Below are 57,671 nucleotides of genomic sequence, written 5' to 3' on the forward strand. Positions count from 1 at the left end.
TCGAGGGCGACGGCCGCGCCGCCGCCGGGGAGCGGTTCGAAGTGTCCTGGCATGGAGGCGATTCGCTACTTCCGGTCCTGCGGGCGGGGGCGGGCCACGTCCGGTGCGGTCATGTCCGGCTTCACTTCCGGTCGTGCTGGAGGGTCGCCCACAGGCCGTAGCCGTGCATGGCCTGGACGTCGCGCTCCATCTCCTCGCGGGTGCCGCTGGAGACGACGGCCCGGCCCTTGTGGTGGACGTCGAGCATGAGCTTGGTGGCCTTGTCCTTGGAGTAGCCGAAGTACGTCTGGAAGACGTACGTCACGTAGCTCATGAGGTTGACCGGGTCGTTGTGGACGATCGTGACCCACGGGACGTCAGGCTCGGGTACGGCGAAGACCTCCTCCGCCGGCTCGGTGCGTTCGATCTCCAGGGGTGCGGGTGACGTCACACTGCCCATGCTGCCACCGGAGGGGGGTGGTCGCACAAACCGGCCCGCCCCACGACCACCCGCGAACCCAAATCGTCAGAGTGACGAAATGGGGGTACCATCCTCGCCATGGACACAGCGGACCTTGGGTTGCCGGTGAATGTTCCGTCCACGGCACTTTTCACCGACCAGTACGAACTGACGATGCTGCAGGCGGCGCTGAAGGCCGGCACGGCCGGGCGGCACAGCGTGTTCGAGGTCTTCACCCGGCGGCTGCCGCACGGCCGCCGTTACGGCGTCGTCGCGGGCACCGGGCGGGTGCTCGACGCGGTGGAGAACTTCCGCTTCGACGAGGGCGTGCTGCGCTTCCTACGGGAGAAGGCCCTCGTCGACGAGGAGACCCTCGACTGGCTGGCCGGCTACCGCTTCTCCGGGGACATCTGGGGCTACCCGGAGGGCGAGGTCTACTTCCCGGGCTCGCCCATCATGCGGGTGGAGGGCAGCTTCGCCGAGTGCGTGCTGCTGGAGACGGTGATCCTGTCGATCCTCAACCACGACTCGGCCATCGCCGCCGCGGCCTCCCGGATGTCGTCCGCCGCGCAGGGGCGGTCGCTGATCGAGATGGGCGCCCGGCGCACCCACGAGCTGGCCGCCGTCGCCGCCTCCCGCGCCGCCTACATCGGCGGCTTCTCCTCCACCTCCGACCTGGCGGCCGGCTTCCGCTACAACATCCCCACGGTCGGCACCTCCGCCCACGCCTTCACCCTGCTGCACGACACCGAGCGGGACGCCTTCCGCGCCCAGGTGGACTCCCTCGGCGCGGGCACCACGCTGCTGGTGGACACCTACGACGTGGCCGAGGCGGTCCGCGCGGCCGTCGAGGTGGCCGGGCCGGAGCTGGGCGCGGTGCGCATCGACTCCGGCGACCTGCTGCTGGTGGCGCACCGGGTGCGGCAGCAGCTGGACGAGCTGGGCGCGCGGGACACGAAGATCGTCGTGACCTCGGACCTGGACGAGTACGCCATCGCCTCGCTGGCCGCGGCGCCGGTGGACGCGTACGGGGTGGGCACGCAGCTGGTGACCGGCTCGGGGCACCCGACCTGCTCGATGGTCTACAAGCTGGTCGCGCGCGCCGAGTCCGCCGACCCGGGGGCGCCGCTGGTGCCCGTGGCGAAGAGGTCCACCGGCGGCAAGACGTCGATCGGCGGCCGCAAGTGGGCCGCACGGCGGCTGGACGCGGACGGGGTCGCCGAGGCCGAGGTGATCGGCACCGGCGAGGTCCCGCCGGAGCTGGCCGGCCAAGAGCTGCTGGTGCCGCTGGTGCGGGGCGGCGAGGTGATCGCGCGCGAGCCGCTGGACGTGGTCCGCGACCGGCACGCGGCCGCACGGGCCGGTCTGCCGCTGTCCGCGACACAGCTCTCCCGCGGGGAACCCGTCCTTCCGACGGAGTACGTGCACGTGCCGTCGGGTAGCTAAGAGCAAGCCGAGGCGCGAGTCCCCCGTCCGCGTCCGCTCCGTCCCGGGGCCCGAGGTGTGCCCGCCCCGGTCCCGCCGAATCCATCCGTCCGCCCAGAGCCGAAGGACACCGACCATGCGCCGCGCACTGATCGTCGTAGACGTGCAGAACGACTTCTGCGAGGGGGGCAGCCTCGCCGTCGCCGGCGGCGCCGACGTGGCCGCCGCCGTGACCGAGCTGATCGGACAGGCCCCGGCCGGGTACCGGCACGTGGTCGCCACCCGGGACCACCACGTGGACCCCGGCGACCACTTCTCCGACCACCCCGACTTCGTCCGCTCCTGGCCCGCCCACTGCGTCGCCGGCACCGAGGGCGTCGGCTTCCACCCGAACTTCGCGCCCGCCGTGACCTCCGGGGCGGTCGACGCCGTCTTCGACAAGGGGAAGTACGCGGCGGCCTACAGCGGCTTCGAGGGCACCGACGAGAACGGCACGCCGCTCGCCGAGTGGCTGCGCGAGCGGGACGTCGACGAGGTGGACGTCGTGGGCATCGCCACCGACCACTGCGTCCGGGCCACCGCGCTGGACGCCGTGCGGGAGGGCTTCCGCACCCAGGTGCTGCTCGACCTCACCGCGGGCGTGTCCCGGGAGACCACCGAGCGGGCGCTGGAGGAGATGCGTGAGGCCGGCGTGGAGCTGACCGGCAAGCCGGTCGTGCAGTGAGCCGGGTCAGGCGGAGGCGGCCGGGCGTCTGATCAGCGCCCGGATCGGGTGCCACAGCTCCACCGACAGCACTCCCCCGGCGGGCGCCGTGCGCCATATCAGGCCGTCGGGATGGTGCAGCACCGCCGTGATCTCGTCCGGTGTGGGCGGCGCGGTGTTCCCGCGCAGGTAGACCGAGCGCAGACCCAGGTTGCGCAGCCTGGTCAGGGCGCGCGCCCGGTTCTGGGCGTGGACCAGCACCCGTACCCCGGCCGGGGCGTCGGCGGCGGGGCTGGGCAGGTTCATCGCCACCACCACCGTGCCGTTCGGCAGCTTGCAGAAGCCTCCTGCGGCCATGCGGTCATACCCCCGTGTCAGCAGGTGTCAATAAGAGAGTCACAGGAGGCACCTAAACACGGATCGGCGGCGACCCGCCAGGGGGTCACCGCCGATCATGCTCTGACCTGCGAGAACGCTACTTACCGGCCCGCGGGGCCCACCTCGAGCTCGATCGTGGAGCCGTCCTTGGCCTCCTTGGTGATCTTGATCTTGGTGTTGGTGTCAGTGACCTGGACGCTGCCGGTCGGGTTCGCCGGGTCCCAGTAGGTGTTGGTGCGGTCGTTGAAGACCGCGACACCCTTGGAGCCCGGGATGTACTTCGCGACGTCCGCCTTGTGCAGCGTGATCGCGTCGGTGCGGAAGGTGCTGAACGGCGAGTCGTAGGCCTGGACGCGGTTGCGCATCAGGGTGCCGTCGGACCACTTCAGCGCGGCCGGGTGGGAGTCGATCGGGAGGATCAGACCCTTGCCCGGGTGCACGCTGGTGTTGTTGTCCAGCTGGGAGGTGTCCCACTTCCAGATCAGCAGGCCGTTCTGGTACGCGTAGTGCTCGACCCAGTCCGGACGGCTGTTCGCGAAGCCGAAGTTGTACGGGCCGACCTTCAGCGTCTTGTCGTACGAGACGTACTGCCGGTTCTCGGCGATGTAGTACTGCTCGTAGTCCTCGGTGAAGGACGCGCCGATGCGGGAGAAGCCCTTCGCCGTCCAGGCCTCGTCGGCCGTCTCGGCGTTGTCCGTGAAGAGCGCGGTGCCGTCCGCCGTCACCGTGATCGAGTCGGCCGCGAAGCCCTTGAGGGCGACGCCGCCGTCGGTCTGGTAGCGGAAGCGCAGGTCGATCTTCTGACCCGCGTAGGCGTCCAGCGGGTACACGAGCTTCTTGTAGCCGTCGACCGTGCCGTGCAGGGCCGGCTTGTCGCTGCCGTCCCGCGGGATCGGCTGACCGTCCACCGTGCCGTCCAGGGCGGTCCAGTTGGCGCCGCCGTCGGTGGACACCTCGGTGTAGAGGAAGTCGTAGTCGGACTCGATCTCGTACCAGCCGTCCAGGGACAGCGCGGCCGACGACTTGCCGGTGAGGTCGACGCTGCGGGTGAGCGTGTTCCGCAGGTCGTCACCGCTGCCGCTCCACCACTGGGTCGAGCCCTCGGCCGGCTGCACGATCTCCGTGGTGACGGCCTTCTTCGGGAGCTGGACGACGAGCCCCTGCTTGTGCTTGGTGTTGTACTCGGCGACGCCCAGCTTGTGCCAGGAGTTGACCCCGGCCTTGGCGACGTCGTAGTTCAGCCAGCCCAGCTGCAGCTTGTCCCAGGCGGTCATGTCGCCGGGGAGGTCGCCGATCTCGTTCTTGCCCGTGCCCAGCCAGGAACCGGACGACATCAGCGTCCAGAAGCCGGTGGAGTTCTCGCCGCCCTGGGTGTCGTAGAGGTCCGGCAGACCGAGGTCGTGGCCGTACTCGTGGGCGAAGACGCCGAGTCCGCCGTTCTCCGGCTGGATGGTGTAGTCGCCGACCCAGATCCCGGTGTTGCCGATCTGCGTGCCGCCGAGCTTGTTGTTCTCGGGGCCGGTGGCGCCGGCGTCGGTGCCGAAGGCGTACCAGCGGTGGGCCCAGATGGCGTCCTCGCCCTGGGCGCCGCCGCCGGCGGACTCGTCCTCACCGGCGTGCACGATCTGGAAATGGTCGATGTAACCGTCGGGCTCGTTGAAGTCGCCGTCGCCGTCGAAGTCGTAGCGGTCCCACAGGTCGTACTGGGAGAGCTGCGCCTTGATCTGGGCGTCGGTCCGGCCGGCGGCCTTCTGCTGCTCGGTCCAGGCGGTGACGCCGTCCTGCACCGCGTACCAGGCGCAGTTGTCGGGCACGCACTTGTTGGAGCCGTAACGGGCCTCGTTGTAGGGCACCTTCACCCAGTCGGAGACCTCGCCGTCGACCGAGTAGCGGCCCGAGGACTGCTTCTCGTAGTAGGTCTTGACCGAGTCGACGCCCTTGCCGGAACCGAAGTACAGGTCCTGGAAGTGGTCCTTGTCGTAGTCCTCCTGCCAGGCCGTGGAGTTGTCGACCTTGCGGTCCGGCTTGGCGATCTGGTTGTGCAGGGGACCCGGGGTGCCGCCGTAGCGGCTGTCTATCTGGTCGCCGAACTCGACCAGGATGGTGAAGATCTTGTCGGTCTTCTCCCGGCCCAGCTCGACGTACTTGGTGTCGCCCTTCTTGCCCTTCAGCCCGACGACCTTCGAACCGGCGCGGTTCTTGACCGACGTCTTGCCGGACAGCACCTGGTTGAGTGCCTCCTCGCGCTGGGCCGCCTGCGTCTTGGAGAGCGGGCCCTCGAGGTCGTGGTCGACGTGGTTGTTCGACGCCGGGTCGTGCCGGTCCACGGCGCTGGGACGGCCGGCCTGGTCGGCCGAGTCCGCCTGCGCCACGGTGAACGCAGAGCAGGTGGCGGTGGCCGCCGCAAGGGCCACGCCTATCGCGGCCGCTCTGAACGTCCAGGGTCTACTGGTCACTTGAGATCCCCTCCCGCGTGCCTGCGCGCGGCCGAAGGAGGTTCCGTCTATGGAAGGTCCCGCGCGCACGTGATCAACGCGTGTAGTCAAGTGACGTCATTTGACTAGAGGTTCGCCAGAAAAAACAGACCTTGACTTGAACAGATCAATCACGTTATGCGGAGTGGCGGTTCGCATTGCGGACAGTTCCGCATGAAACCCCGACGGGCGCGTCCTCCGGCCCCCGTGTGGGGCGCCATGAATCCGTGCGCCCCCTGTGCACCGGCCCTGTAGGTCAGGTCACGCTTACTGTCCGTTCCCCTCGGGCACGCTCGCGGTTAGAGTCGCTTGGCGGAACGCCCTTGAGCCGGTGGAAAGCCAGGCCGACAGCCCCCGACTTCCGAGGACACGATGGCCATGCCCCGTCCGACTGTCGCTCAGTTCGCCTACGGCTCGTGCGCCGTGATCCTGTCGACCCTCGCGTTGCTGCTGCTGTCCGGGACGAGTTCCGGCGCGGGCGTCGCGGTGGTCGCCGTCGTGGCGCTCGCCCTGGGACTCGTGGTGGCCGTGCGCGTACCGGGCCCGGCGTCCCGCCGTCCCGCCGCGGCCCCGCCCGCGACGCCGCTCCCCGTGCGGGCCACGGTGCCGTCCCCGTCCCGCGAGCAGGTCCGCGAGCCGGTGCACGAGCGGGCGGCGTCCTGACACACCGCCCGCCCCGCGTAAGGCGATTTCCGGCCGCGTGGGCCACGCGGTGGTCCGGCGTCACCGGGCCGTGACCACGACGGTTCTGGCCGCCTTGTCGTGCAGTCCCTGCTTGTACGGCCGGTCGAAGTAGCTCCAGCCGCCCGAGATCGCGGTCCACACGCAGGCGCAGCAGAAGGCGAACGGCAGCCACAGCACGGCCGCGCGGATCAGCGCGGTCTGCACGGAGGGGTTGGAGCCGTCGGAGAGGTTGGCCACCCGCAGGCCCAGCCACTTCTTGCCGAGGGTGCGGCCGTAGCGGACGGCCATGAAGGTGTCGTACGCGATGTACAGGGCGGCGGCGATGACCGACTGGGCGAAGCTGTTGCCGACGTTGACCCGGTCGCCGTCGAAGTTGTACTCGCTGACCCCGACGGGCCAGGTGAGCAGCCAGACGACGATGCCGACGAGGATCATGTCGATGATGCGGGCGAGTGTGCGCCGGCCGCTGTCGGCGAGCGGGGGCATCCCGGCCAGCGGGTCGCCCGGCCCGCCGGGCCCGTACGGGCCGCCGCCGGGTCCGCCGCCGTAAGGGCCTCCGGGGCCTCCGCCGTAAGGGCCGCCGGGGCCTCCGCCGTATGGGCCGCCCGCTCCCCCGCCGCCGTAGGGGCCTGAGGCGCCGCCGCCCTCGTAGGGGTGGCCGCCGCCCTGGCCGGGCGGGGGCGTGGAGCCGGGGGTGTCGTACGGGGAGCCGGGGCCCGGGCCGGGGGCGCCCGGCGGGGGCTGTTTCCTGAACGGGTCGTCGTCCGGCGGAGGCTGCTTCCGGAACGGGTCCTCGTCCGGCGGCGGCTGACCGGAGCCGGGGGGCGGTTCGGTGGTCATGCCCCCGATCCGATCCCGAACCCCGCGGTCCCGCATCCGGCGGGCCGCCGTCCGGAGTACCGGCGCCGCCCGCCGGGCCGACATGCCGTCAGGCGGCTCGCGCGGGCGCGCGTGTCAGGCGGCGGCGACGAAGGTGTGCGCGGCCTTGTCGTGCCAGCACTGACGCCAGGGCTTGTCGAACAGGCACCACAGCACGCCGACGATCCCGAACACGAGCAGTCCGGGCACGCTGTAGACCAGCCAGCGCCGCAGGGCCGCGCCGAACTCCGGGGCCTCGTGCGCCTCGATGTCCCGCACCTCGATGCCCATGAGCCTCTTGCCCAGCGTGCGGCCCCACTTGACGGTGGGCAGCACCTCGAGGAGCACCCCGCCGAGCAGCAGGACGGCGAGGACGATGCCGAGGTGGACGGAGGTGGTGCCGTCGAGCAGCCACACCGTGACGGTCCGTCCGGACAGCTTGGCCGCCTCGATCTTCGCGTCGACGTGGTCCCAGGCCTTCATGCCGAGCGGCACGGCGGCCGCGGCGGTGACGGCGCCCAGGACGACCGTGTCGAGCAGCCGGGCGGCCAGCCGCCGGCCCAGGGTGGCGGGGCGGGCGGCGGCCTGGCGGCGGGCGGCGGCCTGGAACACGTCGTCGACCGGCGGCTTCCAGGGCGCGCCTGCGGCTCCGGGGAGGCGCCCGCGAGCCGGTGCACCTGCTGCGGCCAGGAGGGCTGCCCGCCCCCGGTCGGACGTCAGCGGGCGGAGGCGCGGGGCCGCTGCCGGAGTCGCCTGGCGGGGCGGCGGGGCGGAGGCGGGTCCTGTGGTCTGCGGGGCACGCCCGGCGGGTGGCCTGCTGGGCCGGACGGCGGGGCGCGGCGCGGACGCGGCGGCGGCTCGCTCGGCCGCGGCCTTCCCGGCGGCGAAACCGGGCCGTCCGGCGCCGGGCGCGTTGGTCTCCCCGGCACGCGGGGAGACCGCGCGGAAGGTCATGGTGCCCTCGTCGGGGGAGGCGGCGCCGGACGCCACCGGAGGCTCCGCGGAGCCGGCCGTCGGCCTGCGGAACACGAACGTCCCGTCCGCCTGCGGGGCGTTGGAGGAGGCGGCCGCCGGTTCGGACGCGTCCGGGCTGTGCGGCACACGGGGGTCGGCGCCCGCGGCGCCCCAGGAGACCTTGCGGTCCTGGTCGCCGCCGAAGCCGGTCTGGCGGGAGCGGTCGGCGCCCCAGGCGGAGGCGGGCTCGGGCCGGCTGCCGTGCTGGGCGTCGGCCGGGGACGGGGCCTTGGTGGACCCGCCCGCCGGGGCGGGCGCGTCGTCCGGGTCCTCGTCGAAGAAGTGCGGGCCGGTCTCCTCCACGGACGGCACGGCCGGGGCGGCGCCGGAGGACGCGGCCGGGGCCGCGCCGGGCGGCGGGGCGAGCGGCTCTCCGTCGGCGGGTGCCGGACGGCTGGTGCCCGGCACCCAGGAGGCGCCGTTCCAGTACCGGACGTAGCCGGGAATGGAGGGGTCCGGGTAGTACCCCTCGCGGGGCCTGTCGTCTCCGGGTGCCGGGGTTGGGGCGCTCATGTCCGTCGTCCCGTATCTGCTCGAGGGATGGGTCGGGGGCCACCACATCTATCAGACGGGCGGGGGCCGGACGTCCCGTCCGGCCGGACCCCACCCCTTTCGGGCACCTTCTCGGTCAGAAGAGCTTGCCCGGGTTCAGAATGTCCAGCGGATCGAAGGCGTGTTTCACGGCCCGCTGCATCTCCATGGACACCGGGCCCGCCTCCCGCGCCAGCCACTCCTTCTTCAGCACGCCGACGCCGTGTTCGCCGGTGATGGTGCCGCCGAGTTCCAGGCCGAGCGCCATGATCTCGTCGAAGGACTCGCGGGCCCGCCGGGACTCGTCCGGGTCGGAGGCGTCGAAGCAGACCGTCGGGTGGGTGTTGCCGTCGCCGGCGTGGGCGACGACGCCGATGGTCAGCCCGTGCTTCTCGGAGATCCGCTCGACGCCCTCGATCAGCTCCCCCAGCCGGGAGCGGGGCACGCACACGTCGTCGATCATCGTGGTGCCCTTGACGGCCTCCAGCGCGACCAGGGACATCCGGCGGGCCTGGAGCAGCATCTCCGACTCGGCGGCGTCCTCGGCGGGGACGACCTGGGTGGCGCCTGCCTCCTCGCACAGCGCGCCGACGGCGGCGAGGTCGGCGGCGGGGTCGGCGGTGTCGAACGCGGCCAGCAGCAGCGCCTCGGTGGACTCCGGCAGGCCCATGCGGGCCATGTCGTTGACCGCCTTGACGGTGGTGCGGTCCATCAGTTCGAGGAGGGACGGGACGTGACCGCCGGCCATGATGCGGCACACCGCGTCGCTCGCGGCGGCGCCGGAGGCGAACTCGGCGGCCAGCACCAGCTGCTCCGGCGGCTTGGGCCGCAGCGCGAGGACGGCGCGGACGACGATGCCGAGGGACCCCTCGGAGCCGACGAACAGCCGGGTCAGGTCGTAGCCGGCGACGCCCTTGACGGTGCGGCGGCCGGTGGTGAGCAGCCGCCCGTCGGCGAGGACGACGTCCAGGCCGAGGACGTACTCGGCGGTGACGCCGTACTTCACGCAGCACAGGCCGCCCGAGGCGGTGCCGATGTTGCCGCCGATGGTGCACATCTCCCAGCTGGACGGGTCCGGCGGGTAGGCGAGGCCGTGCTCGGCGACGGCGCGGGAGAGGGCGGCGTTGATGACGCCCGGTTCGACGACCGCGATCCGGTTGACCGGGTCGATCTCCAGAATGCGGTCCATCTTGGTCAGCGAGAGCACGATGCAGCCGTCGGTGGCGTTGGCGGCTCCGGACAGGCCGGTGCGGGCGCCCTGCGGGACGACCGGCACCCGCAGTTCGGTGGCGGTGCGCATCACGTGCTGGACCTGCTCGACCGTCCGGGGCAGCACCACCACCGCGGGGCTGCCGGCCGGGCAGAAGCTCGCCATGTCGTTGGCGTAGGAGGCAGTGACGTCCGGGTCGGTGAGGACGGCCTCCGCGGGCAGGCCGCCGAGCAGCCGGTCGACGAGAGGTCCGGCCGCCACCGCGTCTTCATCGCGTCGCGCTTCGATACGGCTCATGATCACAGCGTCGCACCCGGGGCCATCGGTGTGAACCCCGTGGAAGCGGCCGGGTCCCGTCGGAGTGTGATGATCATATGTAGGCGGTGTGTGACGCACAGTGTGCGCCATGGACGACACGCCTCGTGCGCGCAGACGGGGGCTCCGCCGCGCGCTGATCGCCTCGGCCGCCGGCGCCGCCGTGCTGGGCGGGGTGCTGGTGACGCTGCCGTGGGGCGGGCAGGAGCCACCCCCGGCGCCCACCCCGCCGGAGCGCGCCCTGGCCGCCGTGACCAGCGGTGTCCCGGCCGCGCTGGGCGACCTGGAGGCGCTGGCCGCCGAGCGCGAACGGCAGCTGCGCACCCACCCCCGGGACGCCCGCGCCTGGGCCGAACTGGGCGCGGCCCGGGTGGAGCAGGGGCTGCGGCTGTCCGACCCGCGCTACTGGCCGCGTGCCGAGAAGGCGCTGCGCACCGCGCTGGAGGTACGGAAGGACGACGTGCCGGCGCTGCGGACGATGGCCGTGCTGGCGAACGCCCGCCGCGACTACGCGAGCGCCCGCGCCTGGGGCGAGGCGGCACGGAAACTGGACCCCGGCCGGTGGACGACGTATCCGCCGCTGATCGAGGCGTCCGCAGGGCTCGGCGACGACGAGGAGGCCGGCCGGCTGCTGGAGAAGCTCGGGAAGCTGCGCTCGGGTCCGGAGGTGATGGTGCGGGCGGCGGCCGTCTACCGGGACCGGGGCTGGCGGGAGGACGCGGCGGCGAAGCTCGCGGACGCCGCGTCGGCCGCCGGCGAGCCCGCCGAGCGCGCCGCCTGTCTGGAGCGAGCCGGGCAGCTCGCCTGGGAGCGCGGCGACCGGGAGGACGCGCTGCGCCAGTTCCGGGAGGCGGTGCGCACCGACCCCGACCAGCGGGCGGCGTACGCCGGGCAGGGCAGGGTGCTGGCCGCGCTGGGCCGCACCACGGAGGCGCTGAACGCGTACCGCGCGGCGCTGGCGACGAATCCGCGGCCGGAGTACGCGCTGGAGCTGGGCGAGCTGTACGAGTCGCTGGGGATGCGGCCGGCCGCGGAGGAGCGGTACGCGCTGCTGCGGGAGCGGGTACGGCTGGCCGCCGCGCACGGCGCGGACGAGGAGCTGGTGCTGGGCCGGTTCGAGGCCGACCACGGGGATCCGGAGGCGGCGGTGCGGCGGCTGCGTGCGGAGTGGGAACGGCAGCCGTCGACGGAGGTCGCGGACGCGCTGGGCTGGGCGCTGCACCGGGCCGGGGAGCACGAGGAGGCGCTGCCGTTCGCGGTGCGGGCCACGGAGGGCACCGAGGGCGGGGGCGTGCGCAGCGCGCTGTTCGTCTACCACCGGGGGATGACCGAGCGCTCCCTGGAGCGGTACGGGGCCGCGCGCCGCCATCTGACGGAGGCGCTGCGGATCAACCCGTGGTTCTCGCCGCTGCACGCGCCCCGCGCGAAGGAGGCGCTGGCCCGCCTGGGTGAGCCGTCCGTCCAGGCGGGCCCCGAGTCCTCCTGAGGGCGCGCGGCGCCTACAGGTTGCCGCGCTTGGCCTGCTCGCGCTCGATCGCCTCGAACAGGGCCTTGAAGTTGCCCTTGCCGAAGCCCATGGAGCCGTGGCGCTCGATCATCTCGAAGAAGACGGTCGGACGGTCCTGGACCGGCTTGGTGAAGATCTGCAGCAGGTAGCCGTCCTCGTCGCGGTCGACGAGGATCTTCAGCTCGCGCAGGGTCTCCACGGGCACGCGGGTCTCGCCCGCCCACTCGCCGAGGGTGTCGTAGTACGAGTCCGGGGTGTCCAGGAACTGCACGCCGGCGGCGCGCATCTGGCGGACGGTGTGCACGATGTCGTTGGTGTTCAGCGCGATGTGCTGGACGCCGGCGCCGCCGTAGAACTCCAGGTACTCGTCGATCTGGGACTTCTTCTTGGCGACGGCGGGCTCGTTGATCGGGAACTTGACCTTGAGCGTGCCGTCGGCCACGACCTTCGACATCAGCGCGCTGTACTCGGTCGCGATGTCGTCGCCCACGAACTCCTTCATGTTCGTGAAGCCCATGACCTTGTTGTAGAACTCGACCCACTCGTTCATCCGGCCGAGCTCGACGTTGCCGACGCAGTGGTCGACGGCCTGGAAGGACCGCTTGGCCGGGGGCTCGACGATCGGGTCGGCGGAGACGTAGCCGGGCAGGTAGGGGCCGTCGTAGCCGCCGCGCTCGACCAGGGTGTGGCGGGTCTGGCCGTAGGTGGCGATGGCGGCCAGCACCACGGTGCCGTGCTCGTCCTTCAGCTCGTACGGCTCGGCGACGGAGGTGGCGCCGTGCTCGATCGCGTACTCGTACGCGGCGCGCGCGTCCGGCACCTCGATGGCGAGGTCGATCACGCCGTCGCCGTGCGCGGCCACGTGGTCCTCGAGGAAGGCGCCCCACTCGGTGGACCGCTTGATCACCGAGGTGAACACGAAGCGGGCCGAGCCGCTCTCCAGCACGTAGGAGGCGGTCTCGCGGCTGCCGTTCTCCGGTCCGGAGTAGGCGACGAGCTGCATGCCGAAGGCGGTGGAGTAGTAGTGCGCCGCCTGCTTGGCGTTGCCCACGGCGAAGACGACCGCGTCCATTCCCTTGACCGGGAAGGGGTCTGCCTGCCGTGCGGTGTCGGGAGCGGTGTGTGTGGTCTGCGTCATAGGGGCAGGGTGGAACAGCCCTGCAAGGTGCGCAATAGTTCGCGCATTCACTGGGCAACATGCCCATGCGAAGGCCCGTCTCGGCGGGCTTTCTGTACAGGATGACCACTGGGGAGAGCGGTATGGCGATCGATCATCTGGACGGGCGGATCATCCTGCTGCTGGCGCGTGAGCCGCGGATCGGGGTGCTGGAGATGTCCCGCCGGCTGGGGGTGGCACGCGGGACCGTGCAGGCCAGGCTGGACCGCCTTCAGTCGAACGGAGTCATCCGCGGATTCGGCCCCCAGGTGGATCCCGCGGCCCTCGGCTACCCGGTCACCGCGTTCGCCACCCTGCAGATCAGACAGGGTCAAGGCGCCGACGTACGGGCCCACTTGGCGACCGTTCCGGAGGTCCTGGAGCTGCACACCACCACCGGGACGGGGGACATGCTGTGCCGGCTCGTGGCTCGCTCGAACGCCGATCTTCAACGGGTGATCGACCGCGTCGTCGGTTTTGATGGCATCGTCCGGGCGTCCACGGCGATCGTCATGGAGAACCCCGTTCCGCTGCGGATCATCCCGCTCGTGGAGCAGGCCGCGCTCGGCGAGTGACCGGACCTGGCCGAGCTGGGGGTGAACGGACGTGAACTTCTGGGAGTACCTGGAGAGCCGGCACCAGCAGCTGCTCGTCGACGCCTACCAGCACGCCAGCGTCGTCTTCCAGTGCATGGTGGTGGCCACCGCCCTCGGTGTGCTCATCGGCATCGTCACCTACCGCAGCGAGTGGGCGGGCAGCCTCGCCACCACCGTCACGGCGACCCTGCTGACCGTCCCGGCGCTGGCCATGATCGGCCTGCTCATCCCGATCGTGGGGCTGGGCGTGCCGCCGACCGTGATCGCGCTGACCCTGTACGGGCTGCTGCCCATCGTGCGGAACGCGATCGTCGGTCTGCGCGGGGTCGATCCGGCGCTGGTGGACGCGGCCACGGGCATCGGCATGTCCCGGCTGTCCCGGCTGGTGCGGGTGGAGCTGCCGCTGGCGTGGCCGCCGATCCTCACCGGGATCCGCGTCTCCACGCAGATGCTGATGGGCATCGCGGCCATCGCCGCGTTCGCCTCCGGACCCGGACTCGGCAACCTGATCTTCCGCGGGATCGCATCCCTGGGCAGCAAGAACGCGCTGAACCAGGTGCTCGCCGGCACCCTCGGGATCGTCGTCCTCGCCCTGCTGTTCGACGCCGCGTACGTCCTGATCGGACGGCTGACCATCTCCAGGGGGATCCGTGCCTGAGCCGGAGACGACCGAGGCCGCTCCCCCGTCGTCCGGGGCGGCCATCGAGCTGGAGGGCCTCACCAAGCGCTACCCGGGCAGCGACCGGCCCGCCGTGGACAACGTCAGCATGGAGATCGGGGCGGGCGAGACGGTGGTCCTCGTCGGCCCCTCCGGGTGCGGGAAGTCCACCACCCTGAAGATGATCAACCGGCTGATCGAGCCGACCGGCGGCCGGATCCGCATCGGCGGCGACGACGTCACCGACATGGACCCGGTGAAGCTGCGCCGCACCATCGGCTACGCGATCCAGGCGAGCGGGCTGTTCCCGCACATGACCGTCGCGCAGAACATCGCCCTGGTGCCGAAGATGCTGCGCTGGCCCACCGGGCGGCTGCGGGACCGGGTGGAGGAGATGCTGGACCTGGTCGGCCTGGACCCCGGCGAGTTCCGCGACCGCTATCCGCGCCAGCTCTCCGGCGGCCAGCAGCAGCGGGTCGGCGTGGCGCGGGCGCTGGCGGCGGACCCGCCGGTGCTGCTGATGGACGAGCCGTTCGGCGCGGTCGACCCGATCACCCGGGACCACCTCCAGGACGAGCTGATCCGGCTCCAGCGGGAGCTGCACAAAACGATCGTGTTCGTCACCCATGACTTCGACGAGGCGATCAAGATCGGCGACCGGATCGCGGTGCTGCGCGAGCAGTCCCACATCGCCCAGTTCGACACCCCGGAGGCGATCCTCACCAACCCCGCCGACGACTTCGTGTCCGGCTTCGTCGGCGCGGGCGCGGCGCTGAAGCGGCTCAACCTCACCCGGGTCGGGGACGTGACGATCACCGACTACCCGACGGTGGGCGTCGACGACCCTTTGGAGGGGATCTCCGCCCGGCTGCGCTCCGCCGGCACGGACGAGGTGCTGGTGCTGGACAAGCGGGGCCGCCCCTACAAGTGGCTGCGGCGCGGTGACATCGTGCGCGCCCAGGGGTCGCTGGCCCGGGCGGGCGTCCTGGTGCACGACACGGTGACCCGGGACGCGACCCTGCGGGACGCGCTGGAGGCCGTGCTCACCGACAACACGGGCCGCGTCGCGGTGACCGGGCGGCGCGGCGCGTACGAGGGTGTCGTGGACGTGGAGACACTGATGAACTCGGTGCACGAGCTGCTGGAGGCGGACCGTCTCGAGGCGCGGGAGTCGCAGGCGGGACTGGAGGAGCAGCGGTCCGCGCAGACGCACGCCGAGCAGGAGGGGGCGGACCCCTCGGGCGACCGCGGGGAGGCGCAGGCGTGAGGACCTCCGAGGGTCGGCGGCCCGAGGGCGGGCCCGGGGTGCGTGAGGAGGCGGGTCCCGACGGGGAGGAGGCCCCTCCCCCGGTCCGGCCGGCCGTGGCGCCGGCGCGGGTGACCTGGCAGAAGCTGACGCTGCTGCCGCTGCTGCTGATCGCCGTGCTGCTGGCGACCTGGCTGTGGTTCGAGCAGGCCGACCTGGACGCCCTCACCCGTAACGCGCTGTCGGACGGGCGGGTGTCGAAGGCGCTGTGGCAGCACATCGAGCTGACCCTGATCTCGACGTTCTTCGTGCTGATCATCGCCATCCCGCTGGGCATCCTGCTGACCCGGGGGCAGGTGAGCAGGGCCACCCCGGTGGTGATGACGCTCGCCAACATCGGCCAGGCCACCCCGGCGATCGGTCTGCTGGCGCTGCTGGTGATCTGGCTGGGCATCGGCCGCCGGGCGGCCCTGATCGGCATCATCGCCTACGCGGTGCTGCCGGTGCTGTCCAACACCATCGCCGGGCTGCGGGCCAACGACCCGGCGCTGCTGGAGGCGGCCCGCGGCATCGGCATGTCCCCGGTGGGCGTCCTCACCCGGGTGGAGCTGCCGCTCGCCGTGCCGCTGATCCTCGCGGGCGTGCGCACCGCACTGGTGCTGAACGTCGGCACGGCGACGCTCGCCACCTTCGGCGGGGGCGGCGGGCTGGGCGTGCTGATCACCACCGGGATCACCAGCCAGCGGATGCCGGTGCTGGTGGTGGGGTCGGTGCTCACCGTCGCGCTGGCCCTGCTGGTGGACTGGCTGGCCTCGCTGGCGGAGCTGCTGCTGCGGCCGCGCGGCCTGGAGGCCGGGCCGTGAGCGGGCGTGCGGGGGCACGGCTGGCCTGTGCGGCGCTGCTGCTGGCGGTGGTGTCGGGGTGCGGGCTGACCAGCGGGTCGCCCATGGTCGACGATGTGGAGCCGGGCACGATCGGGCAGGGCAAGCCGCTGGAGGGCGCGAAACTCACCGTGACGTCCAAGGAGTTCACCGAGCAGCTGATCCTCGGCGCGATCATGGGCATCGCCTTCGAGGCGGCGGGCGCGGAGGTGGTGGACCGGACCGGCATCCAGGGCTCGGTCGGTTCGCGGGAGGCGGTCGTCAAGGGCGAGGCGGACGCCGGGTTCGAGTACACGGGCACGGCGTGGATCACGTACCAGGGCAACAGCCGGCCGATCCCCGACCCGCACGAGCAGTGGCTGGCGGTGCGGGACGCCGACAAGAAGAACGGCGTGACCTGGCTGGAGCCGTCGGAGCTGAACAACACGTACGCCCTGGCCATGAACCAGGCCAACTACGAGCGGTACCACACCCGCACCCTGTCGGAGGTGGCGGAGCTGTCGAAGACCGACCCGGGCGCGGTGACGCTGTGCGTGGAGGGCGAGTTCGCCAACCGCGCGGACGGGCTGCCCGGCATGGCGAAGGCGTACGGGATGGACATCCCGGCGGGCAACATCACGCAGATGGACTCCGGGATCATCTACACGCAGACGGCCAAGGGCGCCTGCACCTACGGCGAGGTGTTCACCACCGACGGGCGGATCAAGTCCATGAACCTGGTGGTGATGGAGGACGACAAGAAGTTCTTCCCCAACTACAACGCCGCCCCGACCGTGCACAGCGAGACGCTGAAGAAATGGCCCGAGATCGCCGAGGTCCTCGCCCCGGTGACGGAGAAGCTGGACAACAACGTGGCGCAGACCCTGAACGCCCGGGTCGACGTCGACGGGGAGGACCCCCACCAGGTCGCGCTGGACTGGATGGTGGCCGAGGGGTTCGTGAAGGAGGGGTAGTGGGCGCCGGGTCAGCAGGCGGGGACCTTGCCGGTGCCCTTCTCCAGGGCGACGAGCGCGTCCACGGCGCCCTTGAGCGTGGTCACGGGGACCAGGCGCAGGCCCTTCGGCAGTTCGGCCTTGGCCTCGCCGCACTCGTCGCGCGGGACGAGGAAGACGGTGGCGCCGTCCCGCCTGGCCGCCTGTGTCTTCAGCGGCACGCCGCCGACCGCGCCGACCCGGCCCTCGGCGTCGATGGTGCCGGTGCCGGCCACGACCCGGCCGCCGGTGAGGTCGCCGCCGCTGCCGTCGCCGTCCAGCTTGTCGACGATGCCGAGGGAGAACAGCAGTCCGGCGCTCGGGCCGCCGACGTCGGCGAGCTTCAGGCTGATGTCGATGCCCTGGTTCTCCCGGCCGAGGTACTTCAGCGCGGCCCGGGTGGCCTCGTCCTGGGACTCCTTCATCTGCTTCCGGTTGTACTGCTCGATCTCCTGGACGTCGTCCCCGCTGGGGTAGACGGCGTCGCGGGGCATGACCGCCTCGTCGGTGCGGAACCAGCTGTCGATCACCTGCGGCAGGCTGACGCGGGTGTCGGGCGAGGTCGCCTCGATGGTGGTCATCCGCAGCTGTCCCGTGGTCTTCCGGACATCGGTGCCGGAGATGGTGATGACCTGCTGTCCCTTGTTCTCGCCGAGTACGTCGGCCGTCATCCCGGGCTGCGCCACGGAGAAGGGCAGCGGCGCGAGCACGGCGGTGGCCAGCAACGCGACGGCCGGGGCGGCGCAGACGGCCAGGGCCTGGGGACGGGTGAGGCGAGTGAGCACGGGGCCAATCTAACGTGACGGGGGTGGGGGGCCGGCGGCCACCGGGGGGCAGAGGGCTGTCACATGCCGGGTGCGGGCCGTGCGGGGCCGTTCGCGCGGTTCCCCGCGCCCCTGACGACTGCGGGCAGTCGTGCCGCTGAGGGCGGCACGGGTGGGCGCAGGCGGCACCCCTTAAGCGGGCCCGCGCCACACCCCGTACGGCTGGGCGCGCAGTTCCCCGCGCCTCTGGAGGGGCGGTCAGCGCAGGGCCTCGGCGACCTCCCGGGCCGCCTCCACCACGCGCTTGCCGACCCGCTCCGGTACGACCTCCGCCAGCATGACCACGCCCACGCTCCCCTCGACGCCCGTGACGCCCACCAGCGGCGCGGCGGCCCCGCAGGCGCCGGTCTCCAGTTCGCCGTGGGTCAGGGTGTAGCCGGGGTCGCCGGGGGCCTTCTGCCGTGCGGCGAGTATCGCCTTGCCGGCCGCTCCGCGGTCCAGGGGGTGCCGGAAGCCGGCCCGGTAGGCCACGTGGTAGTCGGTCCACGACGGCTCCACCACCGCCACCGCGAGGGCCTCCGCGCCGTCGACGAGGGTCAGGTGGGCGGTCGCGCCGATGTCCTCCGCGAGGGACCGCAGCGCCGGCATCGCCGCCTCCCGTACCAGCGGGTGCACCTGCCGTCCCAGACGCAGCACGCCGAGGCCGACCCGCGCCCGGCCGCCCAGGTCGCGGCGGACCAGCGCGTGCTGCTCGAGCGTGGCGAGCAACCTGTACACGACGGTCCGGTTGACGCCCAGTTTGTGGGAAAGCTCGGTGACGGTCAGCCCGTGGTCCGTGTCGGCGAGCAGTTTCAGGACCCGTAGGCCCCTGTCGAGCGTCTGAGAGGTCTCCGCGGTCACGACGCCCACTCCTTCAGTGGTGAGGTCGACAGCCCTCTCCCCGCATGTGCGTCACCGGTCCCGGCGGTCACGCGCTTCAGAGGGCCGCCGATCGGCCGGCGGCCCGGTCCAGTCCCGGGCACAGTCGCTTCACGGCTGCGCTCCGCGGCGGCGCTGCCACGGGGCGTGTGCGTAGCGGGGACAGTAGCGAGCCGGTCCGCTGAGCGGAAGGCTCCGTCCAGAATCCGGTCACCAGTTGAACAAACTGGTCACTTTTTTCCCGGTATGCACACAGGGGGACCGCTCCCGCTCACTTCACCGTCCACAAGACGCACAGGTGTCTCACCGCATGCGGGTGGCCCACTCCTGCACCTTGGCGATCCGCTGCCGCAGCTGTCCCGCCGTCGCCTCCGCGGAGGGCGGGCCGCCGCACACGCGGCGCAGCTCGGTGTGGATCACGCCGTGCGGCTTGCCGCTCTGGTGGACGTAGGCGCCGACGAGCGAGTTGAGCTTCTTGCGCAGCTCCATCATCTCCTTGTGGGAGACCACGGGCCGCCGCTCGGCGGGCAGTTCGAGCAGGTCGGCCTCCTCGGCCGGCTTCTTCTTGCTGTGCGCGATCTGCCGGGCCTGGCGCTTCTGCAGCAGCAGCTGCACCTGGTCGGGCTCCAGCAGGCCGGGGATGCCGAGGTAGTCCTGCTCCTCCTCGCTGCCCGGGTGCGCCTGCATGCCGAACTCGGCGCCGTTGTACATCACCCGGTCGAAGACGGCGTCGGACTCCAGCGCCTCGAAGGGCAGCATGTCCTGCTCGCCGGTGTCCTCGTCCTGCTGCTTGTTCGCCTCGTCCATCTCCTTCTCGGACTCGGCGTACGGGTCCTCCTCGCCCTCCTTCTTGGGCTTGTCGAGGACGTGGTCGCGCTCGCGCTCCATCTCGTTGGCGAAGCCGAGCAGGTCGGGGACGGTCGGCAGGAACACGGACGCGGTCTCGCCGCGTCGCCTGGACCGCACGAAACGGCCGACGGCCTGGGCGAAGAACAGCGGCGTGGAGATCGTGGTGGCGTACACGCCGACCGCGAGGCGCGGGACGTCGACGCCCTCGGACACCATGCGGACGGCGACCATCCAGCGGTCGTCGCTCGCGCTGAACTCGTCGATCCGCTTGGACGCGCCGGCGTCGTCGGAGAGGACGAGGGTGGCCTTGTGGCCGGTGATGTCACGGATCAGCTTGGCGTAGGCGCGGGCGGACTCCTGGTCGGAGGCGATCACCAGGGCGCCGGCGTCCGGGATGGCCTTCCTGACCTCGGTGAGCCGCTGGTCGGCGGCGCGCAGCACGGACGGCATCCACTCGCCGCGCGGGTCGAGGGCGGTGCGCCAGGCCTGGCTGATCGCGTCCTTCGTCATGGGCTCGCCGAGCCGGGCGGCGATCTCGTCGCCGGCCTTGGTGCGCCAGCGCATGTTGCCGCTGTACGACATGAAGATCACCGGCCGGACGACGCCGTCGGCGAGGGCGGAGCCGTACCCGTAGGTGTAGTCGGCGGACGACCGGCGGATCCCGTCGTCGCCCTCCTCGTACGTCACGAACGGGATGGGGTTGGTGTCCGAGCGGAACGGCGTACCGGTCAGCGCGAGGCGGCGGGTGGCCGGCTCGAACGCCTCCAGGCAGGCCTCGCCCCACGACTTCGAGTCGCCGGCGTGGTGGATCTCGTCCAGGATCACGAGCGTCTTGCGCTGCTCGACACGGTTGCGGTGCAGCATGGGGCGCACGCCGACACCGGCGTACGTGACGGCGACGCCGTCGTACTCCCGGCCGAGGGGGCCCGCGCTGTACTCCGGGTCGAGCTTGATGCCTATCCGCGCGGCGGCCTCCGCCCACTGCTTCTTCAGATGCTCGGTGGGCGCGACGACGGTCACCTGCTGCACGACGTGGTGGTGCAGCAGCCAGGACGCCAGCGTCAGCGCGAACGTGGTCTTGCCGGCGCCGGGAGTGGCGACCGCGAGGAAGTCACGGGGCTGAGCCTGGAGGTACTTGTCCATCGCCCCTTGCTGCCAGGCGCGCAGCTTGCCGGCGGTACCCCAGGGGGCACGGCCGGGGAAGGCCGGGGACAGGTGGTGCGAGGCGGTGCCGGCGGTGGTAGTCACGATCTCCGGGAGGGTGGTTCGGGCGGCTCTGGTACGTGGGACGACCGGGCCACCCTACCGATGGCCCACCGCTCCACACGCCGCCGAAGCCCCGGGTCGCCCACGGGTGGGACCCACGTCACAACGTCTTGAGCCGCACGGCGATCTCCCTCACGTCGCCGACCGCCCCGGACGCCGCATCCACGACCAGCGTGTACGCGGCGTCCTGGTCGGCGTGCAGCAGGTCGACGCCGTTCAGGGCGAGGAAGGTGGCCGCGGCCAGCCAGGCGGTGCGCTTGTTGCCGTCGACGAACGGGTGGTTCGTGGCGAGGGCGTGCAGCAGGGCGGCCGCCTGCTCGTACAGGTCCTGATAGGCCGGGGTGCCGAACATGCGGGCGCGCGGGCGGTGCACGGCCGAGGCGAGCAGCCCTGGCGTGCGCGCCACCGGCGGGGCGCCGCCGAACGCGACCTCGGCGATCTCCGTGACCTCGTCTACGGTGAGGTGCCGCGTCATTCGCCCAGCCTCCTCAGCAGTTCCGCGTGCTCCGCCGCTAGGCGTTCGGCGACCGCGCGCACCTGCCGGCCCTCCTCGTGGAGGCGGCGGCGCAGCGCGTCCAGCGCGACGTCCTCGGGCGTGAGGTCCTGCGCGTCCGCGAGGTCGTGCAGGGCCTGGAGCAGGGCGGAGTCGGGGCGGATTACCAGTTCGGACATGGCCGGATGATACTGACTGACCGCGACCGGCCGCTCACAGATTGCAGGCGGGCCGCTCCTCCGGGCGGAGCCGGGTGGCTATCCACACCCCCGCCAGCGCCACCGCCGCCATCGGCAGGAACACCGCGGCGAAGGCGGCCGGGTGGGAGCCGGTGGCCTCCGTGGCCGCGTGGCTGACGGTGCCGCCGCCGAGGGCGGCGAAGGCGGCGCCGCCGATCGCCAGGAGGAGGACGTTGGAGAGGCCGTCGGAGATCTGGAGGGCGGCGGAGTTGGTGCCGGCCTCCTCGGGCGCGGAGAGCTGGAGCAGCAGCACGCTGGTGGAGGAGATCACCAGGCCCATGCCGAAGCAGCCGAACGCCCACGCCACCGCCAGCGTCCAGGCGGGCACGGAGTGGATCAGCACGCTCGGCGCCGCCGCGATCGCGAACGCGACCAGCAGCATCCCGACGGTCATCAGCCGCTCCCGGTGCGGCTCCAGGCGGGGCCGGGACTGCACCCAGGAGCCCAGCGCCCAGGTGCCGCCGCCCGCCGCGAGGGAGAAGCCGGCGAGCGTGGGGCTGAGTCCGCGCTGGGTGACCAGCATCAGCGGGACGAAGGACTCCGCCGCGATGAACGACCCGGCGGCGACCCCGCGCAGCAGCACCACCGAGGGCAGGCCGCGCGCCGCGCGCCATGTGCCCCGCGGGAGCAGGCCGAGGACCGCCGGGACCAGCAGGGCGATGCCCAGGGCGCCCGGCAGCAGGGACAGCCAGCGCAGGTCCTGCGCGGCGTACTGGAGCAGGCCCGCCCCGAAGGAGATGGCGAGGGCCAGCCGGATACGGCGGCGGTCGAAGGAGGCCGGGGCCTCGGCGGCGTCCCCGACCGGGCCGGAGGCGAGCCGCCGGATCTGGGGCAGGGCCAGCGCCACCGGGAGCACCACGATCACCGGGATGCCGAGGAACACCCAGCGCCAGCCGAGGTGCTCGGTCACCGCGCCGGAGGCGAGCGGGCCGACGATCGACGGGACGACCCAGGCGGCCGCGAACGCCGCCATGATGGCCGGGCGCAGCCGCTCGGGATAGGCGCGGCCGACGACGACGTACAGGGCGACGATCACCAGGCCGCCGCCGAGACCCTGCACGGCGCGGCCCAGGATGAACAGCCACATCGCGCCCGCGGTGCCGGCGATCAGCAGCCCGGCCGCGAAGGAGGCGATGCCCCAGGTGAGCGGGGCGAGCGGGCCGCGCCGGTCGGACCACTGGCCGGACAGCACCATGCCGAAGAGGCTGGTGGTGAAGTACCCGGAGAACGCGAACGCGTACAGGGAGACGCCGTTCAGCTCGCGCGCCGCCACGGGCATCGCCGTGCCCACCGCCGTCGCCTCGAAGGCGATCAGCAGCACGACGGAGACGACTCCGATGCTCAGCGCCCGGTACCGGCGGCTGAGGACGGTGTCGTCGGGGACGACGGCCGGGGCGGGCGCGCCGGCGGGCTCGGCGACACCCGTGTCGCGGGAGTTGGGGGCGGTCATGCCCGCCAGGGTAAGGGCCACGGGCCTGTTTGACCCCTGTCGGGGGTCGGGACCTGCACCGGGACCTTGGTCGTAGGACCCGAGGCACCTCGGGGTCCTTTCCCTTTGTGAACGGCGCATGGCAGTCGCGTTGCACGCCCCGGTGTCCCCTTGAGCCCCGCGAGCGAACCGCCTTACGGTCGAAGTACCGGTCAGGGAGCGGCGCCGTCCGACGCCTCACCCCGCCGACACGGCCGTGTGCCCGAGTGGTTCAGGGACTCGCCTGCAAAGCGAGTTACGCGGGTTCGATTCCCGCCACGGCCTCCGAGAAAGGGCGGACACCCCACACTCTCCGGGGGTGCCCGCCCTTTCGACGTGCGCGTGGAAGCAGCGCGCCCCCCTGCCGCGGAGAGCCGGGGTTTACAACACCCCGCCCGCCTCGTCCTGGAAGAGCCGCGTCCAGTAGTGCCAGTCCGTGTCCTCCGTCGTGCCCGTGGGGTCGACCGAGGCGAGGACCTGGATCATCGTCAGGGCGAGCTGGTCGTAGGCGTCGCTCGTGAGGGCGTGGCCGGAGGCCTCGTCGAGGGAGCGCTCCCGGTGCAGGAGCCAGAGGGTGAACGCCAGCGTGGAGATGTCCGTGTTCAGCGGGCGCAGCGCGCCGTCCGACTCGCTCCAGCTCAGCACCGCCCCCGTCGCCCCGTCGACGACCAGGCCGTGGTCGTCGATCAGGTGCCCGACGCGTATCAGCCGGTCGGCGTGGGCCGGGAGGAGACCCGGCGGGAAGCCGCTGCCGCAGTCGTCGGCCGCGTACTCCGTGAGCGTGCGCAGCGGCTGGTCCGTGTCCAGGGAGAACAGGAAGCCGTCCTCGGGCAGGCCCGTCTCGCGCAGGAAGCGGCGGGTGGGCTCGTGCGTGAGCGTCGCGGGGAAGTCGACCTCCTCGAAGCGGACCACGCCGCCCCGGCCGAACTCCTCGTCCAGCAGGCGCAGCGGGAGGTCCAGGGCGAGGCCCGACGCCGTGCCGGGGCCGGCGACCAGGGCGAGGGGGCGGATCAGCGCCGCCATCCGCCAGAACGGCGCGGGCTCGCCGTCCGCGCCCTCCTCGAACACCGCGAGCAGCTGCCGCGAGGCCTCCGCGACCGCCTTGGTGCCGTACCGGCCGGCGTAGGCGGCGAACTGGCCGCGCAGGCCCGCCAGTTCGTCCGTGGCCGCCGCGAAGCGGACGAATGTCGGCAGGGAGGGGGCGAGCGGGCGGCAGTCCATGAGGTCGGGCCGGTCCTGGACGTACGCGCTGGAGACCTCGCCGGTCGCGCCGTCGAGCAGCACCGACTCCGGCTCCAGGCCCGCCGGGACGGCGAACGCGCCGATGACGAGCCGGTCGCGCAGGGCCGGCGACAGCCGGTCGGCGGCGCCCGTCACCTCGGCGACCGTGCGCGGGCCGCCGGGGCGGGCCGTCTCCGTGAAGCGGAACAGGCCGTTGTAGCACGGCAGTCCGGGTCCGGTCAGCCAGCTCCGCGTCGACGCGTGCGTGACCTGGGGACCGAGGTCGTCCTCGGTGAGTGTGATCGCCCTCGCGACAACGGTGTCGGTCGTGCTCATGATTCCCCCGCGATACGTGTGCTCGGTCCCGGGCCCGCGAACGTCCCGCCCCGGGCAGGACGGCCCGCGCCCTGCCGGGCCCACGGCCGTCCCCCACTGCTCCGAAGAGTACGCCGCGCCACTGACAACGCATCGGAAACGGGAAGCGCGGCCGGCGCCCTGTACCTCAAGACGCGCGGGAGGCCCCGAGCGTTGCCCCGCCGGGCCGACCGGCCCGGCGGAATCGCTCAGTTGGAGGTCACCACGGCGGCCTGCGGGCGGATCGGCAGGCGGTTCACCGGGCGGCCGGTGGCGGCGCGCACGGCGGAGGCGATCGCGGCCGGCGAGGCCACCACCGGCGCCGCGCTGACGGCCTTCGCGCCGAACGGCGCGACCACGTCCCGCTCCTCGACGAGCTTCACGATCCGGATGTCGGGCGCGTCCAGCGCGGTCGGCAGGGCGTACCCGGTGAGGTCGGGGTGGCGGATCAGGCCGCGCGGGGTGCGCAGGTTCTCGGTGAGCGCGGCGCCCAGGCCCTGGGTGACGCCCGCCTCGATGCGCGCGGCGAGCTGCGCGGGGTTGAGCACCCGGCCCACGTCCTGCGCGACGGCGAGCTCCACGACCCGGACCGAGCCCAGCTCGATGTCGACGTCCACGACGGCGCGGATCGCGCAGAAGGCCATGCCGACGAAGGCGTCGCCCTGCCCGGCCTCGTCCAGCGGCTCGGTGGGGTGCGGCCGGCACTGCGCGGTCGCCCACAGCTCCTTGCCGTCCATGGCCTCGGTGACGGTCGTGGACAGCACGCCGTCGTACGAGGTGATCTTGCCGTCGGTGATCTGGAGCAGCTCGGTGGACATGCCGAACTTGTGCGCCAGCGGCTGGAGGAGCTGGGTGCGGACCATCTTGGCCGCGCGCTCCACGGCCCCGCCCGACACCCAGGTGTGGCGTCCGCGGCAGCCGGCCCCGGCCGGGGGCTGGTCGGTGTCGACGGGCACCACGTGCACCTCGTCGATGCCGAGGGTCTCCTGCACGATCTGCCGGGCCAGCGTGGAGAAGCCCTGCCCGGTCTCGACGGCCGCGCACAGCACGGTCGCCACGCCGTTCTGGACGCGCACGGTGGCCGTGGAGACCTCGTCGGCGCCCTCGGCGCCCAGCATGTGCACCATGCCCAGGCCGTAGCCGACGCCCCGGCGCACCGCGGCGGGTTCGCCCGCGCCCTCGGGGCCGCCGGGCAGCAGCCACTCGTCCTCGGGGGTGTCCTTGGGCAGCGGCGGCAGCGGGAAGTCCCGTACGGCTTCGAGCAGTTCGGCGACGGGGGCGGGGCAGGTGACGGTCTGGCCGGTGGGCAGCACGTCGCCGGTGGCCATCACGTTCCGCATCCGCACCTCGGCCGGGTCCAGGCCGAGCTTCTTGGCGAGCTTGTCCATCTGCGCCTCGTACGCGGCGCACACCTGCATCGCGCCCTCGCCGCGCACATGCCCGGAGGGCGGGTTGTTGGTGCGCACCGCCCAGCCCTCGATGAAGGCGTTGGGCACGACGTACGGGCCGCAGGCGAAGGCGACGGCGGCGGCCAGGGCGTCGGAGGAGGTGCCGGCGTAGGCGCCCGCGTCGAGCAGGATCTGCGCCTCGACCTTGACCAGCTTGCCCTCGGCGTCGGCGTGGTGGCGGTAGCGCAGCAGGGTGGGGTGGCGGTGGGTGTGGCCGAGGAAGGACTCCTCGCGCGTGGCGGCGAGCTTCACCGGGCAGCCGGTCTTCAGCGCGAGCAGCCCGAGGGGCAGCTGGAAGCTCTGGTCCTCGCGGTCGGCGGTGGCGCCGGGCACACCGGTGACGACGATCTTGACCTGGTCCTGCTGGAGGCCGAACGCGGCGGCGGCGGTGTCCCGGTCGCCGTGCGGGTCGGTGGACGCCAGGTACAGCTCGACCCCGCCGTCCGGGCGGGGCACGGCGAGCCCGGCCTCGGCCCCTATGGGGGCGGGGTCCTGGCGGCCGATGCGGTACAGGCCCTCGACGACGACCTCGCCGACCGCGTCCGCGTCGCCGTGGCGCAGCGGGATGTGCCGGACCAGGTTGCCGTCGGGGTGCAGCGGCTCGGCCTCGAAGGCCTGCTCGGGGTCGGTCACCGGGTCGAGCACCTCGTACTCGACGATGACCGCGGCGGCGGCCATGCGCGCGGTGTCGGGGTGGTCGGCGGCGACGGCGGCCAGCGGCTCGCCGTGGTGGCGTACGACCTCGGAGGCGAAGACGGGGCGGTCGGCCTTGCCGCGGCCGAGCACCGAGGTGCCGGGGACGTCCTCGTGGGTGACGACCGCGCGGACGCCGGGCATCTCGCGCGCGTGCGTGGTGTCGATCGACTTGATGCGCGCGTGCGGGTGCGGGGAGCGCAGCACGGCGGCCCACAGCAGGCCCTCGGCCCACAGGTCGGCGGCGTACGGGAAGGTGCCCTCGGTCTTGGCGCGCGCGTCGGCGGCCGGGAGGGAGGCGCCGAGTCCGCGGCGCGGGCCGGTCTCCTCCTCGGTGGCCGCGTCGGCGGTCTGCACGGTGGCTGCTTCGTTGCTCACGCCTGGCCTCCGTCCTGGCCGTGGGACTGGTCCTGCGGGGCGACGCCGAACGCCGAGGGGTTGACCCCTCCGGCGCCGGGGCCCGCCTGGTGCGGGATGCGGGGGGCGCCGTCGTCGTCCGCGGCGGCCTCGGCCTCGGCGTGCGCCTCGCGTTCGGCGACGACCTCCTGCACGGCGTTCACCACGCCCCGGTAGCCGGAGCAGCGGCACAGGTTGCCGCACAGGGCCTGGCGGGTCTCCAGCTCGGTCGGGGCCGGGTTGCCCTCCAGCAGGTCGTGCACGGTCATCGCCATGCCGGGCACGCAGAAGCCGCACTGCACGGCGCCGCAGCGGGCGAGGGCGCGCTGCACGTCGGAGGGGCGGCCGTCCTGGGCCAGTCCCTCGACGGTGCGGACCTCGCTGCCGGCCGCGGTGACGGCGGGGACCAGGCAGGACGCGACGAGGCGCCCGTCCACCTGGACGTTGCACGCGCCGCACTCACCCTGCGAGCAGCCGTCCTTGGCGCCGGCGAGACCGAGGCGCTCGCGCAGCACGTAGAGCAGGGACTCGCCGATCCACGCGTCGCTGACGGGCCGGTCGGTGCCGTTGACGCGGAGCACGTAGGAGGCGAGGGGGTGGTCGTCGTGGGGGGCCACGAGGACCTCGGCGACGGGGGCGTCCGCGTCGTCGGCGGCCTCGGGAGCGCCCGGGGCGTCCGGGGTCTCGCCGTCGGCGGAGGGCTCCGCAGCGTCCTCCGAGGCCTCCGAGGGCCCTTCGGAGGCCTCGGGAGCCCCCTCGGCGTCCTCAGGGCGCTCGGGGTCGCCGTCGGCCTCGGACGGGCCGGAGACGGGCTCCTCGGCGTCCTGGGGAGCCTGCGGGTGCTCGTGGCCGCCGTCGTCGGCCCCGGCGTCCCTGTCGGCGCTCTCCTCGGACTCCCACTGCTGCTCGGGGTGTTCCTCGGCGGGCAGCGGCTGGGAGGCCTGCGGGACGTCCTGTGCGGAGGCGTCCTCGGCGGGGGCCGCCTGCTCCGGGGAGGCGCCGGGGGCACCCGGGTAGGCGGGCTGGGCGCCGTGCTGGTGGGCGGAGGGGTCCTGCGTCCCGTGGGCCTGGCCGTGCTCGCCGCCCTGGCCGCCCTGGCCACCCTGGCCGCCCTGGCCGTCGTAGGCGCCGGGCTGCGGCCCGTACGGACCGCCCTGCTGCTGGTGCTCCTGCGGCACGCCGGGTACGCCGGGCCCCCAGGGCGTGCCGATGGACTGGGACTCGGCCCAGGGGGCCGCGGCGCCGCCCGGAAGGGTCGCCGGCGGGGTGCCGCCCCACTGCTCGACCAGGGAGGACGTGGTGAACTCGCCGGACTCGTCCGGCAGGTCGCCGCCCGCCACGGGGATCGACCACTGCCCGGTGACGTCCTGCCCGGGCGCCTGGCCGTGCCCCTGCTGCTGTCCCGCGGGGTCGTGACCCTGCGCGTGCTGGTGTCCCTGCGGGTGCTGCTGCTGCCCCTGCGCGTGCTGCTGGGCCTGCGCGTGCTGATGCCCCTGCGCGTTCGGGTCGTAGGCCCACTGGCCGCTCGCGCCGGGGTCGTAGCCGTACGGGTCGCCCGCCGCCGCGCCCGGGTCGTGCCACTGGGCGCCGTCGACGGGGGCGCCGGGGGCGGCCCAGCTGCCGGTGGCCGCCGGGTCGGTGCCCGCGGTGGTGGCCGGCGTGACGGTGATCTGCGGCGGGACGTAGCCGTGGCCGGGTGCGGCCAGCGGGCTCTCCATGGCGTCCAGCAGGGCGTCTATGCCGCCCTCCGGGAGGTTCACGAAGGCCGTGGCGCCGTCGTCGTAGTCGCCCTGCGGCAGCGGGTCCCAGCGGCTGCCGCCCGGAGGCGTGCCGCCCTGTCCGTGCTGGTCGTCGGTCACGACAACGCCCTCCCCAGTGCTCGTCGGGCCAGCGCGGCGACGGTGCGCCGCAGGTGCAGTACCGCGGGCGGCAGCGGCGGGACGGTGCCGTCCTCGCCGGGCGCGGCGTCGGGGATGCAGGCCGCGGCGACGTACTCCCCGAAGGCGCTGAGCGCCTCGGGGACGATCGCGCGGTTGTTGTCCCAGTCGATGAGCTGCGCGACCCACTGCTCGGCCTCCAGGGGCCGCAGCGGCATCGGCGCTATGGCGCCCACCGCGCAGCGCACCCCGCGCCGGGCGGGGTCGAGCACGAGAGCGACGGAGGCGACGGCGCGGCCGGGTCCGGTGCGGCCGGTCGCCTTCAGGAAGACCTGGGGGGCGTGCAGCAGCGGTACGCGCACGTAGCCGATCAGCTCGCCGGGGCGCAGCACGTCCATGCCGGCCAGCAGGTGCGACACCGGGACCTCGCGGCGGGCGCCGCCCGGGCCCGCGACGATCAGCGTCGCCTCCAGGGCGGCCAGCACGGGCAGCGCGTCCCCGGTGGGGGCGGCGGAGGCGATGTTGCCGCCGAGGGTGCCGGCGTTGCGGATGTGCGGGGGTCCGGCGGCGCGCGCGGCGGCGGCGAGCGCGGGGATGAGCGCGGCGAAGTCGGGGCGCCCCATGCGCGCGTGCGTGAGTCCGGCGCCGAGCAGCGCGTGTCCGTCCAGGTACTGCCAGCCGCGGATCTCGCTGATCTTGCCGAGGCCGACCAGCGCGGCGGGCCTGAGCTGCCCGGAGTTGACGGCGGCCATCAGGTCGGTGCCGCCCGCGACGGGCACGGCGGCGGGCGTGGCGGTGAGCGCCGCCACGGCCTCGTCCAGCGTCGTGGGCAGCGTCACGGCCTGCGCCGCCTGCGGTGCGTGCGTGCTCAAAACCGGCTGCCCCTTCCCGCTGCCCCACCTGGTCCCACCCGTGCGCCGTACGGTACGTGCTGACAGGGCGGACGTGGCAACTCTGGCACATCTTGGCAGGTGCCGAAGACGGGGGTCCGCTAGGAGGCATTCGCCCGCCTGGGCCCGGACCTGGCCGAATCCGTCCCCTAATCGCCCCTGCGCCACGGAATCACAGCCTTCGGAAGCTCTTGTTCCGTTATGGCCCGACCTGTTCGGCCCGCAGCGAACGCGGGAGGCATGCGTCGTCCCCCGGGGCAGAAGCGCACTTGGGGGACGACTGATGTGCGCGTCGACGACGACCGAGGTACGCGTCTACAGCGCGGGCGGCGGTCCGTCGATCGGGCGGCCGAGGACGCCCGGGCGGCGCTGCCACGGGCGGGGACCGGTGGGCGGGCGGTAGGCGACGCCGAGGGCGTCCAGGCGCCGGTAGTGCTCGGTCATGCGCCGCTCGAAGCCGGGGAAGTCCCGGCCGTCGGGGGCAGGCAGTTCGCTCCAGGCGACCTCGGCGAGCGCGGCGAGCCGGGGGAACGTCTGGTAGTCGACGCGCCCCTGGTCCTCCATCACCTCGGTCCACACGTTGGCCTGCGTGCCCAGCACCCGCTCCCTCTCCTCGGGCGTCAGCCCGGCGGGGACGGGCTCGAACCGGTAGACGTCCTCCAGGGTGCGCACGTACCCGATGGGCACGGGCTCGTCGGGGCCCGCGTCCTGGCGGTGGTCGAGGTAGACCTGCTGCTCGGGACACATCACCACGTCGTGGCCGGCGCGGGCCGCGGCGATCCCGCCCGCGTAGCCGCGCCAGGACGACACGGCGGCGCCCGGCGCGAGTCCGCCCTGGAGGATCTCGTCCCAGCCGATGAGCCGCCGCCCGCGGTCGGCCAGCCAGCGGTCGAAGTGGCCGATGAACCAGGACTGCAGGGCGTCCTCGTCCGCGAGCCCGAGCTTCTCGATCTGTTCCCGCGCGTTCTTCGACTCCCGCCACTGGTCCTTGACGCATTCGTCGCCGCCGATGTGCACGAACGGCGAGAACGGCCCGGCGTCGGCGGGGAACAGTTCCAGGAGTTCCTCCAGCACCCCTTCGTAGAAGCGCAGGGTGTTCTCGGTGGGGGCGAGGACGTTCGGATTGATGCCCCAGGTGTCCCAGACGGTCAGCGCGGCGGTGTCGACGACGTCGCAGTTGCCGAGTTCCGGATACGCGGCGATGGCGGCCTGCGAGTGTCCCGGGACGTCGATTTCGGGGACGACGCTGATATGCCGTTCGGCGGCGTAGGCGACGATCTCGCGGAGGTCGTCCTGCGTGTAGTGGCCACCGTGCGGACGCTCGTCCCAGAGCTCGGAGGCGCGGTGGCCGATTTTGGTGCGGGCGCGCCAGGATCCGACCTCGGTGAGGCGTGGATACCGCCGGATCTCGACGCGCCAGCCCTGGTCGTCCGTCAGGTGCAGATGCAGCACGTTGAGTTTGTGCGCGGACATCAGATCGAGATAACGCAGCACGCCTTCCTTCGGCATGAAGTGGCGTGCTACGTCCAGCATCAGCCCGCGCCAGCGGAAACGGGGCGCGTCCTCGACGGTCAGGTGCGGCACGGTCCACACCCGGTCGCGGCGGACGGGCGCCCTGCGGAACGCGTCGGCGCCGAGGAGCTGCCGCAGGGTCTGCGCGCCGTGCAGCGCGCCGGCCGCGTCACCGCCCTCGACGAGGACGCCCGCGGGGCCGCTGACGAGCCGGTACGCCTCCGGCCCGAGCTCCGGCGCGAGCGCGAGCCGCACACCCTCGTGCGCCTCCGCGGGCTCCCGCGCCTCCCTCCAGGGCAGTCCGGTGGCGGCCCGCAGCACACCTCCGAGCCACCGCCCGACGCCCTCCGTACCGGCGCCGGCGTACAGCCCGGAAGCCTCCGTCAGGCGGGTCTCCCCGGCGCCGGCGACGACGCCCCGGGGCGCCGGAATCAGTGAAGTCGGCATCACGTCAGTCCTTTACCGCGCCGCCCAGTCCGGAGACCAGACGCCGCTGCACGAGTACGAAGAAGACCAGCACCGGAATCGTCATCACGGTGGACGCCGCCATGACCCCGCCCCAGTCGGGGTCGTCGGGTTTGTAGAACACCAGCAGCGCCATCGGCAGGGTCGACCGGGAGATGTCGCTGATGATGAACGACTTGGCGAACAGGAAGTCGTTCCAGGCCGAGATGAACGAGAACACACTGGTGGCCACGAGGCCCGGCAGGACGAGCGGGAAAAGGATCTGCCAAAGGAACCGCGCACGGCTCGCTCCGTCCATGTACGCGGCCTCCTCCAGCGCCTCCGGAACGCCCTTCACGAACCCCCTGAGCATCCAGATCGCGAACGGCAGCGAGAAGGCGATGTGCGGCAGGATCAGCGACCACAGCGTGTTCAGCTGACCGAGATCCCGCATCACGAAGAACAGGGGGATCGTCAGCGCCTCCACGGGCACCATCTGGGCCACCAGAAACATGATCAGCAGGGTGGTCCGCAAACGGAACCGGAATCGTGTCACGGCGGTCGCGGCGAGAAACGCGATGAACGCGGAGGCGATCACCACGGCGACCGCGACGACGACGCTGTTGAGGAAGTAACGGCCGAAATCCTGCTGGTCGAACACCCGCCGGAACGAGTCCAGCGTGGGCGCGAGCGTCCACGGCCGCGGCTCGCCCCGGATCTCCCCGGCCGGCTTGAAGGCGCTCAGCACCATCCAGTACAGGGGGAAGGCCACCACGGCGGCGACCACCAGGGCGGTCGCCTCGGCCGCCGTCCGGCCGGGACGCCGGGTGAACCGGCGCAGAAGATTCACCCGGGATTCCAGGTCCTGCCTCACGAGACTCACAGTTCCTCCCCCTGGCGGCGCAGCAGCCGCAGGTACACCAGCGTCACGGCGAGCAGGATCAGCAGCATCACCACGCCGATCGCGGCGCCCAGGCTGTACTGCGAGGACGCGAACGCCTTCTGGTACGCGTACACGTTGAGCACCAGGTTCTGTCCCGCGATACCCCCGCCGCCCGTCATGACGTAGATCTGCGTGAAGACCTTGAAGTCCCAGATGACCGACTGGATGGTGACGACGACCAGGATCGGGCGGAGCATCGGCGCGAGCACCGACCGCCAGATCCGCCACTGCGAGGCCCCGTCCAGGGCAGCGGCCTCCAGCACCTCGGCCGGGACGGCCCGGATGCCGGCGTAGACCGTCACCATGACGAACGGGAAGGAGCACCACACCACTTCGAGCAGCACCAGGAAGAACGCGCTGAACCTCCCGTACGTCCACGAGTGGTCGCCGAGCCCCAGCACCCGGTTGACGGGGCCGAAGTCGGCGTCGAAGAGGAACAGCCACACCGTGGACCCGGTGATGGCGGGGGTGGCCCAGGCGCCGAGCGCGGCCAGCATCAACGCCAGCCGCGGCACGGCCCGCACCCGGGTGAGCAGCACGGCGAGCGCGCACCCCACGGCCAGCGTGGAGACGACACAGGCCGCCGCGAACACCACGGTGGCCAGCAGCACCTCCCAGAACTGCCCGTCCGAGAACAGCGCGGAGTAGTTCCCGAATCCCTCGAAGGTGGTGGGCTCCCCTCCGCTCACCTGGGCCTGGGTGTAGTGAAAGACCGAGATCAGCCCAAGCTGGTAAATGGGATAGGCGAGCAGCCCGCCGAGAACCACCAACGCCGGCGCGAGATACAGCCAAGGGGTGCGGGAACGCCCGTTCCGGGGGCGCGGGGCTGTACCGGATCCGCGGCTACCGCCGCGTGGGCGCGCCGAGCCCCCGCCGCCCCGCACCCGCGACCGCTCAAGAACCCGCGACCCAGTAGGCCCGCTCACCCGGCCGACCCGAACGCCTCGTTCATCTTCTTGGCAGCGTCCGCCGCGGCGGAGTCCACGTCCTTCTTGCCGGACACGACCTCCTGGAACATCGTCGGCAGCACCTGCCCCGCATCGATCTGCGCCCAAGCCGGCGACGCGGGCACGAACTTCGTGTCAGCCGCGAGCGTCGCGACGAACGGCTTCACGAAGGCCTCCTTCGCGGCCACCTGCTGCCGCACGTCGGAGAACGTCGGCAGGAACCCCATCGCCTCGAACAGCTTCCCCTGCGCCTCCTTGGAGGCGAGCCGCTTCATCAGGTCGACGGCGAGGGTGCGGTGCGTGGTGGACTTCAGCACGCCCAGGTTGTTGCCGCCCGCGAACGCGGGGGCGATCGACCCGGCCTTCAGGCCCGGCAGCGGCGCGACCGCGTACGTGCCCTTGACCTTGCCGGCCTCGACGGCGGCGTGGCTGAAGTCGCCGCCGATCGCCATGGCCGCCTTGCCCGCGGCGAACGCGGTGATCGTGTCGTTGCCGGTCATCGCGGCGCACTTGGCGGCCGGGCAGTTGTCGTCGCCGAACAGCGAGGTGTACGCCTCGATGCCCTTGCGCGCGGCGGCGCTGTCGATGGCGGCGGCGTACGAACCGCCCTTGCCGGTGGCCAGTTCGCCGCCGTGGGCCCAGATGAAGGGCATCGCGCCGTAGGTGTAGGCGCCGCCGACGGCGAGCCCGTACAGTTCCGGCTTCGCGGCGCGGATCTCCTTCGCCGTGGCGATCAGTTCGGCCTGCGTCTTCGGGACGTCGAGGCCGAGTTCCTCGAAGACGTCGGTGCGGTAGTACAGCGCGCGGACGCCGACGAAGTAGGGGACGCCGTAGATCTTGCCGCCGACGGTGACGGACTGGCGGGCGGTGGGGTCGGTGTCCTTGGCCTCGTCCCAGGCGCCGAAGTCCTCGGTGACGTCGGCGAGTCCGCCGTCCTTCACATAGCCGGCGGTGTCGGTATTGCCGTACTCGATGAGGTCGGGCGCCGACTTGGGGTCGTTGAAGGCGGCCTTGATGCGTTGGGCGCGGGTCTCGACGGGGATGTACTCGACGGTGACCTCGGTGCCCTCGTGCTCCTTCTCGAAGTCGGCGAGGACGGAGTCGACGACCTTTTCCTTGGGCTGGTTGTTGACCTCCTGGAAGAGCCAGACGCGCAGGGTGCCGGTCTTCTCGTCCTTGTCGGAGGAGGAGTTGCCGGAGGTCTGAGGGGCGCAGGCGGCGGTGGCGAGGACGGCCGCGACGGCGACCATGCGGACGGACAGCTTCATGGAGTGCTCCTCCGAGCGCGTTGCAGCATATGCAATGGCAATTTCGCTGTGCACAACTCACCGGAGGCTATGGACTGGGTGAACCACGCCACAAGAGGTCTCAACCACTCTGTGACCGGCCGACGCACCCTGCGCAACGGCCAAGCAGCACAAAGGCCCCCGTGGGCACGCAAAGCGCACCCCGGGGGCCTAGGGTCTGTCCGGCGGATCACGCCGAGGACGCGGGGTCTGGCACGCCCATCTGCGGCGTTGTCGTCACTCGCCGACGCTCCGCGTCGACTCCCTCCTCCGCCTTGCAGCTGGACGCACCAGACCCCGCTCACCTGGGTTGCAAGACGCTGCGCCTTTCCCCCGACTTGATCCGCCGGACAGGCCCAAGGAGGACTCGGACCGGCGGTCAGGGAAGGAAGAGAGGGACTACAGGGGGACTACTTGTCGCCCTTGCCCTTGTCGTCGCCGCCTTCACCCATGGACTCGTAGATCTCCTTGCACATGGGGCACACCGGGTACTTCTTCGGGTCGCGGCCGGGCACCCACACCTTGCCGCACAGCGCCACGACGGGAGTGCCGTCGAGGGCGCTCGCCATGATCTTGTCCTTCTGGACGTAGTGGGCGAAGCGCTCGTGGTCACCGTCGCCGTGGGAGGTCTGCGGCGTCGGCTCGACGAGGGTCCCCGTACCAGTCCCGCGCTCGGGCTCAAGAGTGCTCATAACAGCCAAGGGTACTGAAGCCCGCGCGGCTCAGTTGAGCGAAGGGTCGTCCGGATATGTGGCGACCATCGCCAGCTCGTTGCGCTGCCGGCGCAGCACCTCGCGCCACAGCCGCTCCGGCGCCGGACAGGACACGTCACCCGGCTCGGACTCCACCACGTACCAGGCGCCGTCGACCAGCTCGTCCTCCAGCTGGCCGGGGCCCCAGCCCGCGTAGCCGGCGAAGATCCGCAGTGAGCCGAGGACGGAGGCGAGCAGCTCCGGCGGGGCCTCCAGGTCGACCAGGCCGATCGCGCCGTGCACCCGGCGCCAGCCGAGCGGCGGCTCCTCCCCCGTGGCGCCGCCCGGGACGACGGCGACGCCGAGGGCCGAGTCCAGTGACACCGGGCCGCCCTGGAACACCACGCCGGGCTCGCCGGCCAGGTCCGCCCAGCCCTCCAGGATGTCGCCCACGTCCACCGGGGTCGGCCGGTTGAGGACGACACCGAGGGAGCCCTCCTCGTCGTGGTCGAGAAGGAGCACCACCGCACGGTCGAAGTTCGGGTCCGCCAGAGCGGGAGTGGCCACGAGCAGCCGCCCTGTGAGCGAGGACACCTCGGTCATGCCAGACATGATCCCGCATCTTCCCGCCGCGCGGGGAGGCAATGCGGGTGACGGAGTGAAGGCGGCCGCCGCGCGCGAGAGCTTCCTGGTCGGGCGTCGTCCGGCCGAGGTGAAGGGGTGCGGACCGGCGTTCGGGAGCGCGCCCGGCGCACGTGCGTTCGCGGTGACCCCGCGTGGCCGCCGGTGAACGGTTCGTGTTGTGACAGAGCCATGACGTTCCCAGGGCCTCCTCGGGCTTACAGAAGGGGGGTGAAGGGCGATTACCCTTTCCCTTCTGACCCTCTGCCCCACTCCACGGAACGCGAGATTCATGACCGTCAACGACGTCGATGACGTACTGCTTGTCCACGGCGGAACCCCGCTGGAGGGCGAGATCCGGGTCCGCGGTGCGAAGAACCTCGTGCCGAAGGCCATGGTCGCCGCGCTGCTGGGCAGCTCACCGAGCCGGCTGCGCAACGTTCCGGACATCCGCGACGTCCGGGTCGTCCGGGGGCTGCTGCAACTGCACGGCGTGACGGTCCGTCCGGGCGACGAGCCCGGCGAACTGGTGCTCGACCCCACCTATGTGGAGAGCGCCAACGTCGCTGACATCGATGCCCACGCCGGTTCCTCGCGGATCCCGATCCTGTTCTGCGGTCCGCTGCTGCACCGTCTCGGGCACGCGTTCATCCCGGGCCTCGGCGGCTGCGACATCGGCGGACGCCCCATCGACTTCCACTTCGACGTGCTGCGGCAGTTCGGCGCGACCATCGAGAAGCGCGCGGACGGCCAGTACCTGGAGGCCCCGCAGCGGCTGCGCGGCACGAAGATCCGGCTGCCGTACCCGTCGGTCGGCGCCACCGAGCAGGTGCTGCTCACGGCGGTCCTCGCGGAGGGCGTCACCGAGCTCTCCAACGCGGCGGTGGAGCCGGAGATCGAGGACCTGATCTGCGTCCTGCAGAAGATGGGCGCCATCATCGCGATGGACACCGACCGGACGATCCGCATCACCGGTGTGGACAAACTCGGCGGCTACACCCACCGCGCCCTGCCGGACCGCCTGGAGGCCGCCTCCTGGGCGTCCGCGGCGCTCGCCACCGAGGGCAACATCTACGTCCACGGCGCCCAGCAGCGCTCGATGATGACGTTCCTCAACACCTACCGGAAGGTCGGCGGCGCCTTCGAGATCGACGACGAGGGCATCCGTTTCTGGCACCCGGGCGGGCAGTTGAAGTCCATCGCCCTGGAGACGGACGTGCACCCCGGCTTCCAGACGGACTGGCAGCAGCCGCTGGTGGTCGCCCTGACGCAGGCCACGGGCCTGTCCATCATCCACGAGACGGTCTACGAGTCCCGGCTGGGCTTCACGTCCGCGCTCAACCAGATGGGCGCGCACATCCAGCTCTACCGCGAATGCCTGGGCGGCTCCGACTGCCGCTTCGGCCAGCGCAACTTCCTGCACTCGGCGGTCGTCTCGGGGCCGACGAAACTCCAGGGCGCGGACCTCGAGATCCCCGACCTGCGCGGCGGCTTCTCGTACCTCATCGCGGCCCTCGCCGCCCAGGGCACGTCCCGCGTCCACGGCATCGGCCTGATCAACCGCGGCTACGAGAACTTCATGGAGAAGCTCTCCGCCCTCGGCGCGAAGGTGGAACTCCCGGGCAAGGCCCTCGGCTGACCCCGGCACAAGAACGCCGATGGGGCGGTCACCCGGATCGGGTGACCGCCCCATCGGCGTTCACTGCGACGCCCCTGCAAGGGGCGCGGGGAACTGCGCGACCAGCCACAACGGGCCGGCAGACGGGCGGGGGGCACCCAGCCGAACGGCGCTGAACCGCTCAGGCGTGAGGCGCCCGCAGGGCGCCTTACTTGCCCTTGGCCGCTTCCTTCAGCTTCGACCCCGCCGACACCTTCACGCTGTAACCCGCGGGGATCTGGATCGGCTCACCGGTCTGCGGGTTGCGCGCGGTGCGCGCAGCGCGGTGGGTGCGCTCGAAGGTCAGGAAGCCGGGGATGGTGACCTTCTCGTCGCCCTTGGAGACGATGTCGCCGACGACGTCGGCGAACGCGGCCAGCACGGCGTCGGCGTCCTTGCGGGTCACCTCGGCGCGGTCGGCCAGCGCGGCCACCAGCTCACTGCGGTTCATGTTCTTACTCCCGTGTTCTTCTTGCCGTTGAGGCGTGCCACGCGGCGGAGCCGCATGTCGGGCACGGCGAAAGCCGATGCTGCCAGGTTCCTCGGTGAGTCCCCGGACCCGGGTCCTTCGTCGGACCCTCGCGCCCAGGGACGCATCCTGCCTCTACCTGCGGCGGTAATGCCAATCCGGCACCCGCAGGAGTCGTGAGAACACCCGAGGGAGTCACACGAAGAGCGCCACGGCCTCCGCACGGTGACGCTCCGTCCGCTTCCGGCAGCGGACAGCAGGGGGCCGGAGCCCGGGTCCGGCCGCCCACCCTAGAGGGCGGCCGGGACTACGGGTTCCGCGACGCGCCGTTTCAAACCCCGTGGCGATCCTCACAGCGTGCGGACCACCCCGGATCCAGGCGCCGGCGGCCTGCGCGGAGGTCACGCGCCGGCCGCCCCGGACGTCACGCGCCCGCGGCCTTGGCGGCCTCCCGCACCGCGTCGGCGACCGCGCCGGCGACCTTGTCGTTGAAGACGGACGGGATGATGTAGTTCGGGTTCAGCTCGTCCTCGGTGACCACGTCGGCCAGGGCCTGCGCGGCGGCCAGCATCATCTCGGTGTTGACGGTGCGGGACTGCGCGTCCAGGAGGCCGCGGAAGACGCCCGGGAAGACCAGCACGTTGTTGATCTGGTTCGGGAAGTCCGAGCGGCCCGTGGCGACAACCGCCGCCGTCTGACGGGCGATTGCCGGGTCGACCTCGGGGTCGGGATTCGCGAGCGCGAACACGATCGCGCCCTCGGCCATCGCGGAGACGTCCTCGGCGCCCAGCACGTTGGGGGCGGAGACGCCGATGAAGACGTCCGCGCCGCGCACGGCCTCCTTCAGCGTGCCGGTGAGGTTCTCCGGGTTGGTGTTGTCCGCGATCCAGCGCAGGGCGGAGCCGGGGGCGGCGTCGACCAGGTCCTCACGGCCGGCGTGCACCACGCCGTGGATGTCGGCGACGACGGCGTTCTTCACACCGGCGGCCAGCAGCAGTTTGAGGATGGCGGTGCCGGCGGCCCCGGCGCCGGACATGACGACCCGGATGCTCTCGATGGTCTTGCCGGTGACGCGCAGGGCGTTGGTCAGGGCGGCGAGGACGACGATGGCCGTGCCGTGCTGGTCGTCGTGGAAGACGGGGATGTCGAGGGCCTCGCGCAGCCGGGCCTCGATCTCGAAGCAGCGCGGCGCGGAGATGTCCTCGAGGTTGATGCCGGCGAAGCCGGGGGCGATGGCCTTGACGATCTCCACGATCGCGTCGGTGTCCTGGGTGTCCAGGCACAACGGCCAGGCGTCGATCCCGGCGAACCGCTTGAACAGGGCCGCCTTGCCCTCCATCACCGGCAGCGCGGCCTTCGGGCCGATGTTGCCCAGGCCCAGCACGGCCGAGCCGTCCGTCACGACCGCAACGGAGTTGCGCTTGATGGTGAGGCGGCGGGCGTCCTCGGGGTTCTCGGCGATCGCCATGCAGACGCGGGCGACACCCGGCGTGTAGATCATCGACAGGTCGTCACGCGTGCGGATCGGGTGCTTCGACGCCATCTCGATCTTGCCGCCGAGGTGCATCAGGAACGTACGGTCGGAGACCTTGCCCAGCGTGACGCCCTCGATCTGGCGCAGCTGTTCGACGATCTCGTCGGCGTGGGCGGTGGAGGTGGCCGCGATGGTGACGTCGATCCGGAGCCGCTCGTGGCCCGACGCGGTCACGTCGAGGCCGGTCACCAGGCCTCCGTGGGACTCGACTGCCCCGGTGAGCTGGGACACCGCGGTTCCTCCCGCGGGCACCTCCAGCCGGATGGTCATCGAGTAGGAGACGCTGGGCGCCGTTGCCATGGCCGACTTCCTCTGCTTTTTCAACCGTGTCGCGAATCGTGCCGTCCGATCGTCGCACCTACCGCTGAGTACGTGGTAGCCGCTTCGGATTGCGAACGTTTTGTTCATCGCCGTCTGCCGTCAGACGGAAAGAGAGTTCCACCATACGAGGGCCTTCGGGGCAACGAGAGAGGCCCCCGTCACTCTCGTGACGAGGGCCTCTCCAACGTTTATGACACCGACCCGCCATGCTCGCCTCGCGGCAAGTGGTCGCTCGAAGCGACTAAGGTTGGGCCCGGGGGCTTGGATCGAGCCGGTGCCACGTCCAGGCTAACAAACGGATCGCTCAAGGCCATTCCCATGACCGGGGGATATTTCCCGCGCCCCGCGGCGACACCGTGCGCTCAGTCCCTCAGCAGGTCCGGCACCCCTTCCGCGTCCGGCTCGTCGCGCTCCGCCGACACCACCGTGAGCTGCTGCGTCGCGCGCGTGAGGGCGACGTAGAGCACACGCAGGCCGGCCGGGGACTCGTCGGCGATCTCCGCGGGCGAGACGACCACCGTCGCGTCGTACTCCAGGCCCTTGGCCTCCAGACTGCCGAGCGCCACCACCCGGTCGCCGAGTCCGTCGAGCCAGCGCCGCGCCTCCTCGCGCCGCCGCATGGCGACGACCACGCCGACCGTGCCGTCCACCCGCTCCAGCAGCCGGGCGGCCTCGGCGCGCACGGTGTCGCCCAGCGTCCGTCCGGCCACGGCGAAGCGCGGCTCGACGCCGGTGGAGCGCACCGCGCGCGGCGACTCGGAGCCCGGCATGGCGAGGGCGAGGACCTTCGCCGCCAGCTCGGCGATCTCGGCCGGGTTGCGGTAGTTCACGGTCAGCTCGAAGCGGCGGCGCGGACGGGTGCCGAGGGCCTCGTCGCGGGCCTGGGCGGCCTCGTCGGGGTCGGACCAGGAGGACTGGGCCGGGTCGCCGACGATCGTCCAGGTGGCGTGGCGGCCGCGGCGGCCGACCATGCGCCACTGCATCGGTGTGAGGTCCTGCGCCTCGTCGACGATGACGTGCGCGTACTCGACGCGCTCCTGGGCGAGCCGCTCGGCCCGCTCGCGCTGGGTCTCCTCACGCACCGGCATCAGCTCCTCCAGGCCGGTGAGCTGGTCCAGCGGGTCGACTTCGCGCTTCTTGCGGGGCCGGGCGGGGGCGCCCAGGATCGCCTGGAGCTCGTCCAGCATCGCGATGTCGTGCACGGAGCGCCCGTCCCGCTGGAGGGCGCGCGCCAGCTTGCGCACCTCCCCCTGGTTGAGGATGCGCCGGGCCCAGCGGCCGAGGCGGCGCTCGTCGGCCATGGCGTCCAGGACGGCGGCAGGGGTGAGTTCCGGCCACCAGGCGTCGAGGAAGGCGGTGAAGTCGTCCTCGGAGGTGATGTCCTCGTCGAAGGAGGAGCGCAGCTCGGCGGCGAGCTCGGGGTCGGTGTGCCGGTTCCCGGCGCCGGAGCGCTCCCACAGGGCGTCCAGGAGGAGCTTGCGGGCGCGGGGGCGCAGCAGGTTGACGGGGGCGGTGCCGCCGAGTGCGGTGCGGCGGATGGCCGCCAGTTCCTCGGCCTCCAGCTCCAGGCGGCGGCCGAAGGCGACAACCCGCAGCCGCTGCGGCGAATCGTTCAGCTCCAGGGCTCCGCGGGCGGCCTTCCGCAGCACCTTGAGCATGCGGTACGAGCCCTTGATGCGGGCCACGGCCGGGGAGTCGTACACGGTGGCCTCGGCGCCGTCGACGAGGGAGCCGATGGCGCGGATGGCGACCTGGCCCTCCTCGCCGAGGGACGGCAGCACGCCCTCGGTGTAGGCGACGAGCAGCGGGGTCGGGGAGACGATCAGGATGCCGCCCGCGTACCGGCGCCGGTCCTGGTAGAGCAGGTAGGCGGCGCGGTGCAGGGCGACGGCGGTCTTGCCCGTGCCGGGGCCGCCCTCGACGTAGGTGACGGAGGCGGCGGGAGCGCGGATCACCAGGTCCTGCTCGGCCTGGATGGACGCGACGATGTCCCGCATGGTGTGCGTACGGGCCTGGCCGAGGGCGGCCATCAGGGCGCCGTCGCCGATCACGGCCAGCTCGCGGCCGTCGAGGGTGGCCTTCAGCTCGGGACGCATCAGGTCGTCCTCGACGCTCTGCACCCGGCGCCCCTTGGAGCGGATCACACGGCGCCTCACGACCCGGCCGGGGTCGACCGGGGTGGAGCGGTAGAAGGGCGCCGCGGCGGGGGCCCCCGCCAGTCGATGACCAGCGGGGCGTAGTCCTCGTCGAGGACGCCGATGCGGCCGATGTGCAGGGTCTCGGCGATCTCGGCGGTGTGGTCGGGCCGGACGGCGCCCTCGGCGGGCTCGACGGCGGTGTACGCGCCGTCCGGGCCCTTCTTGCCGTCCTTGCCGAGCAGCAGGTCGATCCGGCCGAAGAGGAAGTCCTCGTACTCGTTGTGCAGCCGGTTGAGGTGGACGCCGGCCCGGAAGACCATGGCGTCCCGCTCGGCGAGGGCGCCGGGCGTGCCGACATGGCCGCGCTGGGCGGCGTCGCGCATGAGGAACTCGGCCTCGGAGATCTTCTCCTCGAGGCGCCGGTACACCCGGTCCAGGTGTTCCTGTTCCACACGGATCTCCCGGTCGCGAACGGTGTCGTGAACCGGGACGACCGCGGATTCCTGTTGAGCCTGAGCGGCCACCGGGCCCCCTTCTGACGTGCTGGGCAGCCGTCAACCGTACGCGAAGGGGGCCCCGTGAGGCTACGCGTCGACCTCTACGAGCGTCTTGCCGTCGAAGGTCGAGATCACGAAGTGGTCGATCTGGTTGCGCTCGAAGGCCGCGCCGCCCTGGACGTACAGCGGCTGCTTGCCCTTGTCGGTCGCGGCGTCGGGCAGTCCGTAGCCCTCGCCGGTGACCGACCAGGAGTTCACCGTCTCGCGCTCGCCGTTCTTGCCGACGGCGATGAGCGAGCACTTCTGTTCGCCCTTGACGTTCTTCAGCTCGGTAACGATCTCGGTGCCCCAGAGCTTGTCCTCCAGGGCCACGGTGGCGGTCACCCCGGTGGAGGGGTCCGTCGCCGTGATCTTCTCGGAGCTCTTGTCGAAGGCGTCCTTGACCGGGTTGGCCGCGAGCGTGCGGCCGCTGTTGCCGCCGCCGCTGCCGCCGCCGTCCCCGCCGCTCGCCGCGACGGCCACGAACGGGCCGCTGACGATCAGCGCGCCGGCCGCGGCGACCATGTAGAAGTTACGGCGGCGCTTGCGCGCCCTGCGCTCGGCCACCTCGTCGACGAGCTTCTCCACCACGCGCGGCGACGGCTTCGCGGACAGCGACTCGCCGATGGCGGGTGATCCGGCGGCGTCGGGCAGGTCCGCGAGCGCGGCCAGCATCGGTTCCATGCCGGCGAGTTCGTCGAGCTGCTGGGCGCACCACTCGCAGGTCGCCAGATGCGCCTCGAACTCGGTGGCTTCGGCGTCGTCGAGGATGCCGAGGGCGTAGGCACCGACGGTCTCGTGCTCGTTCGGCACCGGTGATCCCTCCATGGCACCAGACATACCCGTCCCGCCTGTGCCGAATCCCTGGTTTCCCCCGTACACACTCATCACGCCGTCACCCCCCGCTCCTCCAGAGCCAGCTTCATCGACCGCAGGGCGTAGAACACCCGGGAGCGTACGGTGCCGCTCGGTATGCCGAGTGTCTGGGCCGCCTCATTGACGGTACGCCCCTTGAAATAGGTCTCGACGAGGACCTCCCGGTGCGCCGGGGTCAGGTCGTCGAGTGCGTCCGACAGCGTCATCAGCCACAGCGCCTTGTCGATCTCGTCCTCCGCGGGGATGACCTCCAGCGGCGACGGATCGACCTCCTGCGGCCGGGCCTGCCGGCTGCGGTGGCCGTCGATGACGATGCGCCGGGCGACCGTCACCAGCCAGGGGCGTACCGAACCGGTCGCCCGATTGAGCTGACCGGCGTTCTTCCAGGCACGGATGAGCGTTTCCTGGACGACGTCCTCGGCGCGCTGCCGGTCTCCGGCGACCAGCCTGAGGACGTACGCCAGCAGGGGTCCTGCGTGCTCGCGGTACAGCGCACGCATCAGCTCCTCGTCAGGTTCCGAGGGCTGTGAAGACATGCGATGTCGGGCCCTCGTTCCACGTTCATTGGCCACGGCCGCATCCTTGCGCACGCCCACCTCCGGTGTCCGGGGGATCCCCCAGTCGGTCGCTCGACAACCGGTACGCACGCGGGGCGTTGGGCGTTCAAAGAGAGACGCCTGTTTTCTCGGGGACGTCACAGCGACCGGGACATGAACACACATTCCCCCCGCCTTCCCTTCACATATCCGACACATGGCGGGCGGGAGGGCATCGCCAGACCCTCACGAAGCCCCAATGGGCGCGTGACGCAGATCACTTGAGTAATTTTCAGAATCCCCGGGCCGCGAAAACCGCGAACGGGATAAGGGAGTTCAATCGGGCGCGGGCGGCCTGCCGCCGTTCAGGCGCGGGTGAGGGCCGCCGTACGGCGGCGGTGGCGGGCCACGCGTTCGCGGTTCCCGCAGATCTCGCTGGAGCACCAGCGCCTCCGGCGTCCCCGGGAGGTGTCGACGTACACGATGGGGCAGTTGTCGCCCTCGCACTGGCGCAGGCTCGCGCGGGCGGCCGGGTCGGTCAGCAGCTCCACCACGTCCCGCGCCACCGCGCCGAGCAGCGCGTCACGGCCGGGCGGGCCGTCGAGCCGGCGCACCAGCGTCCCGTCGGCACCCGGGACCGCGCGCGGCGCAGGGGGCGCGGAGCGGGCGAGGTCGTTCACCCGGGCGAGCGCGCGGCCGTACGACGGGGAGCCGGGCGCCCGCACCAACGGGACCAGGTATGCGCGCAGTTCACGGAAGGCGTCCAGCCAGGACGGGTCGGCGTGGGCGAGCGGGGTGCCTTCGGGGACGAGTCCGGCGCCGGTGATCCAGGCCCGCAGCGCGTCGACGGAGCCCAGCCGTTCCCCTGGGTGGGTGGTCGCGAGCAGATCCAGGCAGACCCGCCCGGTGTCGAACCTCAGCTCGTAGGACGCCGTGACCGTGCCCAGTGCCATGTCCTGCCACCGCCTAGGTGGGCCCCCGCGCGCGTGGGGGCCGTGCGCGAACCGGGAAACCGTGCTCCCTCCACAGTGCCCGCCCGCCCCGGCGCCCGGAACCCCTCCTGCCGCGTGCTTTCGACCCGGCCTCGCCGGCACGCCCCGGTCAGACCGCCGCGTCGTACTTGGTGTCCGCCGCCGGGTCGAGGGCGAGGCGGTAGCCGCGCTTGACGACCGTCTGGATCAGCTTGGGGGCGCCCAGGACGGTGCGCAGGCGGGCCATCGCCGTCTCCACCGCGTGTTCGTCGCGGCCCGCGCCGGGGAGGGCACGCAGCAGTTCCGCGCGGGAGACCACCCAGCCGGGCTTGCGGGCCAGGGCCCGCAGCAGGGACATCCCCGCGGGCGGCACCGGCCGCAGCTCGCCGTCGACCAGCACCGCGTGGCCCCGGATCTCCACCCGGTGCCCGGCGACCGGCAACGTGCGCGCACGCGCGGGGAGTTCACGGCAGAGCAGCTGGACCAGCGGGCCCAGACGGAAGCGTTCGGGCTGCACCGTGTCGACGCCCCGCGCCTGGAGCGGCAGCGCGGTGACCGGGCCGACGCAGGCGGGCAGCACGTCGTGGCCGAACGCGGCCAGCAGGTCGTCGGCCAGCCCCCGCTCCTCGGCGCGGGACAGCAGCGACGCGGCGGCGGGCGCGCTGGTGAAGGTGACCGCGTCCAGGGTGCGCGCGACGACCGCGTCGACCAGCCGGTCCACCGGCCCGATGTCCTCCGGGGGCAGCCACCGGTAGACCGGCACGCCCACCACCTCCGCTCCCGCGGCCCGCAGCGACTCCACGAACCCGGGCAGCGGCTCGCCGTGCAGCTGGACGGCGATGCGCAGCCCGTCGACGCCCTCCTCAAGGAGCCGGTCCAGCACCTCCGCCATCGACTCCGACGCGGGCGACCACTCCTCGTTCAGTTCTGCCGCCCGGATCGCGCCCTTCACCTTGGGCCCGCGGGCCAGGATCCGCACCTCGCGCAGCCGCTCCAGCAGGTCTTCGCCGAGCCCCCAGCCGTCCGCGGCCTCCACCCAGCCGCGGAACCCGATGGCGGTGGTGGCGACGGCGATGTCCGGGGCCCGGCCGATGATCTCCTTGGTGGCGGCCAGCAGTTCACTGTCGTCGGAGAGCGGCACGATCCGCAGCGCCGGGGCGTGCAGCACGGCCGCGCCACGGCGCTCCAGCAGCGCGCCCAGTTCGTCGGCCCGGCGCGCCGCGGTCACGCCCACGGTGAACCCCGCGAGGGGCCCGTGTTCCGGAGACTGCTCTCGTTCGTCGTACATCACTCTCGTCCCGGCTCGAGTCGGCGTCCTGCACGGAGGTGCGGCTCCACGTCCGTGCCGAGCGAGCCTGTCAACGATCCATGACGGGCTCGGTTCGGCTTCATGTCACCAGTGTTACGTCACCCGCCGTCACACCTCGGCGTAGCTGAGCTGCGGCTTCCCCTCCGTGGCGGGGGTCTCGCCGGCCGGGCGGGCGGCGGGCCGGCGAAGGTATACCGCCCACGTGACCGCGAAACAGACCGCGTAGCAGGCGAGGAACGCCACGAACGCGCCCGTGCCGGAGCCGTAGGAGAGGAAGGACTGGCGGAAGGCCAGGTTGATGCCGACGCCGCCGAGCGCGCCCACCGCGCCGATCAGGCCCATCGACGCCCCGGACAGCCGGCGCCCGTACGCGGCCGCCGCCTCGCCTTCGAGGCCCAGCGCCTGCGCCTTGGCCTGGAAGATGCCGGGGATCATCTTGTACGTCGACCCGTTGCCGAGGCCGGTCAGCACGAACAGCCCCACGAAGGCGACGGTGAACAGCGCCAGTGACTTCTCCGTCGAGGCGGCGATCAGCACGGCGGTCGCGGCGCCCATGGCGACGAAATTCCACAGGGTGATGCGGGCGCCTCCGTAGCGGTCGGCGAGCCGGCCGCCCACCGGCCGGATCAGCGAACCCAGCAGCGGCCCGATGAAGGTGACGTACGCGGCCTCCAGCGGGGTGCGGTCGAACTGGTTCTGCAGCACCATCCCGAAGGCGAAGCTGTAGCCGATGAACGAGCCGAAGGTGCCGATGTAGAGGAACGACATGATCCAGGTGTGCGGGTCGCGCGCGGCGTCCTTCGCGGCGCCGGTGTCGTTCCTCACCGAGGCCAGGTTGTCCATGTAGAGCGCGGCGAGCGTGGCGGCGACGACGATCAGCGGGATGTACAGGCCCAGCAGGACCCGCGGTCCCCCGCTCGCGCCGATGATCGCGAGGGCGACGAGCTGGATGACGGGGACGCCGATGTTGCCGCCGCCCGCGTTCAGACCGAGCGCCCAGCCCTTCTTCCGCAGCGGGAAGAAGGCGTTGATGTTGGTCATGGAGGACGCGAAGTTGCCGCCGCCGATGCCGGCCAGCAGGCCGACCAGCAGGAACGTCGTGAAGGAGGTCCCCGGCTCCATCACCGTGAACGCGGCGACGGTCGGCACGAGCAGCAGGCCCGCGGAGATGATCGTCCAGTTCCGCCCGCCGAACACCGCGACGGCGAAGGTGTACGGGACCCGGACGACCGCGCCGACGAGCGTGACCATCGACGTCAGCAGGAACTTGTCGGCAGGGGTCAGCCCGTACTCGGGGCCCATGAAGAGCACCAGCACGGACCACATGGTCCAGATGGAGAACCCGATGTGCTCGGACAGGACGGAGAAGAGGAGATTGCGACGGGCGATCCGCTCTCCGGTGCGGTTCCAGAAGGTCTCGTCCTCCGGGTCCCACTGCTGGATCCAACGGCCGCTGCGGGCTGTCATGGGGCCTCCACTGCTCTCCGGGGCGCGGCGGTGCCGCGAGGGCTTGTCCCGAAGGTAGGGAGGGAGCGTTTCCGGCCTGTGGCACGCGGTGACCGGCAGGGAACGTTGCTCTCACCCCCGCCGGGGGCGGGGTGAGAGAAGTCCGTCACCGGTCGGTGGTGACGTGGTGAGCCTCAGGCTTGAGGGGGCTGACCGTAAGGGCCGGGCTGGGCGTAGGGGCCGGGCTGACCGTACGCGGGGGGCTGCTGGCCGTACGCCGGTGGCTGCTGGGCGTAGGGGCCCGGCTGGCCGTACACGGGCGGCTGCTGGGCGGGCGGCGCGTAGCCGGGGGCGGGCGGCTGTTGCTGCGGGAACGGCTGGCCGTACGCCTGCGGATGCTGCTGCGGTGCCTGCGGCGGATAACCCGGGGCGCCCTGCGGCTGCGCGCCGTACGGGCCGGGCTGGCCGTACGGCGTGCCGACGCCCGGCGGCAGGTAGCGCACACGGCCCGTCTCGTCGGTCACCGGCAGGAAGCCGGCCGCCTGGAGGCGCGCCGCGAACTTGGCGTTGCGCTTGCGGGTGACGACGAAGCCGATGGCGATGACCGCCATGAGGAACAGCCAGATGATGCCGGCGATGACGAAGTCGTCGGAGGTGCCGCCCATCCGGTAAGCCATGATCACGGAGCCGGCGGTGGCGACGATCGCGCCGTAGCCCATCCGCTTCTCGGCGCTCTTGCCGGTGAGGTCGAAGTTGATGCGCGCCTTGAGCAGTTCGAAGGCGTCCGGCACGAGCGGCGGCACGGACACCCCGTCGCCGGCGTTGGGGTACTGCGCCCAGTTCTGCGCGGCGCGGGCCTGGGCCTGCGGGCTGGGGTCGGGCACGATCAGCATCTTCAGCTGGCTGTTGTTGCCGCCGCCCTGCCGGACGTCGGCGTACTCGTAGCCGAACTGCTGGGCGACGAAGGCGAGTCGGGCGAGTTTCTTCACGGATGCCATGGGACTGGTGAGCTCCACCGGCTCCCCGCTCGCCATCAACCGCAGCATCTTCTGGGTCTGCCGCTTGCTCATTCGCCTCTCGCCCCCTGGCCCACCGTTCACTTCAGCAACAGGGGGCAGTCTCCCACGGGCCGCTCCGGCGCGGAAGGCGCGGCCGGAGCGGCCGGAGCGGCCCGGGACGTCAGCGGCGGCGCCCCCGCCCGGCGGGCTCCGCCCGCCGTCCCTTGGCGCCGTTCGGCCAGAGCCTCGGGCGCCGTTTCGCCCCGAGGTCCTCCACCCAGCCGACGAGCAGGATCATCGCGCCGATCAGCGGCCAGACCAGCGCGAACACCCAGATCTCGTAGGTGCTGTCGAGCGCCGCCGTGCCCCGCTCGCTCTGCATGAACGGAATCCTGTACAGCAGGTCCACGATCGGGAAGGCCAGCGCGATCAGCATGTTGTGCCACAGGTAGATGGTGACCGCCCGGTTGTTGGACAGGGTCACCAGCTTGTCCCAGTTGGCCAGCCGGCCGGGCAGTTCCTGCCACGAGGGCGAGTACTGGAGCAGGATCACGACGAACCCGAACGACCAGGTGGCCTGCGCGAGCGGGATGTCGTTGAGGTCCCAGCCCCCGTCGCCGAGGTGGCCCGACGCCCACCACAGGCCGAACGCCATCACCAGGGAGGCGCCGGACACGGCGACGTAGCGCGGGACCTGCTTGAGCATGCCCTCCTGGTGGGCGAAGCCCAGCACCCAGCAGGAGCCGTAGACCGCGAAGTCGGTGACCGCGTTGCCGGTCTCGCCGGGGATGGTGACCAGCCCGGTGCCGACGACGGCCGTCAGGCCCAGCGGGGCGAGCAGGGTCGGCCACGGCGCCCGGCGGAAGGCCCACAGCAGCAGCGGCGAGGCGAGCACGAACCACAGATAGGCGCGCAGGTACCACAGCGGGCCCACGGAGTCGTCCGCCCAGGTGGTCCCCAGGTGGGCCACCGCCGCGGCCTCCTCCGGGTAGGGCGGGGCGCCGATCGGCACCAGGTAGTTGAAGATCTCGGCCACGCCCCAGAACCCGCCGAGGTCCTCCCTGGGGTCCCAGCCGGTCGCGAACAGCACGGTCAGCGCGAGGGCGCCGAACGCCCACATCGGCGGCAGCAGCCGGCGCACGCGTCCCCGGATCACGCTCCACGCGGGGCGCTTGAGCGACCGCGCCATCAGCGAGCCCGCGAGCGCGAACATCACGCCCATCGAGGGGAAGACCACCGTGAGCCAGGCCCAGCTGAAGAGGTGGTACATCACGACCCGGACCAGGGCGATGGACCGCAGCAGGTCCAGGTACCGGTCGCGGCCCGGCGCCTTAGGAGCGGCCGGGGTCTCCTCCGGAGCCGGCTCCGTCGTCTGCTGCTGCGGGAACGCGTGTTCCGGCTGCGCCGCCACATCCGTGGGGGCGCCGTGCGGGGTCGGGTAGGGGCCGCCCGGGACCGGGACGGCGCCGGACGGGTGTCCGTGGGTCATGCCACCGGCCTCCGGTCGTCGTTGTACGCCTGGCCGCCCGGCACCGCCCCGTTCACGGGCGCCCCGACGACACCGGTGCGGCGCAGCTTCTGCCACCGCAGCCGGCCGCCGGTGAGCGCCGTGATCCAGGACTGGAGCAGCACGACGTACATGAGCTGGCGGTACAGGATCTGCTGCAGCGGCAGCGAGATCAGATGGGTCATGCGTTCCTTGTCGAGGCGGAACGCGTAGGCGGCGCAGACGGCCTGGATGGCCAGGACGCCCAGCCACGCGAGGATGGTCTGCTGGGTCGGCCCGAAGACCAGGCCGTACAGCAGGAAGACGTCGATCAGCGGGGCCAGCAGCGGGGCCACGATCATGAACAGCGAGACGAACGGCAGGCCCACGCGGCCGAAGCGGCCGGAGGGGCCCTTGTCGACGAGGGCGCGCCGGTGCTTCCAGATGGCCTGCATGGTGCCGTACGACCAGCGGTAGCGCTGGGACCAGAGCTGCTGGACGGTCTCCGGGGCCTCGGTCCAGGCGCGGGCGTTCTCCGCGTAGACCACGCGCCAGCCGGCGCGGTGCAGCGCCATGGTGACGTCGGTGTCCTCGGCGAGCGTGTCGTCGCTCATGCCGCCGATGGGCTCCAGCGCCGACTTCCGGAAGGCGCCGACGGCGCCCGGGATGGTCGGCATGCAGCGCAGGATGTCGTACATCCGGCGGTCCAGGTTGAAGCCCATCACGTACTCGATGTGCTGCCAGGCGCCGATGAGGCTGTCCTTGTTGCCGACCTTGGCGTTGCCGGCGACGGCGCCGACCCTCGGGTCGGCGAACGGCTGCACCAGCTCGCGGACGGTGGACGGCTCGAAGACCGTGTCGCCGTCCATCATCACGACGATGTCGTACCGGGCGTTGGCGAGGCCCCGGTTGAGGGCGGCGGGCTTGCCCGCGTTGAGCTGGCGGATGACCCGGACGTTGGGCAGGCCCATCGCCTCGACGATGCGGGCGGTGCCGTCGGTGGACCCGTCGTCGATGACCAGCACCTCGATGGGATGGTCGCTGGCCATCAGGGAGTTGACGGTGTTCTCGATGCACTTGGCCTCGTTGTACGCCGGGACCAGCACCGTGACCGGCTGGGTGACCGGCGGGCCCCAGCGAAAGCCCTTGCGGCGCACCCGGCGGGCGTGGGCTCCGGACAGCAGCAGCATCAGCACGAAGCGGGCGATGACCAGGGTGCCGATGACGGCGAGGCCGACGACCAGCACGCCGGTGATCTTCTCGGAGGCCTGCACCAGGAAGATCCAGGCCTTGCCCTTCCACAGCTCGGGTCCGGTGACCGGGCTGTGCGCGCTGGGCGCGTCCAGGGCCTCGGTCAGGTTGGCGAACGTGTAGCCCTTGGCCTTGAGGTCGGGCAGGAACCGGTTGAGCGCGGCCAGGGTCTGGCTGCGGTCGCCGCCGGAGTCGTGCATGAGGACGATGGCGCCCTCGCCGCCCTTCGGAGTGGCGCGGCGGATGATCTCGTCGACGCCGGGCCGCTTCCAGTCCTCGCTGTCGGTGTTGTTGACGACGGTGAGATAGCCGCGGCTGCCGATGTACTGGGTGACCGGCCAGGACTCGTTGTCCATGGCGTCGGAGAAGGACGAGTACGGCGGGCGGAACAGCGAGGTGCGGATGCCGGCCGCGCCGGTGATGGCGAGCTGGTTCTGCGACAGCTCCCAGTCGATGCGCTTCTTGGACTGCAGCGACAGGTCGGGGTGGTTGAAGGTGTGCAGGCCGACCTCGTGGCCCTCGTCGACCATGCGCTTGACGAGGTCCGGGTAGCGGGACGCCATGGTGCCGGTGACGAAGAAGACGGCGTGCGCGTCGTGCTTCTTCAGCACGTCGAGCACCTTCGGCGTCCAGGTGGGGTCCGGGCCGTCGTCGAAGGTGAGCACCAGGCGGTGGTCCGGCACCCTGAGGGTGGCGGCCTTGCCCGTGCGGGCGTCTATCACCGGGCCGCCCTCGAGGATTTCCTCGGGCACCTGGGTGGTGGGCGCGGGGTCCTGCACCCGGTGGTCGGCGAGGATCTCGCTGTGCACGTAGCCGCGGAGCATCAGCATGGCGGCGAGGGCGACCAGGACGAGCAGCGGCAGCAGCAGACGCAGCGGTACGCGACGGCGCAGGGCGCCGCGCCGGTCCGGGCGGGGCGCCCGGCGGCGGTGGGACGGGGATGCCATCAGAGGACGTTCTCCGGGGACGGTGCGGCGGCGGGGTCGGAGTCGGCGCCGTCGGCGGGTTCGACGGCGACCGGTTGGCCGGCGGAGGGAGCGGACAGGGTGTCGGTGCCGCCGGCCTCGCCGCCACCTCCGGTGGGATCGGTCGTGCCGGGCGGCGTCGGGTCGTCCGGGGTCGTCGGCGTCGTCGGCTGTGTGGCGGTGCCGCCGCCCGACGGGGGCGTCTCGCCGGTGGTCGCACCGCCTCCGTCGCCGCCGCCGGTGGCCGGCTGGGAGCTGGCGCGGCCCGCCGGGGTGGTCGCCGGGGAGCCGCCGCCCGGCTGCTGCACGCTGCCGCCGGTGCCGCCCGCCACGGGGGCGGAGACGCCGGGACCCGGCACGTCGGAGGCGCCCGGGGTGGGCGTGCCGAGGCCGGGGTCGAGGCTGGTGCCGGAGCTGGGCGCGGGGTCGGTCGCGGAGGGCCCCGGCGTGGTCTCGACCTGCTCGGCGGGCTTCCCGTCCTGGCCCGGTACGGGCATCCAGGGCGCGTCGGAGTTGCCGGACAGCAGGGTGGCGACCATGACGACGGCATAGCCCGCGCAGGCGAGGCCGACGGCCAGGCCGATGCGGCGGTAGAGCCGGTTGCGGCGGCCCGACTCGTCGACGAACACGGGGGCCGCCTCGGGCGCCGCGCCCGCTCCGGGTGTACGGCTCAGCACACCGCCGGCGCCGATCTGCACGGCGTCGAGCTGGACCGTCACCTCGTGCGGGTCGTGGGTGGCCTCGGTCGTGGGGTCGTCCTGCCACGGGTCGCGGACGGCGGCGTCGGGGGCCGGGGCGGGAGCCGCCGCAGCGGCCGGGGCCGACGCTGCGGCGGGGCGGCACGCGCAGGGCGGTGGTGCGCTCGGAGTCGTAGGCGTCCTCGGCGGCCGGGTGCGGCGGGCGCGGACGGCTTGCGGAAGGCGTCGAAGCGGTCACGGCCGGCGGACGCCGCGGGACCGGCGGCGTGCCGGGCGCGTCCGGGCGGGCCGGGACGGCCGCCGCCCACCTCGGGCAGCACCTGGGTGCGGTCCTCACCGCCGTACCGGGGCGCGCCGGACGCGCCGGGGCGGCCGCCCGTCCCGGGCAGCACCTCGGTCCGGTCGTCGCCCCCGGTCGGGGGCAGCACCTGCGTGCGGTCCTCGTCCCTGCCGCTCCCGGACGGGAACACGCCGAGCCGCGCCCAGCGTTCGTCCAGGGACCCGGAACCGGAACCGGCGCGGAAGGTTTCCGCGCCGTCTCTCACACCGGGTTCGGCAGGTCTCTCCGCCAGGGGGAGCACCCGTGTCTCACGGGCGTCCTCGTCCGCTTCCGCGAACCTCCGGGATCCGTCGGCCGACTGCGGCCGCCCCGGTTGGGCGTCTTCTCGCCACTTATCCACGCGCTCGCACTTCCCCCCAACGGAACCATCGGCGCGCGTACGACCCGAGCACCCGTCGACGGACCGGGCCCCCACCCGCTCCGAGCGCCCCGTTTATCACACCGTGCTCGAGCATCGAATGTAGCGCACGCGGAGGTTGTGTGTTTGCGGCGCGACCTTTTGTGTCACCGCCGAGACATTGGATGCGCTCCCATCACCTCGGCGTCCGACGCCGGGAGCCAGGAGTCCACGGGACGCTGCAACCAACCCCGTTCCGCGGCCAATTCGGCCGCCGACCTGCGCAGTTCCTCCAAAGCGGGGTGGATCATTCCCTTTCGCCACACAAGGGACACGGGCGAAAGGGGTACCGGCTCCACCAGGGGCCGCGAAACCGTCGCCGGCAGTGGCGGAAAACTCACCACGGCGAGGATGGGGTCCCGGGACCTCGCCATCACCCGCTGGAACTCCTCCTCCCCCACCGCCAGCGGGACGGGCGGCGCGAGGGTGATGCCCCGCCCGTCGAAGAGCCGCCGCGCCAGGTCCGTCCACTCCTCGGTGCGCGTGTTGCCCGCCCCCGCGTAGACGGTCTCGCCCGCCAGCGCGGCCAGCGGCACCTCGGGCAGCCCGGCCAGGGCGTGGTCCTCGGGCAGCAGCACGGCCATCGGCTCATGGCGCACCGGCTGCTGGTCGAGCCCGGCCCGCACGGAAGGGGCGAGCCCCGCGAACCGGCCGAACGTGGCGTCGAGCCGCCCCGCGAGCAGCTCCGCCGCCGCCCAGGTCAGCCCGCTCTCGTAACGGGCCATCAGCTCGTGCCCGGGGGCACGCTCCCGCGCCCGGTGCAGCACCTCGCGGTGGGTCCCGAGGCCCGGGGAGTTGAGGTCCACCAGCAGCGGGCGGCTCTGACCCGCCGCGGCGAGCAGGTCGTCCTGCGCCTGGAGCGCGGCGCGGGCGTACGGCAGGAGGCGTTCGCCGTCGGCGGTGAGCGTGACCCGGCGGGTGCTGCGGAGGAACAGCTCGCAGCCGAGCTCCCGTTCCAGGCGCCGTACGTCCCGGCTGAGCACCTGCTGGGCGACGTAGAGGCGGGCCGCGGCGCGGGTGAAGTGCAGTTCCTCGGCGACGGTGACGAAGGCGCGCAGCAGGCGGGGCTCTATGCGGGCGGGTGCGGACATGGCCGCGAACCTACAACACAGATGCGTCAATCGGTGCGGAGAAGGTGTTGGACCGGCCACCTGACCTGGGGAGACGGTGGGGTCATGCCGCAGCCGACCTCCGGGGACACCCGTCTGTTCACCGTCACCTCCGACACCCTCGTGGTCGTCGACTTCACCCCGCGCGAACCGCGCGTCCCGCGCGAGCCGGGCCCGTACCGCCGTCTGTTCGCGGTGCCCGGCGCCCGCGCCTTCACGGCGGGGAACCTGCTCGCCCGGCTGCCGATGGGGATGTTCGCGCTGAGCGCGATCGTGATGATCGCCGGGAGCCGCGGGTCCTACGCCCTGGCCGGCGCCGTCACCGCGACCGGGCTCGCCGCGACGGCGGTGGTCGCCCCGTGGACCGCGCGCCTGGTGGACCGTCACGGGCAGGCCCGCATCGCGCTGCCGGCCACGCTGATCGCGGTGCTCGGCTCGCTGGCGCTGGTGGCCTGCGTGCGGTACGACGCCCCGGGCTGGACGCTGTTCGCCTCGTACGCGGCGACCGCCACCACCCCGAACACCGGGGGTATGTCCCGGGCCCGCTGGGCGCATCTGCTGAAGGGCAGACCCGACGCGCTGCACACCGCGAACTCCTTCGAGCAGGCCGCCGACGAGCTGTGCTTCGTGCTCGGCCCGGTGCTCGCGGCCGTGCTGTGCGGGACGTTCTTCCCGGAGGCGGGGACGCTGACGGGTGCGGTGCTGCTGCTGACGGGTGTCACCCTGTTCACCGCGCAGCGCTCCACGGAACCCCCGGCCGTCCGCCGCGCCGCCGGACGGGCGCCGCTGGGCGCGCCGGGCGTACGGCCGCTGCTGCTGGTGTGCCTCGCGACGGGCGGGGTGTTCGGCTCGATGGAGGTCGTGACGATCGCCTTCGCGGACGGGCAGGGGCACCGTACGGCGGCCGGGGCGGTGCTGGCGCTCCAGGCGGCCGGTTCCTGCGTGGCGGGCCTGCTGTACGGGGCGGTGCGCCCGGCCGGGTCCGCGTGGTCCCGGCTGGCGTGGTGCCTGGCCGCGATGGCCGTGCTGATGACGCTGCCGCTGCTGGCCGCCGCCCTCACCGGCTCGCTGCTCGTGCTGGCGGGGGCGCTGCTGGTGGCGGGCATGGCGACCGCCCCGACGATGGTCACCACGATGACCCTGGTGCAGCGACACACCCCCGAGGGACGACTGAACGAGGGCATGACGCTGGCGGTCACCGGGCTCCTGGGCGGGATCGCCGGCGGCAGCGCGGCCGGGGGCTGGATCGTGGAGCACGTTTCGGCCACCGCCGGGTACGGGGTGCCGGTGGGTGCGGCGGTGACCGCCTTCGCAGTCGCCGGAGCCCTCCTTCCGTTCGGCTCGTCGAACCGCTTCATGGATCACCGTCCGCACCATTGACGGCCACAGATCGTGCACATACCTTCACCCGTCGAAGCGCTTCGACAAGGTGTCGGCCGCTTCGTCCCCCCACGGACCGTGCCCACGAGGACTCCCGATGGTGAAGATCACGGATGTGGCCCGGCGCGCCGGCGTCTCCCCCAGTACGGTCTCGTACGCGCTGAGCGGCAAGCGGCCGATCTCCGACGCGACCCGGCGCCGGGTGCAGGCGGCGGTGCGCGAGCTGGGCTACCGCGCGGACGGCGGCGGGCGGTCCCGGAGCGGGGCCCGGGCGAAGGTGCTCGCGCTGGCGGTTCCGATGCGGCCCGGCATCCATGTGCCGGTGGTGACCCAGTTCGCGGTGTCGGTGGTCACCGCCGCGCGCGCCCGCGACCACGACGTGCTGCTGCTCACCCAGGGCGACGGCGACGAGGGCATCGGGCGGGTCACGGAGACGGGGCTCGCGGACGGGGTGATCGTGACGGACGTGCAGCTGCAGGACGCGCGGCTGCCGCTGCTGCGCTCCTGCTCCCTGCCGTCCGTGCTGATCGGGGTGCCCGCCGAGGCGGACGGCCTGACCTGCGTCGACCTGGACTTCCGGGCGGCCGGGGAGCTGTGCGTGGACCATCTGGCGGGGCTCGGGCACCGCGCGGTGGCGCTGGTCGGCTCGCCGCCGGAGGTGTACGTGCGGCGCACCGCGTTCGCCCGGCGGTTGGTGGAGGGGTTCACCGCGGCCGCCGACCGGCACGGTCTCGCCTCGGCGGTGCTGCCGTGCGGCACCGGCCGGGACGCGGCCCGCGCGGTGGTGGAGCGGCTGCTGCGCGACCTGCCCGCGCTGACCGCGGTGGTGGTGCACAACGAGCCGCTCGTCGACCCGCTGATCGAGGCGTTCGGGGAGCTGGGGATGC

The 57,671-nt window shown here is 72.5% G+C and carries 47 protein-coding genes, 1 tRNA gene and 2 pseudogenes (2 of these 50 running past the window's edge); 13 read left to right on the forward strand and 37 right to left on the reverse strand.

Annotated elements, in window-relative coordinates:
* Positions 1-53, reverse strand: the beginning of a protein-coding gene (locus AY578_RS12335) for a DUF2017 domain-containing protein (RefSeq protein ID WP_019525079.1). Its footprint begins 556 nt before the window's first position; only the first 53 of its 609 coding nucleotides appear in the window; it begins with the start codon at positions 51-53; its stop codon lies off the left edge, out of view.
* A 68-nt stretch (positions 54-121) separates the two neighbouring features.
* Positions 122-439 (reverse strand): ATP-dependent Clp protease adapter ClpS, encoded by a 318-nt coding sequence (clpS, locus tag AY578_RS12340; protein WP_019525078.1) that lies wholly within the window; start codon positions 437-439, stop codon positions 122-124.
* Between the two features lie 99 nt (positions 440-538).
* On the opposite strand from clpS, the gene AY578_RS12345 reads away from it, so the two are divergent.
* Both AY578_RS12345 and AY578_RS12350 read left to right on the forward strand, forming a co-directional pair.
* Positions 539-1,885, forward strand: coding sequence for a nicotinate phosphoribosyltransferase (locus AY578_RS12345; protein WP_026243856.1), 1,347 nt, complete (start codon positions 539-541; stop codon positions 1,883-1,885).
* A gap of 115 nt (positions 1,886-2,000) precedes the next feature.
* Positions 2,001-2,588: an isochorismatase family protein gene (locus AY578_RS12350; RefSeq protein ID WP_136238561.1), complete on the forward strand. Its 588-nt coding sequence runs from the start codon at positions 2,001-2,003 to the stop codon at positions 2,586-2,588.
* A gap of 6 nt (positions 2,589-2,594) precedes the next feature.
* Here the strand turns inward: AY578_RS12350 and AY578_RS12355 are convergent, their stop codons facing one another.
* Positions 2,595-2,924 (reverse strand): hypothetical protein, encoded by a 330-nt coding sequence (locus AY578_RS12355; protein ID WP_019525075.1) that lies wholly within the window; start codon positions 2,922-2,924, stop codon positions 2,595-2,597.
* Between the two features lie 122 nt (positions 2,925-3,046).
* The gene (locus AY578_RS12360; RefSeq protein ID WP_026243855.1) at positions 3,047-5,401 is read right to left on the reverse strand and encodes an immune inhibitor A domain-containing protein; all 2,355 of its coding nucleotides are present in this window, start codon (positions 5,399-5,401) and stop codon (positions 3,047-3,049) included.
* Positions 5,402-5,797: 396 nt separating this feature from the next.
* Here AY578_RS12360 and AY578_RS12365 point away from each other — a divergent pair, with 396 nt between their 5' ends.
* A complete protein-coding gene (locus tag AY578_RS12365; protein WP_026243854.1) occupies positions 5,798-6,082 on the forward strand; it encodes a hypothetical protein in 285 nt (94 codons plus the stop codon).
* Between the two features lie 60 nt (positions 6,083-6,142).
* Here AY578_RS12365 and AY578_RS12370 read toward each other — a convergent pair whose 3' ends face one another.
* The 3 genes and pseudogenes from AY578_RS12370 to AY578_RS12380 all read right to left on the reverse strand — a co-directional run bounded on the left by AY578_RS12370 (position 6,143) and on the right by AY578_RS12380 (position 10,019).
* Positions 6,143-6,943 (reverse strand): RDD family protein, encoded by an 801-nt coding sequence (locus AY578_RS12370; RefSeq protein ID WP_028959162.1) that lies wholly within the window; start codon positions 6,941-6,943, stop codon positions 6,143-6,145.
* Between the two features lie 114 nt (positions 6,944-7,057).
* Positions 7,058-8,488: pseudogene (locus AY578_RS12375) on the reverse strand (RDD family protein).
* Between the two features lie 115 nt (positions 8,489-8,603).
* Positions 8,604-10,019 (reverse strand): FAD-binding oxidoreductase, encoded by a 1,416-nt coding sequence (locus AY578_RS12380; RefSeq protein ID WP_026243853.1) that lies wholly within the window; start codon positions 10,017-10,019, stop codon positions 8,604-8,606.
* A 103-nt stretch (positions 10,020-10,122) separates the two neighbouring features.
* On the opposite strand from AY578_RS12380, the gene AY578_RS12385 reads away from it, so the two are divergent.
* Positions 10,123-11,517 carry a tetratricopeptide repeat protein gene (locus AY578_RS12385; protein ID WP_258902361.1) on the forward strand — a complete coding sequence of 465 codons (1,395 nt, stop codon included), beginning with the start codon at positions 10,123-10,125 and terminating at the stop codon, positions 11,515-11,517.
* A 13-nt stretch (positions 11,518-11,530) separates the two neighbouring features.
* On the opposite strand, the gene hppD is transcribed toward AY578_RS12385, so the two are convergent.
* Positions 11,531-12,676 carry a 4-hydroxyphenylpyruvate dioxygenase gene (gene hppD / locus AY578_RS12390; protein ID WP_026243851.1) on the reverse strand — a complete coding sequence of 382 codons (1,146 nt, stop codon included), beginning with the start codon at positions 12,674-12,676 and terminating at the stop codon, positions 11,531-11,533.
* Positions 12,677-12,798: 122 nt separating this feature from the next.
* Here hppD and AY578_RS12395 point away from each other — a divergent pair, with 122 nt between their 5' ends.
* The 5 genes from AY578_RS12395 (at position 12,799) to AY578_RS12415 (ending at position 17,028) form a co-directional block, all read left to right on the forward strand.
* Positions 12,799-13,269: an Lrp/AsnC family transcriptional regulator gene (locus AY578_RS12395; protein ID WP_006134418.1), complete on the forward strand. Its 471-nt coding sequence runs from the start codon at positions 12,799-12,801 to the stop codon at positions 13,267-13,269.
* A gap of 31 nt (positions 13,270-13,300) precedes the next feature.
* Positions 13,301-13,948: an ABC transporter permease gene (locus AY578_RS12400; protein ID WP_019525066.1), complete on the forward strand. Its 648-nt coding sequence runs from the start codon at positions 13,301-13,303 to the stop codon at positions 13,946-13,948.
* A complete protein-coding gene (locus tag AY578_RS12405) occupies positions 13,941-15,215 on the forward strand; it encodes a betaine/proline/choline family ABC transporter ATP-binding protein (protein ID WP_258902362.1) in 1,275 nt (424 codons plus the stop codon). The genes AY578_RS12400 and AY578_RS12405 overlap by 8 nt, the downstream gene beginning before the upstream one ends.
* Positions 15,212-16,057 (forward strand): ABC transporter permease, encoded by an 846-nt coding sequence (locus AY578_RS12410; protein ID WP_028959158.1) that lies wholly within the window; start codon positions 15,212-15,214, stop codon positions 16,055-16,057. Before AY578_RS12405 ends, AY578_RS12410 begins: the two co-directional genes overlap by 4 nt.
* Before the next feature lie 83 nt (positions 16,058-16,140).
* A complete protein-coding gene (locus tag AY578_RS12415) occupies positions 16,141-17,028 on the forward strand; it encodes a glycine betaine ABC transporter substrate-binding protein (protein WP_251143005.1) in 888 nt (295 codons plus the stop codon).
* An 11-nt stretch (positions 17,029-17,039) separates the two neighbouring features.
* Here the strand turns inward: AY578_RS12415 and AY578_RS12420 are convergent, their stop codons facing one another.
* The 6 genes from AY578_RS12420 to AY578_RS12445 form a co-directional block, all read right to left on the reverse strand.
* On the reverse strand, positions 17,040-17,831 hold the full coding sequence (locus AY578_RS12420; RefSeq protein ID WP_019525062.1) for a S16 family serine protease: 792 nt from the start codon (positions 17,829-17,831) through the stop codon (positions 17,040-17,042).
* Between the two features lie 237 nt (positions 17,832-18,068).
* Complete coding sequence (locus AY578_RS12425; RefSeq protein ID WP_019525061.1) at positions 18,069-18,710, reverse strand: IclR family transcriptional regulator; 642 nt, start codon at positions 18,708-18,710, stop codon at positions 18,069-18,071.
* A 321-nt stretch (positions 18,711-19,031) separates the two neighbouring features.
* Entirely contained in the window at positions 19,032-20,825 is a 1,794-nt protein-coding gene (locus AY578_RS12430; protein WP_019525060.1) for a DEAD/DEAH box helicase, read from the reverse strand.
* 118 nt (positions 20,826-20,943) lie between these two features.
* Entirely contained in the window at positions 20,944-21,318 is a 375-nt protein-coding gene (locus AY578_RS12435; RefSeq protein ID WP_258902363.1) for a type II toxin-antitoxin system death-on-curing family toxin, read from the reverse strand.
* Positions 21,315-21,515 carry a hypothetical protein gene (locus AY578_RS12440; RefSeq protein ID WP_210633920.1) on the reverse strand — a complete coding sequence of 67 codons (201 nt, stop codon included), beginning with the start codon at positions 21,513-21,515 and terminating at the stop codon, positions 21,315-21,317. The genes AY578_RS12435 and AY578_RS12440 overlap by 4 nt, the downstream gene beginning before the upstream one ends.
* Positions 21,516-21,549: 34 nt before the next feature.
* On the reverse strand, positions 21,550-23,025 hold the full coding sequence (locus tag AY578_RS12445) for an MFS transporter (RefSeq protein WP_258902364.1): 1,476 nt from the start codon (positions 23,023-23,025) through the stop codon (positions 21,550-21,552).
* Between the two features lie 231 nt (positions 23,026-23,256).
* Here AY578_RS12445 and AY578_RS12450 point away from each other — a divergent pair.
* Positions 23,257-23,328 (forward strand) — tRNA-Cys (locus tag AY578_RS12450).
* Between the two features lie 96 nt (positions 23,329-23,424).
* Here AY578_RS12450 and AY578_RS12455 read toward each other — a convergent pair.
* From AY578_RS12455 to AY578_RS12500, 10 genes are all read right to left on the reverse strand, one after another.
* Positions 23,425-24,600, reverse strand: a complete 1,176-nt coding sequence (locus AY578_RS12455) for an SUKH-4 family immunity protein (RefSeq protein ID WP_019525056.1) — start codon at positions 24,598-24,600, stop codon at positions 23,425-23,427.
* Between the two features lie 227 nt (positions 24,601-24,827).
* Positions 24,828-27,137 (reverse strand): xanthine dehydrogenase family protein molybdopterin-binding subunit, encoded by a 2,310-nt coding sequence (locus AY578_RS12460; protein WP_019525055.1) that lies wholly within the window; start codon positions 27,135-27,137, stop codon positions 24,828-24,830.
* Complete coding sequence (locus AY578_RS12465; RefSeq protein WP_258902365.1) at positions 27,134-29,014, reverse strand: 2Fe-2S iron-sulfur cluster-binding protein; 1,881 nt, start codon at positions 29,012-29,014, stop codon at positions 27,134-27,136. The genes AY578_RS12460 and AY578_RS12465 overlap by 4 nt, the downstream gene beginning before the upstream one ends.
* The gene (locus AY578_RS12470; RefSeq protein ID WP_019525053.1) at positions 29,011-29,904 is read right to left on the reverse strand and encodes an FAD binding domain-containing protein; all 894 of its coding nucleotides are present in this window, start codon (positions 29,902-29,904) and stop codon (positions 29,011-29,013) included. Before AY578_RS12470 ends, AY578_RS12465 begins: the two co-directional genes overlap by 4 nt.
* 333 nt (positions 29,905-30,237) lie before the next feature.
* On the reverse strand, positions 30,238-31,881 hold the full coding sequence (locus AY578_RS12475) for a beta-N-acetylhexosaminidase (protein WP_161107369.1): 1,644 nt from the start codon (positions 31,879-31,881) through the stop codon (positions 30,238-30,240).
* 4 nt (positions 31,882-31,885) lie between these two features.
* Complete coding sequence (locus AY578_RS12480; protein ID WP_028959154.1) at positions 31,886-32,728, reverse strand: carbohydrate ABC transporter permease; 843 nt, start codon at positions 32,726-32,728, stop codon at positions 31,886-31,888.
* Between the two features lie 29 nt (positions 32,729-32,757).
* The gene (locus AY578_RS12485; protein WP_161107368.1) at positions 32,758-33,705 is read right to left on the reverse strand and encodes a carbohydrate ABC transporter permease; all 948 of its coding nucleotides are present in this window, start codon (positions 33,703-33,705) and stop codon (positions 32,758-32,760) included.
* A gap of 38 nt (positions 33,706-33,743) precedes the next feature.
* Positions 33,744-35,036: an extracellular solute-binding protein gene (locus AY578_RS12490; protein WP_019525049.1), complete on the reverse strand. Its 1,293-nt coding sequence runs from the start codon at positions 35,034-35,036 to the stop codon at positions 33,744-33,746.
* 428 nt (positions 35,037-35,464) lie between these two features.
* Positions 35,465-35,746: a DUF3039 domain-containing protein gene (locus tag AY578_RS12495; RefSeq protein WP_019525837.1), complete on the reverse strand. Its 282-nt coding sequence runs from the start codon at positions 35,744-35,746 to the stop codon at positions 35,465-35,467.
* Between the two features lie 30 nt (positions 35,747-35,776).
* Positions 35,777-36,349 (reverse strand): YqgE/AlgH family protein, encoded by a 573-nt coding sequence (locus tag AY578_RS12500; RefSeq protein WP_019525836.1) that lies wholly within the window; start codon positions 36,347-36,349, stop codon positions 35,777-35,779.
* A 310-nt stretch (positions 36,350-36,659) separates the two neighbouring features.
* Between AY578_RS12500 and murA the strand changes: the two genes are divergently transcribed.
* Positions 36,660-38,006, forward strand: coding sequence for a UDP-N-acetylglucosamine 1-carboxyvinyltransferase (gene murA / locus AY578_RS12505; RefSeq protein WP_019525835.1), 1,347 nt, complete (start codon positions 36,660-36,662; stop codon positions 38,004-38,006).
* A 187-nt stretch (positions 38,007-38,193) separates the two neighbouring features.
* Here murA and AY578_RS12510 read toward each other — a convergent pair whose 3' ends face one another.
* From AY578_RS12510 to AY578_RS12570, 13 genes and pseudogenes are all read right to left on the reverse strand, one after another.
* Positions 38,194-38,475: an HU family DNA-binding protein gene (locus AY578_RS12510; protein WP_003990598.1), complete on the reverse strand. Its 282-nt coding sequence runs from the start codon at positions 38,473-38,475 to the stop codon at positions 38,194-38,196.
* 442 nt (positions 38,476-38,917) lie between these two features.
* Positions 38,918-40,327: an NAD-dependent malic enzyme gene (locus AY578_RS12515; protein WP_019525834.1), complete on the reverse strand. Its 1,410-nt coding sequence runs from the start codon at positions 40,325-40,327 to the stop codon at positions 38,918-38,920.
* Positions 40,328-40,710: 383 nt separating this feature from the next.
* Positions 40,711-43,010: pseudogene (locus AY578_RS12520) on the reverse strand (HelD family protein).
* 60 nt (positions 43,011-43,070) lie between these two features.
* On the reverse strand, positions 43,071-43,850 hold the full coding sequence (locus AY578_RS12525; RefSeq protein WP_202503784.1) for an anti-sigma factor family protein: 780 nt from the start codon (positions 43,848-43,850) through the stop codon (positions 43,071-43,073).
* Positions 43,851-43,909: 59 nt separating this feature from the next.
* Positions 43,910-44,494, reverse strand: coding sequence for a sigma-70 family RNA polymerase sigma factor (locus tag AY578_RS12530; RefSeq protein WP_078492847.1), 585 nt, complete (start codon positions 44,492-44,494; stop codon positions 43,910-43,912).
* A 305-nt stretch (positions 44,495-44,799) separates the two neighbouring features.
* Positions 44,800-45,387, reverse strand: a complete 588-nt coding sequence (locus AY578_RS12535; RefSeq protein WP_136238575.1) for a CGNR zinc finger domain-containing protein — start codon at positions 45,385-45,387, stop codon at positions 44,800-44,802.
* A gap of 148 nt (positions 45,388-45,535) precedes the next feature.
* Positions 45,536-46,693: a uroporphyrinogen-III synthase gene (locus AY578_RS12540; protein WP_258902367.1), complete on the reverse strand. Its 1,158-nt coding sequence runs from the start codon at positions 46,691-46,693 to the stop codon at positions 45,536-45,538.
* A gap of 129 nt (positions 46,694-46,822) precedes the next feature.
* Positions 46,823-48,181, reverse strand: a complete 1,359-nt coding sequence (locus tag AY578_RS12545; RefSeq protein ID WP_019525829.1) for a nitrate/nitrite transporter — start codon at positions 48,179-48,181, stop codon at positions 46,823-46,825.
* A 173-nt stretch (positions 48,182-48,354) separates the two neighbouring features.
* A complete protein-coding gene (locus AY578_RS12550; protein WP_019525828.1) occupies positions 48,355-49,230 on the reverse strand; it encodes a hypothetical protein in 876 nt (291 codons plus the stop codon).
* Positions 49,231-49,339: 109 nt separating this feature from the next.
* On the reverse strand, positions 49,340-50,647 hold the full coding sequence (locus AY578_RS12555) for an acyltransferase family protein (RefSeq protein WP_019525827.1): 1,308 nt from the start codon (positions 50,645-50,647) through the stop codon (positions 49,340-49,342).
* On the reverse strand, positions 50,644-52,842 hold the full coding sequence (locus tag AY578_RS12560) for a bifunctional polysaccharide deacetylase/glycosyltransferase family 2 protein (protein WP_258902368.1): 2,199 nt from the start codon (positions 52,840-52,842) through the stop codon (positions 50,644-50,646). The genes AY578_RS12555 and AY578_RS12560 overlap by 4 nt, the downstream gene beginning before the upstream one ends.
* On the reverse strand, positions 52,842-53,579 hold the full coding sequence (locus AY578_RS12565) for a hypothetical protein (RefSeq protein ID WP_258902369.1): 738 nt from the start codon (positions 53,577-53,579) through the stop codon (positions 52,842-52,844). The genes AY578_RS12560 and AY578_RS12565 overlap by 1 nt, the downstream gene beginning before the upstream one ends.
* Positions 53,580-54,402: 823 nt before the next feature.
* On the reverse strand, positions 54,403-55,386 hold the full coding sequence (locus tag AY578_RS12570; protein ID WP_161232678.1) for a LysR family transcriptional regulator: 984 nt from the start codon (positions 55,384-55,386) through the stop codon (positions 54,403-54,405).
* An 84-nt stretch (positions 55,387-55,470) separates the two neighbouring features.
* Between AY578_RS12570 and AY578_RS12575 the strand changes: the two genes are divergently transcribed.
* Both AY578_RS12575 and AY578_RS12580 read left to right on the forward strand, forming a co-directional pair.
* Positions 55,471-56,784, forward strand: coding sequence for an MFS transporter (locus AY578_RS12575; RefSeq protein WP_215188531.1), 1,314 nt, complete (start codon positions 55,471-55,473; stop codon positions 56,782-56,784).
* A gap of 97 nt (positions 56,785-56,881) precedes the next feature.
* On the forward strand, positions 56,882-57,671 hold the 5' portion of the coding sequence (locus tag AY578_RS12580) for a LacI family DNA-binding transcriptional regulator (protein WP_019525822.1). 218 nt of this gene lie beyond the right edge of the window; the window shows 790 of its 1,008 coding nt (coding positions 1-790); the start codon lies at positions 56,882-56,884; its stop codon lies off the right edge, out of view.

The organism is Streptomyces thermocarboxydus (genome assembly GCF_024760485.1).
In the GTDB taxonomy this organism is placed as follows: domain Bacteria; phylum Actinomycetota; class Actinomycetes; order Streptomycetales; family Streptomycetaceae; genus Streptomyces; species Streptomyces cellulosae.

Coding starts and splice junctions, on each gene's coding strand:
- AY578_RS12350 (WP_136238561.1), top strand. CDS start 2,001: ATGCGCCGCGCACTGATCGTCGTAGACGTGCAGAACGACTTCTGCGAG.
- AY578_RS12495 (WP_019525837.1), bottom strand. CDS start 35,746: ATGAGCACTCTTGAGCCCGAGCGCGGGACTGGTACGGGGACCCTCGTC.
- AY578_RS12560 (WP_258902368.1), bottom strand. CDS start 52,842: ATGGCATCCCCGTCCCACCGCCGCCGGGCGCCCCGCCCGGACCGGCGC.
- AY578_RS12515 (WP_019525834.1), bottom strand. CDS start 40,327: ATGGCAACGGCGCCCAGCGTCTCCTACTCGATGACCATCCGGCTGGAG.
- AY578_RS12570 (WP_161232678.1), bottom strand. CDS start 55,386: ATGTCCGCACCCGCCCGCATAGAGCCCCGCCTGCTGCGCGCCTTCGTC.
- AY578_RS12370 (WP_028959162.1), bottom strand. CDS start 6,943: ATGACCACCGAACCGCCCCCCGGCTCCGGTCAGCCGCCGCCGGACGAG.
- AY578_RS12475 (WP_161107369.1), bottom strand. CDS start 31,881: ATGCCGACTTCACTGATTCCGGCGCCCCGGGGCGTCGTCGCCGGCGCC.
- AY578_RS12415 (WP_251143005.1), top strand. CDS start 16,141: ATGGTCGACGATGTGGAGCCGGGCACGATCGGGCAGGGCAAGCCGCTG.
- AY578_RS12445 (WP_258902364.1), bottom strand. CDS start 23,025: ATGACCGCCCCCAACTCCCGCGACACGGGTGTCGCCGAGCCCGCCGGC.
- AY578_RS12525 (WP_202503784.1), bottom strand. CDS start 43,850: ATGGAGGGATCACCGGTGCCGAACGAGCACGAGACCGTCGGTGCCTAC.
- AY578_RS12355 (WP_019525075.1), bottom strand. CDS start 2,924: ATGGCCGCAGGAGGCTTCTGCAAGCTGCCGAACGGCACGGTGGTGGTG.
- AY578_RS12500 (WP_019525836.1), bottom strand. CDS start 36,349: ATGACCGAGGTGTCCTCGCTCACAGGGCGGCTGCTCGTGGCCACTCCC.
- AY578_RS12395 (WP_006134418.1), top strand. CDS start 12,799: ATGGCGATCGATCATCTGGACGGGCGGATCATCCTGCTGCTGGCGCGT.
- AY578_RS12435 (WP_258902363.1), bottom strand. CDS start 21,318: ATGACGCGGCACCTCACCGTAGACGAGGTCACGGAGATCGCCGAGGTC.
- AY578_RS12575 (WP_215188531.1), top strand. CDS start 55,471: ATGCCGCAGCCGACCTCCGGGGACACCCGTCTGTTCACCGTCACCTCC.
- AY578_RS12440 (WP_210633920.1), bottom strand. CDS start 21,515: ATGTCCGAACTGGTAATCCGCCCCGACTCCGCCCTGCTCCAGGCCCTG.
- clpS (WP_019525078.1), bottom strand. CDS start 439: ATGGGCAGTGTGACGTCACCCGCACCCCTGGAGATCGAACGCACCGAG.
- AY578_RS12540 (WP_258902367.1), bottom strand. CDS start 46,693: ATGTACGACGAACGAGAGCAGTCTCCGGAACACGGGCCCCTCGCGGGG.
- AY578_RS12455 (WP_019525056.1), bottom strand. CDS start 24,600: ATGAGCACGACCGACACCGTTGTCGCGAGGGCGATCACACTCACCGAG.
- AY578_RS12550 (WP_019525828.1), bottom strand. CDS start 49,230: ATGAGCAAGCGGCAGACCCAGAAGATGCTGCGGTTGATGGCGAGCGGG.
- AY578_RS12385 (WP_258902361.1), top strand. CDS start 10,123: ATGGACGACACGCCTCGTGCGCGCAGACGGGGGCTCCGCCGCGCGCTG.
- AY578_RS12555 (WP_019525827.1), bottom strand. CDS start 50,647: ATGACCCACGGACACCCGTCCGGCGCCGTCCCGGTCCCGGGCGGCCCC.
- hppD (WP_026243851.1), bottom strand. CDS start 12,676: ATGACGCAGACCACACACACCGCTCCCGACACCGCACGGCAGGCAGAC.
- AY578_RS12490 (WP_019525049.1), bottom strand. CDS start 35,036: ATGAAGCTGTCCGTCCGCATGGTCGCCGTCGCGGCCGTCCTCGCCACC.
- AY578_RS12365 (WP_026243854.1), top strand. CDS start 5,798: ATGCCCCGTCCGACTGTCGCTCAGTTCGCCTACGGCTCGTGCGCCGTG.
- AY578_RS12545 (WP_019525829.1), bottom strand. CDS start 48,181: ATGACAGCCCGCAGCGGCCGTTGGATCCAGCAGTGGGACCCGGAGGAC.
- AY578_RS12535 (WP_136238575.1), bottom strand. CDS start 45,387: ATGGCACTGGGCACGGTCACGGCGTCCTACGAGCTGAGGTTCGACACC.
- murA (WP_019525835.1), top strand. CDS start 36,660: ATGACCGTCAACGACGTCGATGACGTACTGCTTGTCCACGGCGGAACC.
- AY578_RS12510 (WP_003990598.1), bottom strand. CDS start 38,475: ATGAACCGCAGTGAGCTGGTGGCCGCGCTGGCCGACCGCGCCGAGGTG.
- AY578_RS12345 (WP_026243856.1), top strand. CDS start 539: ATGGACACAGCGGACCTTGGGTTGCCGGTGAATGTTCCGTCCACGGCA.